The 57,671-nt window shown below is 53.4% G+C and carries 60 protein-coding genes and 1 riboswitch (1 of these 61 running past the window's edge); of the genes, 15 read left to right on the top strand and 45 right to left on the bottom strand.

The window, feature by feature from the left end; all coding sequences use genetic code 11:
• The 16 genes from FYJ24_RS08250 to bcp all read right to left on the bottom strand — a co-directional run.
• Positions 1–563 carry the 5' portion of a hypothetical protein gene (locus tag FYJ24_RS08250; protein WP_154545394.1) on the bottom strand. The gene continues 751 nt to the left of window position 1, outside the view, so the window shows 563 of its 1,314 coding nt (coding positions 1–563); it begins with the start codon at positions 561–563; the stop codon falls past the left edge of the window.
• 367 nt (positions 564–930) lie between these two features.
• Complete coding sequence (gene nucS / locus FYJ24_RS08245; protein ID WP_154545393.1) at positions 931–1,623, bottom strand: endonuclease NucS; 693 nt, start codon at positions 1,621–1,623, stop codon at positions 931–933.
• A gap of 38 nt (positions 1,624–1,661) precedes the next feature.
• Entirely contained in the window at positions 1,662–2,054 is a 393-nt protein-coding gene (locus tag FYJ24_RS08240) for a DUF2550 family protein (protein ID WP_154545392.1), read from the bottom strand.
• Positions 2,054–2,323 (bottom strand): F0F1 ATP synthase subunit epsilon, encoded by a 270-nt coding sequence (locus FYJ24_RS08235; protein WP_154545391.1) that lies wholly within the window; start codon positions 2,321–2,323, stop codon positions 2,054–2,056. The genes FYJ24_RS08240 and FYJ24_RS08235 overlap by 1 nt, the downstream gene beginning before the upstream one ends.
• On the bottom strand, positions 2,320–3,765 hold the full coding sequence (atpD, locus tag FYJ24_RS08230; RefSeq protein WP_154545389.1) for a F0F1 ATP synthase subunit beta: 1,446 nt from the start codon (positions 3,763–3,765) through the stop codon (positions 2,320–2,322). The genes FYJ24_RS08235 and atpD overlap by 4 nt, the downstream gene beginning before the upstream one ends.
• Positions 3,766–3,776: 11 nt before the next feature.
• On the bottom strand, positions 3,777–4,709 hold the full coding sequence (locus FYJ24_RS08225; RefSeq protein ID WP_154545387.1) for a F0F1 ATP synthase subunit gamma: 933 nt from the start codon (positions 4,707–4,709) through the stop codon (positions 3,777–3,779).
• A gap of 5 nt (positions 4,710–4,714) precedes the next feature.
• Positions 4,715–6,331 carry a F0F1 ATP synthase subunit alpha gene (gene atpA / locus FYJ24_RS08220; protein WP_154545385.1) on the bottom strand — a complete coding sequence of 539 codons (1,617 nt, stop codon included), beginning with the start codon at positions 6,329–6,331 and terminating at the stop codon, positions 4,715–4,717.
• Between the two features lie 11 nt (positions 6,332–6,342).
• Positions 6,343–7,167 (bottom strand): F0F1 ATP synthase subunit delta, encoded by an 825-nt coding sequence (locus tag FYJ24_RS13415; RefSeq protein WP_154545383.1) that lies wholly within the window; start codon positions 7,165–7,167, stop codon positions 6,343–6,345.
• Positions 7,164–7,727, bottom strand: a complete 564-nt coding sequence (atpF, locus tag FYJ24_RS08210; protein ID WP_154545381.1) for a F0F1 ATP synthase subunit B — start codon at positions 7,725–7,727, stop codon at positions 7,164–7,166. The genes FYJ24_RS13415 and atpF overlap by 4 nt, the downstream gene beginning before the upstream one ends.
• A 5-nt stretch (positions 7,728–7,732) precedes the next feature.
• Positions 7,733–7,936 (bottom strand): ATP synthase F0 subunit C, encoded by a 204-nt coding sequence (atpE, locus tag FYJ24_RS08205; protein WP_154545379.1) that lies wholly within the window; start codon positions 7,934–7,936, stop codon positions 7,733–7,735.
• A 31-nt stretch (positions 7,937–7,967) separates the two neighbouring features.
• Positions 7,968–8,954, bottom strand: coding sequence for a F0F1 ATP synthase subunit A (atpB, locus tag FYJ24_RS08200; RefSeq protein WP_225872085.1), 987 nt, complete (start codon positions 8,952–8,954; stop codon positions 7,968–7,970).
• Positions 8,955–8,963: 9 nt separating this feature from the next.
• Complete coding sequence (locus FYJ24_RS08195) at positions 8,964–9,356, bottom strand: hypothetical protein (RefSeq protein WP_154545377.1); 393 nt, start codon at positions 9,354–9,356, stop codon at positions 8,964–8,966.
• Positions 9,334–10,551 carry a glycosyltransferase family 4 protein gene (locus FYJ24_RS08190; protein WP_154545375.1) on the bottom strand — a complete coding sequence of 406 codons (1,218 nt, stop codon included), beginning with the start codon at positions 10,549–10,551 and terminating at the stop codon, positions 9,334–9,336. Before FYJ24_RS08190 ends, FYJ24_RS08195 begins: the two co-directional genes overlap by 23 nt.
• A gap of 3 nt (positions 10,552–10,554) precedes the next feature.
• On the bottom strand, positions 10,555–11,148 hold the full coding sequence (locus FYJ24_RS08185; protein ID WP_318656599.1) for an L-threonylcarbamoyladenylate synthase: 594 nt from the start codon (positions 11,146–11,148) through the stop codon (positions 10,555–10,557).
• Positions 11,149–11,175: 27 nt separating this feature from the next.
• Positions 11,176–12,321 carry a formate-dependent phosphoribosylglycinamide formyltransferase gene (purT, locus tag FYJ24_RS08180; RefSeq protein ID WP_154545373.1) on the bottom strand — a complete coding sequence of 382 codons (1,146 nt, stop codon included), beginning with the start codon at positions 12,319–12,321 and terminating at the stop codon, positions 11,176–11,178.
• Positions 12,318–12,785, bottom strand: a complete 468-nt coding sequence (bcp, locus tag FYJ24_RS08175) for a thioredoxin-dependent thiol peroxidase (RefSeq protein ID WP_154545372.1) — start codon at positions 12,783–12,785, stop codon at positions 12,318–12,320. The genes purT and bcp overlap by 4 nt, the downstream gene beginning before the upstream one ends.
• A 64-nt stretch (positions 12,786–12,849) precedes the next feature.
• On the opposite strand from bcp, the gene FYJ24_RS08170 reads away from it, so the two are divergent.
• A complete protein-coding gene (locus tag FYJ24_RS08170; protein ID WP_154545370.1) occupies positions 12,850–13,638 on the top strand; it encodes a hypothetical protein in 789 nt (262 codons plus the stop codon).
• Positions 13,639–13,769: 131 nt separating this feature from the next.
• On the opposite strand, the gene FYJ24_RS08165 is transcribed toward FYJ24_RS08170, so the two are convergent.
• Positions 13,770–15,017 carry a phospholipase D-like domain-containing protein gene (locus tag FYJ24_RS08165; RefSeq protein WP_318656598.1) on the bottom strand — a complete coding sequence of 416 codons (1,248 nt, stop codon included), beginning with the start codon at positions 15,015–15,017 and terminating at the stop codon, positions 13,770–13,772.
• 67 nt (positions 15,018–15,084) lie between these two features.
• Here FYJ24_RS08165 and gatC point away from each other — a divergent pair, with 67 nt between their 5' ends.
• The 5 genes from gatC (at position 15,085) to FYJ24_RS08140 (ending at position 21,078) form a co-directional block, all read left to right on the top strand.
• Positions 15,085–15,381 carry an Asp-tRNA(Asn)/Glu-tRNA(Gln) amidotransferase subunit GatC gene (gene gatC / locus FYJ24_RS08160; protein WP_154545368.1) on the top strand — a complete coding sequence of 99 codons (297 nt, stop codon included), beginning with the start codon at positions 15,085–15,087 and terminating at the stop codon, positions 15,379–15,381.
• The gene (gene gatA / locus FYJ24_RS08155; protein WP_154545366.1) at positions 15,381–16,883 is read left to right on the top strand and encodes an Asp-tRNA(Asn)/Glu-tRNA(Gln) amidotransferase subunit GatA; all 1,503 of its coding nucleotides are present in this window, start codon (positions 15,381–15,383) and stop codon (positions 16,881–16,883) included. The genes gatC and gatA overlap by 1 nt, the downstream gene beginning before the upstream one ends.
• A 3-nt stretch (positions 16,884–16,886) precedes the next feature.
• Positions 16,887–18,386: an Asp-tRNA(Asn)/Glu-tRNA(Gln) amidotransferase subunit GatB gene (gene gatB, locus FYJ24_RS08150; protein WP_154545364.1), complete on the top strand. Its 1,500-nt coding sequence runs from the start codon at positions 16,887–16,889 to the stop codon at positions 18,384–18,386.
• A gap of 71 nt (positions 18,387–18,457) precedes the next feature.
• Positions 18,458–19,891, top strand: a complete 1,434-nt coding sequence (locus tag FYJ24_RS08145; RefSeq protein WP_154545362.1) for an NAD-dependent malic enzyme — start codon at positions 18,458–18,460, stop codon at positions 19,889–19,891.
• Between the two features lie 125 nt (positions 19,892–20,016).
• A complete protein-coding gene (locus tag FYJ24_RS08140) occupies positions 20,017–21,078 on the top strand; it encodes a hypothetical protein (protein ID WP_154545360.1) in 1,062 nt (353 codons plus the stop codon).
• Positions 21,079–21,092: 14 nt separating this feature from the next.
• Here the strand turns inward: FYJ24_RS08140 and FYJ24_RS08135 are convergent, their stop codons facing one another.
• From FYJ24_RS08135 to FYJ24_RS08105, 7 genes are all read right to left on the bottom strand, one after another.
• Positions 21,093–21,848, bottom strand: a complete 756-nt coding sequence (locus tag FYJ24_RS08135; protein ID WP_154545358.1) for a N5-glutamine methyltransferase family protein — start codon at positions 21,846–21,848, stop codon at positions 21,093–21,095.
• A complete protein-coding gene (prfA, locus tag FYJ24_RS08130; RefSeq protein WP_318656597.1) occupies positions 21,845–22,924 on the bottom strand; it encodes a peptide chain release factor 1 in 1,080 nt (359 codons plus the stop codon). The genes FYJ24_RS08135 and prfA overlap by 4 nt, the downstream gene beginning before the upstream one ends.
• A 77-nt stretch (positions 22,925–23,001) precedes the next feature.
• Positions 23,002–23,214, bottom strand: a complete 213-nt coding sequence (rpmE, locus tag FYJ24_RS08125) for a 50S ribosomal protein L31 (protein WP_154545354.1) — start codon at positions 23,212–23,214, stop codon at positions 23,002–23,004.
• A 97-nt stretch (positions 23,215–23,311) separates the two neighbouring features.
• Entirely contained in the window at positions 23,312–25,081 is a 1,770-nt protein-coding gene (rho, locus tag FYJ24_RS08120; RefSeq protein ID WP_154545352.1) for a transcription termination factor Rho, read from the bottom strand.
• 179 nt (positions 25,082–25,260) lie between these two features.
• The gene (locus FYJ24_RS08115) at positions 25,261–26,082 is read right to left on the bottom strand and encodes a homoserine kinase (RefSeq protein ID WP_154545350.1); all 822 of its coding nucleotides are present in this window, start codon (positions 26,080–26,082) and stop codon (positions 25,261–25,263) included.
• Positions 26,066–26,272, bottom strand: coding sequence for a hypothetical protein (locus FYJ24_RS08110; RefSeq protein ID WP_154545348.1), 207 nt, complete (start codon positions 26,270–26,272; stop codon positions 26,066–26,068). The genes FYJ24_RS08115 and FYJ24_RS08110 overlap by 17 nt, the downstream gene beginning before the upstream one ends.
• 9 nt (positions 26,273–26,281) lie before the next feature.
• Entirely contained in the window at positions 26,282–27,733 is a 1,452-nt protein-coding gene (locus FYJ24_RS08105) for an MFS transporter (RefSeq protein ID WP_154545346.1), read from the bottom strand.
• Between FYJ24_RS08105 and FYJ24_RS08100 the strand changes: the two genes are divergently transcribed.
• Positions 27,723–28,403, top strand: coding sequence for a CYTH domain-containing protein (locus FYJ24_RS08100; protein WP_206192593.1), 681 nt, complete (start codon positions 27,723–27,725; stop codon positions 28,401–28,403). The two genes, FYJ24_RS08105 and FYJ24_RS08100, sit on opposite strands and share 11 nt — an antisense overlap.
• A gap of 2 nt (positions 28,404–28,405) precedes the next feature.
• Here FYJ24_RS08100 and argS read toward each other — a convergent pair whose 3' ends face one another.
• Complete coding sequence (gene argS, locus FYJ24_RS08095; protein WP_318656596.1) at positions 28,406–30,085, bottom strand: arginine--tRNA ligase; 1,680 nt, start codon at positions 30,083–30,085, stop codon at positions 28,406–28,408.
• Between the two features lie 106 nt (positions 30,086–30,191).
• Here argS and FYJ24_RS08090 point away from each other — a divergent pair, with 106 nt between their 5' ends.
• The 7 genes from FYJ24_RS08090 (at position 30,192) to FYJ24_RS08060 (ending at position 37,711) form a co-directional block, all read left to right on the top strand.
• Positions 30,192–31,154: a sugar ABC transporter substrate-binding protein gene (locus FYJ24_RS08090; RefSeq protein ID WP_154545344.1), complete on the top strand. Its 963-nt coding sequence runs from the start codon at positions 30,192–30,194 to the stop codon at positions 31,152–31,154.
• Complete coding sequence (locus FYJ24_RS08085; protein WP_154545342.1) at positions 31,141–32,172, top strand: ABC transporter permease; 1,032 nt, start codon at positions 31,141–31,143, stop codon at positions 32,170–32,172. The genes FYJ24_RS08090 and FYJ24_RS08085 overlap by 14 nt, the downstream gene beginning before the upstream one ends.
• Positions 32,169–32,936 carry an ATP-binding cassette domain-containing protein gene (locus FYJ24_RS08080; RefSeq protein ID WP_318656595.1) on the top strand — a complete coding sequence of 256 codons (768 nt, stop codon included), beginning with the start codon at positions 32,169–32,171 and terminating at the stop codon, positions 32,934–32,936. The genes FYJ24_RS08085 and FYJ24_RS08080 overlap by 4 nt, the downstream gene beginning before the upstream one ends.
• A 67-nt stretch (positions 32,937–33,003) precedes the next feature.
• Positions 33,004–33,501 carry a thiol peroxidase gene (tpx, locus tag FYJ24_RS08075; protein ID WP_154545340.1) on the top strand — a complete coding sequence of 166 codons (498 nt, stop codon included), beginning with the start codon at positions 33,004–33,006 and terminating at the stop codon, positions 33,499–33,501.
• 79 nt (positions 33,502–33,580) lie between these two features.
• Positions 33,581–34,672 carry an AI-2E family transporter gene (locus FYJ24_RS08070; RefSeq protein WP_154545338.1) on the top strand — a complete coding sequence of 364 codons (1,092 nt, stop codon included), beginning with the start codon at positions 33,581–33,583 and terminating at the stop codon, positions 34,670–34,672.
• Between the two features lie 11 nt (positions 34,673–34,683).
• The gene (locus FYJ24_RS08065; protein WP_154545336.1) at positions 34,684–36,003 is read left to right on the top strand and encodes an MFS transporter; all 1,320 of its coding nucleotides are present in this window, start codon (positions 34,684–34,686) and stop codon (positions 36,001–36,003) included.
• Positions 35,951–37,711: a glycoside hydrolase family 2 protein gene (locus tag FYJ24_RS08060; protein ID WP_206192592.1), complete on the top strand. Its 1,761-nt coding sequence runs from the start codon at positions 35,951–35,953 to the stop codon at positions 37,709–37,711. Before FYJ24_RS08065 ends, FYJ24_RS08060 begins: the two co-directional genes overlap by 53 nt.
• Positions 37,712–37,783: 72 nt before the next feature.
• Here the strand turns inward: FYJ24_RS08060 and FYJ24_RS08055 are convergent, their stop codons facing one another.
• The 20 genes from FYJ24_RS08055 to rpsB form a co-directional block, all read right to left on the bottom strand.
• On the bottom strand, positions 37,784–39,232 hold the full coding sequence (locus tag FYJ24_RS08055; RefSeq protein WP_225872083.1) for an amino acid permease: 1,449 nt from the start codon (positions 39,230–39,232) through the stop codon (positions 37,784–37,786).
• 73 nt (positions 39,233–39,305) lie between these two features.
• Positions 39,306–39,548 (bottom strand): hypothetical protein, encoded by a 243-nt coding sequence (locus FYJ24_RS08050; protein WP_154545332.1) that lies wholly within the window; start codon positions 39,546–39,548, stop codon positions 39,306–39,308.
• Complete coding sequence (locus tag FYJ24_RS08045; protein WP_154545330.1) at positions 39,538–40,038, bottom strand: DUF3145 domain-containing protein; 501 nt, start codon at positions 40,036–40,038, stop codon at positions 39,538–39,540. The genes FYJ24_RS08050 and FYJ24_RS08045 overlap by 11 nt, the downstream gene beginning before the upstream one ends.
• A gap of 182 nt (positions 40,039–40,220) precedes the next feature.
• The gene (def, locus tag FYJ24_RS08040; protein WP_154545328.1) at positions 40,221–40,712 is read right to left on the bottom strand and encodes a peptide deformylase; all 492 of its coding nucleotides are present in this window, start codon (positions 40,710–40,712) and stop codon (positions 40,221–40,223) included.
• Between the two features lies 1 nt (position 40,713).
• Complete coding sequence (locus FYJ24_RS08035) at positions 40,714–42,489, bottom strand: proline--tRNA ligase (RefSeq protein WP_318656594.1); 1,776 nt, start codon at positions 42,487–42,489, stop codon at positions 40,714–40,716.
• Between the two features lie 115 nt (positions 42,490–42,604).
• Positions 42,605–43,423 carry a MerR family transcriptional regulator gene (locus FYJ24_RS08030; protein ID WP_206192591.1) on the bottom strand — a complete coding sequence of 273 codons (819 nt, stop codon included), beginning with the start codon at positions 43,421–43,423 and terminating at the stop codon, positions 42,605–42,607.
• Between the two features lie 415 nt (positions 43,424–43,838).
• Entirely contained in the window at positions 43,839–44,186 is a 348-nt protein-coding gene (locus FYJ24_RS08025; RefSeq protein ID WP_154545324.1) for a DMT family transporter, read from the bottom strand.
• Positions 44,187–44,188: 2 nt separating this feature from the next.
• Positions 44,189–44,503 (bottom strand): DMT family transporter, encoded by a 315-nt coding sequence (locus tag FYJ24_RS08020; RefSeq protein ID WP_154545323.1) that lies wholly within the window; start codon positions 44,501–44,503, stop codon positions 44,189–44,191.
• A gap of 13 nt (positions 44,504–44,516) precedes the next feature.
• A riboswitch (guanidine-III (ykkC-III) riboswitch) is annotated at positions 44,517–44,582 on the bottom strand.
• Between the two features lie 84 nt (positions 44,583–44,666).
• A complete protein-coding gene (gene phoA / locus FYJ24_RS08015; RefSeq protein WP_154545321.1) occupies positions 44,667–46,547 on the bottom strand; it encodes an alkaline phosphatase in 1,881 nt (626 codons plus the stop codon).
• A 195-nt stretch (positions 46,548–46,742) separates the two neighbouring features.
• A complete protein-coding gene (locus FYJ24_RS08010) occupies positions 46,743–47,255 on the bottom strand; it encodes a hypothetical protein (protein ID WP_154545319.1) in 513 nt (170 codons plus the stop codon).
• A complete protein-coding gene (gene ispG, locus FYJ24_RS08005) occupies positions 47,239–48,363 on the bottom strand; it encodes a flavodoxin-dependent (E)-4-hydroxy-3-methylbut-2-enyl-diphosphate synthase (RefSeq protein ID WP_154545491.1) in 1,125 nt (374 codons plus the stop codon). The genes FYJ24_RS08010 and ispG overlap by 17 nt, the downstream gene beginning before the upstream one ends.
• Positions 48,364–48,436: 73 nt before the next feature.
• Positions 48,437–49,651 carry a M50 family metallopeptidase gene (locus FYJ24_RS08000; RefSeq protein WP_154545489.1) on the bottom strand — a complete coding sequence of 405 codons (1,215 nt, stop codon included), beginning with the start codon at positions 49,649–49,651 and terminating at the stop codon, positions 48,437–48,439.
• Complete coding sequence (dxr, locus tag FYJ24_RS07995) at positions 49,651–50,796, bottom strand: 1-deoxy-D-xylulose-5-phosphate reductoisomerase (RefSeq protein WP_154545317.1); 1,146 nt, start codon at positions 50,794–50,796, stop codon at positions 49,651–49,653. Before dxr ends, FYJ24_RS08000 begins: the two co-directional genes overlap by 1 nt.
• A 5-nt stretch (positions 50,797–50,801) precedes the next feature.
• Positions 50,802–51,353 (bottom strand): DivIVA domain-containing protein, encoded by a 552-nt coding sequence (locus FYJ24_RS07990; protein WP_154545315.1) that lies wholly within the window; start codon positions 51,351–51,353, stop codon positions 50,802–50,804.
• Positions 51,350–52,582, bottom strand: a complete 1,233-nt coding sequence (rlmN, locus tag FYJ24_RS07985; protein WP_318656593.1) for a 23S rRNA (adenine(2503)-C(2))-methyltransferase RlmN — start codon at positions 52,580–52,582, stop codon at positions 51,350–51,352. The genes FYJ24_RS07990 and rlmN overlap by 4 nt, the downstream gene beginning before the upstream one ends.
• Positions 52,579–53,457 (bottom strand): phosphatidate cytidylyltransferase, encoded by an 879-nt coding sequence (locus FYJ24_RS07980; protein ID WP_154545311.1) that lies wholly within the window; start codon positions 53,455–53,457, stop codon positions 52,579–52,581. The genes rlmN and FYJ24_RS07980 overlap by 4 nt, the downstream gene beginning before the upstream one ends.
• Before the next feature lie 26 nt (positions 53,458–53,483).
• Positions 53,484–54,044: a ribosome recycling factor gene (gene frr, locus FYJ24_RS07975; protein ID WP_154545309.1), complete on the bottom strand. Its 561-nt coding sequence runs from the start codon at positions 54,042–54,044 to the stop codon at positions 53,484–53,486.
• A 32-nt stretch (positions 54,045–54,076) separates the two neighbouring features.
• On the bottom strand, positions 54,077–54,784 hold the full coding sequence (pyrH, locus tag FYJ24_RS07970; RefSeq protein ID WP_318656592.1) for a UMP kinase: 708 nt from the start codon (positions 54,782–54,784) through the stop codon (positions 54,077–54,079).
• Positions 54,785–54,857: 73 nt separating this feature from the next.
• Entirely contained in the window at positions 54,858–55,691 is an 834-nt protein-coding gene (tsf, locus tag FYJ24_RS07965; RefSeq protein WP_154545307.1) for a translation elongation factor Ts, read from the bottom strand.
• A gap of 2 nt (positions 55,692–55,693) precedes the next feature.
• Complete coding sequence (gene rpsB / locus FYJ24_RS07960; protein WP_154545305.1) at positions 55,694–56,641, bottom strand: 30S ribosomal protein S2; 948 nt, start codon at positions 56,639–56,641, stop codon at positions 55,694–55,696.
• Positions 56,642–56,971: 330 nt separating this feature from the next.
• On the opposite strand from rpsB, the gene FYJ24_RS07955 reads away from it, so the two are divergent.
• A complete protein-coding gene (locus tag FYJ24_RS07955; RefSeq protein ID WP_225872082.1) occupies positions 56,972–57,445 on the top strand; it encodes a M23 family metallopeptidase in 474 nt (157 codons plus the stop codon).
• Positions 57,446–57,671: the final 226 nt, after the last annotated feature.

Here is a 57,671-nt window from a genome sequence, read left to right as displayed (position 1 = left end):
GAGAGAGGGACAGCAAGCTCTCCCTTGCCTTCACGCATATTTGACCACATGTCTGACTGAATAGGGCTTACCGGCGGTTCTGCACCAGACTGAGATACTTCTCCAGACTGCGCCTGCGCGGTATCTTCGGTGGATGGTTCCTCGGATACGTCTTCTGATTGTGCTGCCTCATCTGACTGAGAGGTTTCCATGCCGGACTGCTCATCACCAGATTGTGACGTCCCTACACCCTGCTTTTCCATAGCAAGTTGAGTCATTGACTCGGTGCCGGTAATGACGTTGAAGTCGTGTCCATGAAGCCACGCACTCACATCAGGGCCCAGTCCCGAAGCCATCCACACATAATCATCAGGATCATCAGCAGTGAGAGTGACGGTGACCTCGTTGCCATAGAGACCAAGAACTCCTTCTCGCACCATGACAAAAGGTTCGTCGGGATCTGCGGATGCGGAAATATGTTGAGCTGGCTGCCATATTGTGGCAGCCAGAATACCGAATACTAGGGCTACTACTCCCACGATCGCAAGGACGATCGCAAGCCAAAACCTTTTCGCTGCTGCCACCAGGCACCCTTTCCCAGAGTCTGCCGATTCAGAATGACGTTACCACTGTTACTAAAGAGCAACAAAGTGAAAGAACGCGATTACGCCCACAGCCCACGTTCCCAGCAACTTGTGTGCCAGTGTCTGCGAGCCTCTATACCGACTCCGCGCCATGCTTGGTCTTCCTCAGGCCAGGCAACAATATGTTCACTTCCCACAAAAATCGGCCTTCCACACCCGGGACATATATATTCTTTTTTTGCCTTTACTACTCGCTGTACCTGATACCTGCGACCATCCCCGCCAACTTCTGTGCGCGCTATAGACGCCGACAGGTGTAGGGGCCGATGTTCCTGCCCCCAGGGCCGCTTCGAGCTACGCCTTGCCATCAGAACAGCCGATCCTCGGCGTTATCCATTCCGCGCATTGCCTGATAATCCAAGATAAGACATTCGATACCGCGATCTTCTGCCAGAGTTCGCGCCTGCTTGGCGATTTCTTGAGCCGCAAAAATCCCGCGAATCTCCCGGTAACGTTCTTCCCGCCCCAGTAGCTCTAGATACCGTGTCAACTGTTCAACCCCATCAATACCACCGCGCCGCTTTACCTCTATAGCAACCGGTTTACCTTCAGGGTCATATACTAAAAGATCAACCGGCCCAATAGGCGTTGGGTGCTCGCGTCGTAGCAGTGTCCAACCAGTCCCCAATATTGTAGGGACCTGTTGCGCCAAGAGCTCTTGGAGGTGTGCTTCCACTCCATCTTTTGTGAGCCCCGGGTCAACACCAAGGTCTTGCTCGATATCGGCTACTATTCCGTAGATACGTACGCGCAATTCACCATCAGATTTGAGAGGGATCACCTGCCAGACTTCTTGTACTCCCGCATCGGACTCATCAGGTTCAATAACTTCCACGCGGCATGGTGGCGACATCCAATTCAAAGGCTTATATGATCCTCCATCGGAATGAACCAAAACTGAGCCATCAGCTTTGAGCATCAACACGCGGGTTGCTCGTGGCAGATGAGCGTCAAGTCGCCCAGAGTAGTCCACCGAGCAATCTGCAATTACCAGTCGCATGTTATTGACCTCTATATTTCGACATCGCGTCCACTACTTTAGAACTCTCGGGATTCACTGGGAGGGTTTGAGTCAATCCACGAAAGCAAACCTGTGTAATCACCCGTCGAGACTACCAGCTCCCAGCGATCATCCCCTGACTGCAGCCACAGAGTCGTAGTGCCTTCAGAGTGATCTTGAACAGGTTTTCCCACGACTTCGAGAGTTGTCCGGGGAAGCAAAAGGTCCGGCGCTATCGCGAACCGGACCAAAGAATACCATGCCATATTGGTGGCACCGTAGCATGCAAAACCGCGCCGCCATTGGCCACCGGGAGTGCGTAGCAGCGCACGAAAGGAATAACGCAACGTACTGAGGCGCCACAACCGAACAATGATGAAAAGACCGCACGCACACAATACGCCCAGCACTGCCAGCGCCCAGCCGGTCATTACGCCTCCAGTCTGCTCCCTTGTTCGACCACGACGGTCACAAAATCAACATCGACAGACGCAAAGCCTCCCGAGACTTCAAAACGGATAGTTTCACCGTCTTCACTATGAGCTTCAACCACGCCGTCAGCGAGTACTGCTAAAACCGGCTGGCGTCCAGGCAAAATACCTAGACGCCCATCCTCAGCAGGAATACTTACATGTGTTGCTGCACCCTCCCACAGGATCTGTGAGCGGGTGACAATCTCAACATTCAGTAACTTACTCATTGTTGCTGCAACTCGTGCCAGCGGCGTTCCAAATCTTCGATACCGCCGATGTTGAAGAATGCCTGTTCAGGAATCTCATCATAGACACCCTCAGCAATGCGGCGGAAGGCCTCAATCGTCTCTGAAAGAGGAACAGTGGATCCTGGCACACCTGTGAACTTCTCAGCCATGTAGGTGTTCTGCGAGAGGAACTGTTCAATGCGGCGAGCACGCGCCACAGTGACCTTATCCTCTTCTGAGAGCTCGTCGACACCCAAGATAGCGATGATATCTTGCAGTTCCTTATTCTTCTGCAGGATCCGCTTGACCTGGGTAGCAACATCGTAGTGTTCCTGCCCGACGTACTTGGGATCGAGAATACGGCTAGTTGAAGCAAGCGGATCTACCGCCGGGTACAGCCCGCGGCTAGCAATCTCACGAGAGAGCTCCGTAGTCGCATCTAAGTGAGCGAAAGTTGTGGCAGGAGCTGGATCGGTGTAGTCATCAGCGGGGACATAAATAGCCTGCAATGAGGTGATGGAGTGCCCACCAGCCGAGGTGATGCGTTCTTGCAACATTCCCATTTCGTCAGCCAGGTTAGGCTGGTACCCCACTGCGGACGGCATACGTCCCAGAAGCGTAGAGACCTCAGACCCCGCCTGAGTGAAACGGAAAATGTTGTCGATAAAGAGCAACACATCCTGTTTTTGTACGTCACGGAAATATTCGGCCATCGTCAACCCTGTCAGCGCAACACGCAAGCGCGTCCCAGGTGGCTCATCCATCTGTCCAAAGACAAGGGCTGTCTTATCAAAGACCCCTGCCTCTTCCATCTCATGAATGAGGTCGTTGCCTTCGCGGGTGCGCTCACCAACGCCAGCAAACACGGAGACACCGCCGTGGTCTTGAGCAACGCGCTGAATCATCTCTTGGATAAGAACTGTCTTGCCTACGCCAGCACCTCCAAAGAGGCCGATCTTTCCACCCTGAACGTAGGGAGTAAGTAGATCAATAACCTTGATGCCAGTCTCGAACATCTTGGTCTGACCTTCTAGCTGGTCGAAACCAGGAGGGTCCCGGTGAATAGGCCAGCGTTCTTTGACCTCTAAAGTCTCATCTTTTTCAAGATTCAGACATTCGCCGGTGACGTTAAATACTTTGCCCTTTGTCACCTCTCCCACAGGAATGGTAATCGGCGCACCGGTATCCGTCACGGGAGTACCGCGAACCAACCCGTCTGTTGGCTTGAGGGCAATCGCACGAATCATGTTGTCACCCAGGTGCTGAGCAACCTCCATCGTCATCGTCATCAGGCCTTCGCCCTCACCCTGACCGCGCAAATCAACATCTACCAATAATGCGTTATAGAGGGCGGGAATCGCGTCAGGTGGGAACTCTACGTCAACGACGGGGCCCACCACGCGGGCCACGCGACCCTCGGCTGTCCTAGTCTTTTCGCTCATCTGCATCTCTCCTATGCCTGAGGCGCAAGGGCATCTGCCCCAGACACAATCTCAGTGATTTCTTGGGTAATTTCGGCTTGCCGCGCGGCATTGGCCAAGCGAGTGTAGTTGGTGATCAAGTCGTTAGCGTTATCGGTAGCAGTATGCATTGCCTGCTGGCGAGACGCTAACTCTGACGCCGCCGATTGCAGCATTGCATGAGTAATGCGATTACGGACGTAGAGAGGCAAAAGCTCATTGAGTACCGTACTTGCATCAGGTATGAACTCATACTCTGGGTAGATATCATCCGAGGCAGAAGATCTGTCCCCGCCCTGGTTCCGAGAATCATCCGCCTCTGGGGTATCGACAACAGTCAGTGGTAGCATCTTGCGAATCTCAGGGACCTGTCGAACCATTGTCTCAAATCGCGTAAACACCAGGTGGACCTCAGCCACGCCCTGCGTCGGATCGGGGTTCAAAAAAGCGTCTAAGAGGGTGTGGGCAATCTGGTCGATCATCTCCTGGTTGGGATTATCCGACGACCCTTCCCATGAGTTAGCTATCGGGACACGCCGGAATGAGAAATACTGTCTAGCGCGCCGTCCAGAAGTGAAAAGGACAGGTTCTTTTCCCTCGTCATGGAGCTCTTGAAGAAGCCTCTCCGTTTCGCGGAGGATAGTCGCCGAATAGGCACCCGCGAGTCCCCTATCGGAAGCGATTGCCAAGACGGCGACTCGACGAGTATCCGTGCGAGGTCTAGTCAACGAGTGGTCGACATGTCCATGGACAGCCACCGCAGCCACAGCCTGTGTAAGAGCCCTGGTATAGGGATCAGCCATCTCTGCGCGTTTGCGGGCGGCATTGATCCGGGAAGCCGCAATCATCTCCATGGCGCGAAAGACCTTTGCCAACGTTTCCGTAGCCTTGATCTTCGCCTTAAAAACTCTTTGCTGACCGCCCATCGAGACTAGCCCTTCCGCGCAGTCGAAATTGTCTCTTCTGTGCGGTGTGCTTCAACCTCACCGGAATCGCTTGCGGTTTCGGTCAGGTAAGTATCGTGGTACTCAGTAACTACGCGCCGCAGTTCTTCTTCCGTGTCTGATTCGAGCAGGCCCGTATCTGCGATAGTTTCCAGGACCTTCGAATGCGCTCCCACGTAATCTAATAGACCGTCTTGGAATGGGCGAACTTGATCAAGAGTCAAATCATCCAAGAAACCGTTAGTTCCGGCCCAAATCACGACAACCTGGTCTTGAACCTTCATCGGCGAGTTTTGCGATTGCTTAAGCAGTTCCATGAGACGCTCACCGCGGATGAGCTGCTTTCGAGTGGTTTCATCCAAGTCTGAGGCAAACATGGCAAAAGCTGCCATGGATCGGTACTGGGCCAAAGTAAGCTTGAGAGTACCAGCCACCTTCTTCATTGCCTTGATCTGAGCGTCACCACCCACACGGGATACTGAGATACCTACGTCAACAGCTGGGCGCTGATTGGCGTTGAAAAGATCCGACTGAAGGAATATCTGTCCGTCAGTAATCGAAATAACGTTGGTCGGAATATAGGCTGACACGTCGTTTGCTTTGGTTTCGATGATCGGAAGCCCCGTCATTGAACCGCCACCTAGTTCATCGGAGAGCTTTGCGCAGCGTTCCAAGAGACGCGAATGCAAGTAGAACACGTCGCCAGGATACGCTTCACGGCCCGGTGGACGTCGCAAAAGCAGGGACACTGCACGGTAGGCTTCAGCCTGCTTCGAAAGATCATCAAAGATGATAAGAACGTGCTTTCCTTCGTACATCCAGTGCTGGCCAATAGCCGACCCCGTATAGGGGGCTAAGTATTTGAAGCCAGCTGGGTCAGAGGCTGGGGAGGCGACGATTGTTGTGTAATCCAGCGCTCCAGCATCAGCAAGTGTTTGACGCACCGATGCAATAGTTGACCCCTTTTGACCAATCGCAACGTAAATACAACGAACCTGTTTCTGCGGATCACCTGACAACCAGTTTTCCCGCTGGTTGAGAATGGTGTCCAACGCAATAGCTGTCTTGCCAGTCTGACGATCTCCAATGATCAGCTGACGCTGCCCACGGCCAATCGGAATCATTGAGTCGATAGCTTTGAGGCCAGTCTGAAGTGGTTCATGCACCGACTTACGAGCCATCACACCGGGGGCCTGGAGCTCTAGGGCACGCCGTCCCTCAATATCTTTGATTTCCCCCAAGCCGTCAAGGGGTGCGCCTAAGGGATCAACGACGCGACCGAGGTAGCCGTCCCCCACCGGAACGGAGAGAACCTCACCAGTGCGACGTACCTCCTGGCCCTCTTCGATACCACCAAAGTCGCCCAACACGACCGTGCCAATCTCGCGGGGCTCTAAGTTCATGGCAAGGCCATAGGTTCCATCTTCAAAGCGCAGGAGCTCATTGGCCATCGCGCCTGGCAGCCCCTCGACATGGGCGATACCATCGGCTGTCTCAGTAACGTGCCCAACCTCTTCGGCTTCGGCGCCTGTTGGCTGGTATGACTCGACATAGTCGTCAAGCGCAGCGCGAATATCTTCGACACTGATTCCCAGATCTGCCATGTTCCGTTCCTCTACCTTGTCTTAGGGCGCGTGAGAGCCCGTTTGGCTTTAGCGATGTCTGAGCGGATAGACGAGTCCACCGCTTCCTCGCCATAATTGATGCGGAAACCGCCCACCAAGTCAGGATCTACAGCCACAGCGAGTGTGACTGGATGTCCCAACTGACGTTCCACCAAGTTCTTCATGCGTTCACGCTGACTGCCTGTGAGATCTCGGGCAGTAGCGACGGTGACCAATTGCGTGCCGCCAAGTTCAGCAGCTTGCTTTTCATACTCTCTGAGGGTTTGCAGCAGCCTACCGTGATGAGACCGCTCCACCGCACGCTGCACGAGGGCGCGAGTAGTCGGCTGAACACTGTCACCCAGAATCTTCCCCATGAGAGCAGCACGCGCACCTACCGTTCCTTGGCCAAGTTCCGAAAGCTGAATTCGTAAATCTCGACTATCGGACAAAAGCTGAGTTACCGCGAAAAGCTCCGACTGGACCAACCGCAGTTCAGCTCGTTGGCGGGCCCCTAAAAGATAGGCAGTTACCCCCAAGTTCTCTAAGGCTTCAAGAAATGCCTTTGGGCTAGACCAATGCTGAACCACAATCGTGCGAATGACGCTCAGCACTGATTCGGTGCAATGCTCGGCAAATATCTTCTCAGCAAGACGACCCCGGTCTGCGCTACTGCGTGATTGATCGGTGAACGCTCGAAGCAGACCCGAATTACCTGAAATGAGGTCGGCAGCGTTTAGCAGCTCAGCACCGATGACATCCGCATCGGCAGACGTAACTACCGTCTCTAAAACCGAGCGGCCTTCCGCCAGGTTACTTAGCTGCTCCGCACTCACTGAGCATTCGCTCCTTCAGTTTCCATGCTGGATTCCAGCTGATCCATAAAGCGGTCGATGACTCGGGACGAAACCTCGTCATCTTTGAGCTTTTCACCGATGATTTTCTCAGCTAGCTCAGTCGCTAACTCGCCAACATCGCGTCGCAGGGTAAGTTCGGCCGCCGCCCGCTCAGCTGCAATCTGTTTCGTAGCATTGTCAGTGATACGCGCTGCTTCACTTTGAGCTTCTGTCTTGGCTTGAGCAACAATCCGTTGAGCGTCTTGTGAGGCCTTCTCCCGCACCTCACGTGCCTGCTCATTGGCATCCCGGAGAAGGTCTTTGCGCTCACGCTCTGCCAACGCGGCCTGTTCTTGAGATTGCGCAGCCGCGTCTAAGCCAGCTTCGATTTCTTCGTTGCGCTCATCAATTTTGGCGTAAATCTTCTTGAGGGCCAAGCCTAAGACAATCCACAGTCCCAAGAATATGATGGCGGACCAGAAGATCTCATATACGGGTGGAAGCAGAAGATTTGAGCTCCCTGAGCTAGCCTCGCCTGCTTCTGCTGCTAAAAATACCATCACGACTATTTGATCAGAGCTAGAACGAAGCCAATCAGACCCAGCACCTCAACAAACGCAACGCCGAGAATCATGTTCGTAAAGAGTTTCGAAGCAACTTCGGGCTGACGCGCAGTAGCTTCCTGAGTCTTACCAATCAGAATGCCAATGCCAATACCTGGGCCGAGTGTAGCCAAGCCGTATCCGAGAATGGCGATGGAACCGGTCATATTGTATTTCCTTACTTTCGTATGTGAGGGACTAGTGTGCCTCAACGGACATTTTGATATAGACGGCGGTGAGAAGAGTGAATACATACGCCTGAAGCAACGCGACAAAAAGTTCAAATGCGGTCACGGCTATCGCACCCGCGAAAGTGGCTACAGAGATAATCTTGAGACCACCTGTTGCAACTAATAGTGATTGTGTACCAAAGTAGCACGTCGCAAGGAGAATGTGACCCGCAATCATATTCGCTAAAAGTCGAATAGCCAGCGAACAAGGACGCACAACGAAGGTCGAGAATAGCTCAATCGGCGTAAGCAACAAATACATGAGCTTAGGAACGCCTGCAGGCATAAGCTGCTCTTTGAAGAACCTCAGTCCGCCGCGCTCTCTGATACCTGCAACGACAAATGACACGTACGCAAAGACTGCAAAAACTAATGGAACAGACATGACAGACGAAGCTGCAATATTAATACCGGGGATTATTCCCGTGAGGTTCATTGCGAAGACGCCAAAGAAAATCACGGCCAGGGTGATGGCATAGCGTCGTCCACGTTTATTACCCATCAGTTCAATACCAATATTGCGGCGAACGTACTCGGCAACAACTTCGATAGCAGCCTGTCCCCTGGTGGGTACCTTCGTCACTCGCAGAGCGACAATACCGACCACCGCACACACAACCACAGCAGCAAGTATGCGAGCAATGACGAGGCGGTTGACTTCAAAAACGGTCCCTTCCCATATCGCTGCCTCAGGGAAAAAGTCCCCAACGCCGGGCTGATGGATTTCTGCGGGATTCTCCATCATCGGGAGAAAACCAGCGAAGAAAGACCAGATAAGAATCGCAACAATAACAATGGCACCGATCCACCACCAAGTTGGGAATCGTCGCAAATCAGACGCCTTCTCAGCTTTGGTCGGCGCGACTTCTACTGCGTCAACAGAACTCAGGGCAACTCCCATGTTGGTATCGGGCAAAATCCTTTCAGATGATAGCACTTCAGTCGCTCTTCGCATCTTCACATCTCATGATTCTTCCAACTTGACCTGCATGGAACGCAACTGTATGACCAGAGTCACCACAATTGATGCGACGACGATCGCAGCTATGACTGGCAAATTGAATCCTCCCACCGACTTGGGGATGAGGATAGCTAACGCGATTGCGGCTATTTTGATCAGGTAGTCCGCAATCACCCACCCAATACCTAGATCATCAGAATCGACCATTTTGGAGATACTGAAAGCACTCACCTCAATGATGACTGTGGCCGCGGCAATACCAATCAGAGCAGAGCTTATGGGTCTGCCAGGCAACAATAGAGTAGCAATCAGTCCGCCCACGACAACAATGGCGAGAGCCCATTGGAGACCCGATCGCACTCGGTGGGCATACTCACGTGTCTTGAGAGTCTTCACGATGATCCTTCCCTGTCGGACGGAACGGGTGAACATATTGGCCACGGCTGATGACCTTGATGCCATCATCGACCGCCGTGCGCCCACCTGGAACCCCAATTCCTTTAGGACGTTTCATTCCGGGGAAAAGCTGGGCAGTCACAAGAACAAGTAGTAGGGCAACGATTGTCCCGCTGATAGCCACTATGTGGAGGGGAACTACCAGAAGAGCCACACCTACTGCACATAGCAATAACGTCCATGCCCACAGAACTAAAACCACCGAACGGTGTGAGTGTCCTGCATCGAGCAACCGGTCATGGAGGTGAGTCCGATCAGCGGTAGTAGGACTCTTTCCGTGAAGAATTCTTCCCACTGCAGTAATGACCAGATCGACAAGAGGGATCACGATGACAACTAGAGGAAGAAGCAGCGGTAGCACACTGGTGATTATCGGGTCCCCCTCAAGAAGGTTGGGCCTAACCTGCCCGGTGACGATGATTCCTGCCGAGGCGATCAAAAGCCCCAGCACCATTGCACCCGAATCACCCATGAAGATGGAGGCTGGATGAAAGTTGAACCACAAAAATCCAATACAGGCACCTACCATGCCCGCCATGATGACCGCTGCCGATGTCGCGTATGATGCAGAGTCCATCACTACGGTGAGCAAATACGAATAAGTGAAAAAACTGGCCCCCCCGATTGCCAGAACACCTGCGGCTAAGCCATCCAACCCGTCCACAAAGTTGACGGCGTTAATGATAGTGACGATGACCAAGATCGACACCAGTATCGATAGACGTGAGGAACCGATCGTGAGACCAAACAGTGGGAAACTAATGAGCTGAACACCGTTCATGGCCATCAGAGCTGCGATAAGCACCTGCCCCGCCAGTTTTGTCATCCAATCGAGCTCAAGAATATCGTCAATTGTCCCCAGTAGGCAGATAGCCAAAGCACCACATAAGACCGCCCAAACGGGTCGGTTTGAAAAAACTTCATGAAGAAAAGGAATCTGGCTTCCAAGGATAATCGCGGTGGCAAATCCCGCAGTCATAGCCAAGCCACCCATGCGCGGTGTTGGCACAGTATGTACGTCACGTTCACGCAGTGGGGTGAGGACTCTAAAAGTCAGTGCAAAACGCCGAGCCGCTGGGGTGAGAAGCATCGTCACCGCCGCAGCGAGGAACATGAGAAGAAGGTAAGTGCGCATTATCTAATTGAGAGCCGCCATAACGTCATCCCACTCTACCGCGCCTCTTCGCACAAGTGTTGGCGTTACTCCAGTCAGGTCAACGATGGTCGAAGCAAGCCCCAAGGGAGACTCTCCCCCATCAATATAGACAGCTACGCTGTCTCCAAAATACTCCTGAGCCATCTCGATAGTGGTTGCTGGCGGCATTCCCGTGATATTGGCCGATGTTACAGCCAGGGGGCCCGTCTCATATAGAAGGCTCCGGGTACTTTGCCAATCCGGGACTCTTATAGCGACAGTTTCTGCCTCCCACCCCAGTTTTTTGATTGGCTTCACAATTACTGTCACCGCACCGGGCCATAGTGCCTGCAAAGAACCTGGCACCTGCGCTACCGAAAGCGCCTGCTCCATGTCCGCCACTAAGATGGGAGGCGGCATTGTCAGGCTTCTCCCTTTTGCTACCAAAAGCCTATCTACCGCTGTTGAACTGAACGGGTCTGCGGCAATGCCATACACAGTATCGGTGGGAATGACTATCAGGTCACCTTGAGTAATCGCATCCTGCGCTGTATCGAGCACTACGCCATTGTGCCACATACCCGAGTATGCAGTCACGGGGCCTGCACGTACGGCCGCGAGCAGTCAGTCGACCAGCATCACATCAATTTTTGAGGCTGCCCTATGGGCGAGGCGCCGCGCATCTTCAGACGACGCGCCGCGCGCCACCACAACTGCGATACGTCTTTCACCATCCACATACGGTTTACCAAAATCCCTCACTTGAACGGAGGAATCAACACGGCAAGCCTCATCTAGACCTGTCAGAATAGGTCTTCCTTTGCCGCGCACTTTGATGGGAACTGAAGCTACCGCTTGCGGAAATCGTTGCGGTGGTGGGACCGGAATACCCAAAACAGCCCGGGCATGGGCTGCAAACTCGGAAATATCACCCGCTGCCATCGTCACCAGTCCGGTGTCGTGAGGTCTAGGAGAAACCTCGGAGAAAATGACTTCGTCACCGACTAGAAATAGCTCAACCCCAAAAAGACCCCATCCGCCCAAGGCTTTGACAACTTTCTGCGCCAAGTCTTGTGCCTGTTCGATAGTCTCTCCGGGCAGGTCCATCCACGATTCTGCATAGTCTCCATCTATTTGCAGGTGGTAGATCGGGTCAAAGAATGTGATCCCGCCTGAGTGTTGCACTGTGAGCAGGGTAATTTCCGCATCAAAATTGACGAATCCTTCGACAATGCATCGAACAGATTTTCCGCGTGCACCTTCCAGGGCGTACCGCCACGCCTCGTCCACCTGATTCATGTCCCGCAGGACCGACTGTCCTTTTCCAGACGAAGACATCACGGGTTTGACCACACAGGGCAAGCCAATGCTTCGCGCGGCTTCTCTCATTTCCTCAGGAGAATCAACAAAACAATATGGGCTGGTGGGGAGCTGCAGTTCTTCCGCAACCAGTCGGCGAATTCCCTCACGGTTCATCGTTAGATGCACCGCACGTGCTGAGGGAACAACCGGGAAATCTCTCTCAAGGTCAACGAGAACAGACGTTGCGATTGCTTCAATTTCTGGGATCACTAGATCGGGTTCTTCTTCTATAAGGAGGTAACGTATAGCATCCGCATCAGTCATATCGATGATTTTATGGAAGGGAGTGACATGCATAGCAGGCGCACCCGCGTAGCGATCGACAGCAACAACGTCCACCCCCAAGCGAGCAAGCTCAATGGCAACTTCTTTACCTAATTCCCCACTTCCGAGCAATACCGCTTTCATGCGATATCACGCAAGAGCCGAGCAACATGGCCAGTGGCTTTGACGTTATATTGCGCGAGGGCGAGTTTCCCATCTTTTCCCACCACAAAGGTAGAACGGATCACGCCTTCGAATACGCGCCCATAGTTCTTTTTTTCTCCCCAGGTTCCCCAAGCGTTCATGACGGTGTGATCACTGTCGGATCCCAGAGTAAAGCCGAGATCATTCTTGCTGGCAAAGCGTTCCAGTGCTTCCACTGAGTCGGGACTAATACCGATGACCTCATAGCCATCGGTGCGAAGAGCGGCGAGATTGTCACGAAAGTCGCAGGCCTCCTTCGTGCAGCCAGGGGTACCAGCTTTTGGATAGAAATAGACGATAACTCCTTTGCTGGCCCGATCTATCAACTCGTCAAGAGATACGGTGCCGCGCGGTGTTTCCACAGTGAACTTGGGGGCGCTTTCGCCCACTTCTAACCTCGTCATGACACCATTATCCCCAATAATCCGTAAGATATGTACTATCGCATGTCAACACAAGGGGAATTTCATGCTGAAAAGGGTTCGCAAGGCTGTACAACTGGGAAAAATTGGATGTTTTTCCCCCGAAGCAATGCTCGCCACCATGGTCTTAGAGTTTGGAGGCGCACTATGGGTTGCTCTGCGCTACCGACTCAACAAGGTTGGCTGGCTCACCATCGGACTATTGGTATTCCTTGGTGGAATGCAGATGTCTGAGTTCATCTTGTGTGGTCTTGGAGGGGGCTTCCCCTGGTATCACATTGCCTATGCGTCAATTACCATGCTGCCCCCTTTGGGAATCTCCCTGGCGATGGCGATTGCGGGGAAAAAGAACCTATGGGCACAGATCGTCATGTACGTGTTATGCGCAGCATTTGTTCTCTATTGGCTCTTCGCTATTCACGGAGTGACCGGTGACAAATGTGAGGCTCCCAGCAGTAACTGGGTTGTCTTCCAAGCAAACACCGACGCGATGTGGATGTACGGCACTTATTACTATGTGTTCTTGGCTATTGGTACTTTCGTATCCCTTTACTGGGGCTATAAGGCCGATAATCATCGCACGTCCTGGGCGCTCTACTGGCTTGCCATTGGCTATGCGGTCTTTATTCTGCCAACCATTACTGTCGGACTCATCGACCCTGCCACTCGCAGCGGTATTCCTTCAGTGATGTGTGGTTTTGCGGCCTTACTCGCCGTCACATTGATTTTTGCTGTGATCCGTCTGGCAGGAACACGCCGCGGTGAAACCCCTGCCGAGGTTGAGGCGCGCACCAAAGCTAGTAATCCCGCCCAGGCAGTGCACGACGATAACTAAGACTCAACGGATTCTCTTGAGTGGCTGGGGGTATTATCCTCTCCTCACCACGTACGGGGTCATAAAACCGTACACGGGGTGGTATGCCGCCCCGGCAACCACCACATCGCCCAGGCTGTTGCGCTGAGAAGCTAGACGATAGCGCGGAATGGTGCTATGAGTTTTTCCCCGAGGCGCTGCAGCGGCCCGCGCCCTTCCCATTCGCTCAAGGTAAGGCAACGTGAAGTTGTTAGATCGTTGTCGAATACGTCCTCAAGAACGGCAGCAAACTCTGGCGAATATATCTGCAGATTGACTTCAAAGTTGCCCATAAGCGAAAGCCGGTCGAGGTTGGCAGTCCCCACCGTCGACCACACTCCGTCAACTGTCATTGTCTTCGAGTGAATCATCGCGTGCTGATAAAGCCAAATTTCTACGCCAGCCCCTAAAAGCTCACCGTAGAAAGGCCATGCCACCCAGTCGGCAAGAATGTGATTGGAGTATTCGGGAATGAGGACGCGCACCCTCACACCTCTCTCGGCCGCAGCCACCAATCCGCCAAGGAGTTCTCGGTCAGGAATGAAATATGCAGTTGTAATGAGAATGTGGTCTTTTGCCCGCTCAATGGCATCCAAATAGAGCCCTCGAACGGGAAAGAGTAATCGCGATGGAAGATTAAAGGCCGCCTTGATAGGGGCGTCCCATTGGCCAACAAATTTGCGCTCTAACTTCGGTTGCTTTCCGCGAAGAGTATTCCAAAACCCTACAAAACCATTTGAGAGCTCCTCGACTGCTGGCCCCACTACGCGCACATGGGTGTCTCGCCATTCAATCCCAAAGTCCTCACCAATGTTAAAGCCACCGACAAAGCCGACGGCGTCGTCAACAACCAAAATCTTGCGGTGGGTTCTACCCGTGCGTCGCATATCCATCAAGAAGAGTCCGGCACGAATCTCTGAAAGCCGATGCGCCCACAAATTTGGGTGTTTTGGAAAATGACGGAACCGCGGACTTTGGTTGAGAGTTCCAAAGCCATCGAAAACTATGTAGACCTTGACTCCCCGATCCGCCGCCTCGTACAAAGCGTTTTTAAACATCTTGCCGATGGAGTCTCCACGCCACGCATAAGTCTCAAAGTAGATAGTCTCTTGCGCCTGGCGTATAGCCTCTAGCATGTCATGGTAGAGCGATTTACCTTCCACATATACGCGCAGGTCGTTATCGCCTACAGCAACATTACGCGGTGGAAGCGTGGGGAAACCCCGAACACCGCCCGGTATGCGTGCTCGTCGAACGCGGTCAACTAGGTGAACTGCAACCACAGCAGCCGCTTGAGCCGTCACTACCCCAAGGCCAGCATATTTGAGAGCCTTCACCCACCGCGACGAATCATTAAACACCTATGTATCTTATCGTGGACCGTCCAGAGTTACTGGAGGAACGACAGACCGAGCTAAGATTGGCATCATGTCCAGATTCTCCGCAGAAGAAGTCGCGCGTGTCGCAGAACTCGCCCGCATTGCCCTCACGGAAGACGAGATTCAACGTCTAGCTGGCGAGCTTGACCTCATTGCAGGCTCCGTCGCTAAAGTTTCCGAGGTGGCTACGCCCGATATTCCGGCAACCTCCCATCCGCTGCCACTGACTAATGTCATGCGTCCCGATATCGTTGGCGCCACATTGAACCGCTCTGAAGTGTTAGCGCAGGCTCCGGCAGCCGAAGAGGGGCAATTCCAGGTGCCGCAGATTTTGGAGGAAGACTGATGAATGACCTTTTGACGAAGTCAGCACTAGAGCTCTCGGAACTCCTGCAATCTGGTGAGATTAGCTCGGTGGACTTGACTCAAGCATGCCTTGACCGCATTGCCGCACTGAACCCACGTATCAACGCTTTTCTTGCAGTAGATGCTAAAGGTGCTTTAGAACAGGCCACAGAAGTGGACCGCAAGCGCGCATTGGGCGAGAAGCTGCACCCCCTGGCCGGAATCCCCATCGCGGTTAAGGACAATATTGTGACCCGTGGTCTCACAACTACGTGTTCGTCGAAGATTCTTGATGGGTGGAAACCTCCTTATGATGCAACCGTTGTTGAACGCATCAAGGAAGCCGGGCTACCCATTGTTGGTAAAACCAACTTGGATGAATTTGCTATGGGTTCATCCACAGAGTTTTCAGCGTTCGGAGTGACACGTAATCCCTGGGATGAGTCTCGTATACCTGGTGGCTCTGGCGGCGGATCGGCAGCTGCCGTGTCGGCGTTCCTGGTTCCGTGGGCATTAGGCTCAGATACGGGCGGATCAATCCGTCAACCGGGTGCATTCACAGGAACTGTCGGTGTAAAACCCACCTATGGCGGTGTTTCCCGCTATGGCCTGGTTGCACTTGCTTCCTCGCTGGACCAGATTGGTCCGGTCACTCGTAATGTGGCGGATGCAGCAGCCTTGCAAGAACTCATTGGTGGTCATGATCCTCTCGACTCCACGTCGCTTCCAGAACCGGCGCCCCCTGTGAGTTCTACTGTTGCGCAGACTCGCGGAACGCGTGATGCATCTGGCCTTAAGATTGGTGTTGTCAAAGAGCTCTCCGGCGAAGGCTATTCACCAGAAGTTCTCGAGGCTTTCAACCGCACGGTCGATGCTTTGCGTGAAGCTGGAGCCGAAATCAAAGAGGTATCGTGCCCAAGTTTCGACTATGCACTGGCAGCTTACTATCTCATCATGCCTGCAGAAGCCTCTTCTAACTTGGCCCGGTTTGACGGTATGCGCTATGGCCTCCGTGTTGATCCCACCGAGGGGCCAGTGACGGCAGAACGTGTCATGGCAGCCACTCGTGAAGCCGGGTTTGGTGATGAGGTGAAGCGCCGCATTATCTTGGGAACCCATGTCCTGTCGGCTGGATACTACGACGCCTACTATGGATCGGCGCAAAAGGTTCGCACGCTGATTCAAAGAGACTTCGAGAGAGTTTTTGGTGAGGTTGATGTGTTGGTTTCACCTACGACCCCCACGAAAGCATTCCCCATTGGGGAGCGCATTGATGATCCACTGGCAATGTATTTGAACGACACCGCTACGATTCCAGCCAATTTGGCAGGAACTCCGGCTCTGTCTGTTCCTAATGCTGTCACAGAGGACGGGCTTCCGGTCGGCTTCCAGGTGGTGGCTGCTGCGAAGAACGATCCGGTGATGTACAAGGTGGCACAGCTCGTTGAAGATGTGAGTCCGGCCGTTGCTGCCGCCTCGCCCGCCACAGACTGGGAAGGATGAGACATGACTGACGAAGTAATGGACTACCAGGAGGCAGTCAAGGCCTTTGATCCCGTGATGGGTATCGAGGTGCATGTCGAGCTGGGCACGGATACTAAGATGTTCGATGCCGCACCAAACCAGTTTGGTGGGGATCCCAATACTTTTGTTACCCCTGTGTCTTTGGGACTTCCTGGTTCTTTGCCGGTGGTCAATGAGAAAGCCGTAGAATCGGCTATTCGTATCGGGCTGGCTCTTAACTGCACGATAGCCAAGTATTGCCGTTTTGCTCGCAAAAACTACTTCTACCCCGATCTGACGAAGGCCTACCAGATTTCGCAATCGGATGAGCCTATTGCTGCCGATGGCTGGGTCGATGTGGAGCTCTCTGACGGAGAGATTTTCCGCGTCCAGATTGAGCGAGCACATATGGAAGAGGATGCGGGAAAGAACACTCACGTGGGAGGTTCTGACGGGCGCATTCACGGAGCCGACTATTCTCTGGTCGATTACAACCGAGCTGGCGTTCCCCTTGTCGAAATCGTCTCGCGTCCGATTGAAGGTGCTGGCGAACGCGCGGCTGAAGTAGCTGCGGCATATGTCCAGACGCTGCGCGATATTTTTAGGGCCCTTGACGTATCGGAAGCTCGGATGGAACGCGGGAATGTACGGGCTGACATCAACGTGTCGTTACGTCGCACTCCCGAGGATCCTTTTGGGACGCGCACTGAGACGAAGAACGTCAACTCGTTCCGTTCTATCGAGCGCGCGGTTCGCTACGAGGTTGGGCGTCAGGCGGCTGTGTTGTCTGCGGGCGGGACTATCACCCAGGAGACCCGTCACTTCCATGAGAACGACGGATCAACCTCGTCGGGCCGTGAGAAGTCGGACGCGGACGACTACAGGTATTTCCCCGAACCTGACCTAGTTCCTCTTGAACCTACCCCACAGTGGGTTGAGGAACTCAAGCTTTCACTTCCTGAGCTGCCCCATGCAAAGCGCAGGCGACTTCTTGCCGAGTGGGGGTTCTCAGACCTGGAAATGCGTGACGTCGTCTCGGCAGGAGCTGTCGATCTTATCGAGGCCACTGTTGCTGCTGGGGCAAGTCCTGCTGCTGCGCGCAAGTGGTGGATGGGAGAACTCTCACGCCTCGCAAAAGAAGGCGGTCAAGCGCTTGCTGATATGCCGGTGAGTGCAGAGGGAATCGCCGAATTGCAGTCCTTGGTGGACGAGGGCAAACTCACGGATAAGATGGCGCGACAGGTACTTGAGGGCATGTTGGCAGGAGAAGGCGGCGCTGCTGAGGTTGCTGCTGCACGCGGGTTGGAAGTTGTCTCCGACGACTCTGCTCTCCAAAGTGCTATTGATCAGGAAATTGCGGACAATCCCGATGTTGTTGAGAAGATTCGTGGCGGTAAAGTACAGGCCATCGGCGCGCTGGTGGGTGGCGTTATGAAAGCAACGCGTGGCCAAGCTGACGCTGCTCGTGTGCGCGAACTCATAGCCCAGACTTTGGGCCTATGAGACAGCCTATGACTGCGGTGTAGTGCAGGGATAAAATTAGGGTACATACCAACGAAAGGTAAGCCCCAAAGATGTATGTTTCTCCCTCCTACACCGCTTCATACAGGCTCTTAGTCAATGAGGAAAAGATCCGTGTCGCAGACGTTGTTGCTGCGATAACTGGAACTGGAGCCGGTATCAAAGGTCTTGACATTGCTGAGGCTGAAGCTCCCCGTATCATCATTGACGTCACCTGCGATGTTCGTGATACTGAACATCGGCGCTCGCTAGCCGTACTCTTAGAAGACCTACGCGGCATCACTGTCAAGAGTGTCGCAGATCAGACGTTCCTGGACCACGTTGGTGGAAAAATCGAGATTACCCCCCGCACTCCCCTACGTAACCGCGACGATCTTTCACGCGTGTACACGCCAGGGGTAGCGCGCGTGTGTAGGTCTATCCACGACAATCCGTCCAAGGCCCATATCCTCACAATGAAAGCCAATACGATTGCTGTGGTTTCCGACGGCACAGCGGTTTTGGGCTTAGGTGACATCGGCCCTGAAGCGGCTCTTCCAGTCATGGAAGGAAAAGCCGTTTTGTTCAAGCACTTCGGTGGTGTCGACGCTATCCCCGTTGTACTCGATACCAAAGATACTGAAGAAATCATCTCCATAGTTAAGGCGATCGCACCTGCCTATGGCGGGATCAACCTGGAAGATATTTCTGCACCCCGCTGCTTTGAGATTGAAGAGCGACTACGCAAGGAACTCGACATCCCGGTCTTCCATGATGACCAACATGGGACAGCTATCGTCGTCTTAGCTGCCTTGCTCAACGGGCTGAAGGTGACCGGCAAGAAGATCGAAGATGTACGCATTGTGGTGTCAGGAGTTGGTGCCGCAGGTTCCGCCATCATCAAGCTTTTGCAGGCACAAGGGGCTCAAGACATCGTAGGGTACGGTCGCGATGGCGCACTTTCAGCCGATAATACTGAAGGAATGCATCCATCCCGCAAGTGGCTGGCTGAGAATACGAATCCGCGGCGAGTCAAGGGCAGCCTCCAGGAAGGTCTCAAGGACGCTGACGTGTTCATCGGTGTTTCGCAAGGCAACATTCTCACCGGTGATGACATCGCCCAGATGGCCCCTGGAGCCATCGTTTTTGCGTTGGCAAATCCAACACCCGAAGTTCCACCCCAGGATGCCGCAAAGACAGCAAAGATCGTTGCAACGGGACGCTCAGATTTCCCCAACCAAATCAACAACGTTCTTGCGTTCCCAGGCCTTTTCCGTGGGCTTCTCGACGCGAGAGTCCCCGAGATCACCACCGAGGTCTTACGCGTCGCGGCCGAGGCAATTGCGGGGGTTATCGAACCAGAAGAACTCTCAGAAAACTACATTATCCCTGGCGTCTTCGACGACAGGGTTGCCAGGGCGGTCTCTAAAGCTGTACGTAAATCGGTTGCGGACTTTGAGCAGATTGAAGTTGTGCCTCAGATCGATTTGGGCGACCATACAGTGTGAGTTCAGAACAATTTTTGTGGTTCCGAAGGGCGGGCCTTCCGCTCTTCGTTCCTCCGCGGCGGCGCGCTTCCGGCTTGGCCTGGCGTGCCGCCCCCTTTTTGGCTTTCTGTTACACACTGACCACAGTGCTCACTGTGGTGCTAGCACTGTTAGCGAAGGTGCTTCCTGAAGTTCTTTCCGAAGGAGACTGGAGCGATCCGCTTCCTGACCCCACATGGTTTGAGGGGTCAGAAGAACTAGCCTACTTGCTCAACATTGTTCTGTCCGTAGGCCTGGTCCTCGCTCTCTTCGTCATTGCAGCTATCCCCTCAGCTCTCACCACGTGGGCGATCCATCGCGATGGTATTTCCCGGATTATTGCGACTGCAATAGTGTATCTTTACGGCTTAGTCGTTCTTCCCCTATCTGCTGCTTTTTTCTTATCGCGCGACGCCTGGTACGTTTTTGCCCTCAACTCAGGCCTAGCTCTGGCAGCTCTACTGTTCACTCTTCTAGGTATCGGCTCCGTACTATCCTGGTCGGTGCGGCAATCACTGCGGGAAATTCGCACCATGGGGCTTCTCATGGGCCGGGTACTACCAGTACTGATGATAGTCATTGTCTTTGCCTTTTTTGATGCATCTTTTTGGCAGGTCACCCGCGAAATAACAGGAGTGCGCCTCACATTGGTGGGTATTGTATTTCTGGCTATGGGAATGGCAGTCTCCTACCCCATCGGCAGGCGGCAGCTTATCGGTTTACTCTCCGAAGAAGCAGTTCAGCAAAAGTCACCCTTAACAGCCGGTGAGAGAATCAACCTCGTCGTTGTCTTTGTCCTAGCTATGTTTTTCCAGATCGTCATTTTCACATTTTTAACAGCGGTTTTCCTTGTGGTACTTGGGGAAATTGCTTTCACCCCGGAGCTTATTAGCTCGTGGGCTGGAAAAGATCCTTCTTCAGCCAGATTCTTAGGTCTTCCCTTGTCAGTGGACGCCTCATTGCTCAAGACCTCAGTATTCTTAGCTTTCATTTCATCCTTGAACTTCTTGGTCTCTGTCGCAACAAATAAGGAATACCGCGACTCTTTTTATGGCCCTATCCTCACTCGGATGCGGCAAGCTTTAGACCTTCGGTCCCCGGTCCCCTCGTCAGGTGCGGGTTATGTGCCCGTTATGGAACCTGACAACTCACAAAAATCCGGCACCTGAGTGAGGAATACGATTCAGACCACCGCACGCAAGAAGCGCGGACGCCCAGCCAAGTCCGTCAAGGTGGTGGCGTGACTAAAGCCTGTTGAGAAAGCAAAGTCCACAAGATTGTCTGCTTGAGATTCAGCATGTTCCATGAGGAGTACACCGGCGGGGCCTAACAGCGCGCGTGCACGTGTGACCAAGCCGCGCGGAAAAACCATTCCGTCTTCGCCTCCCCCATACAAGGCCATCTCCGGGTCAAAGAGCACGTCCCCTGCAACCCTTTCGACGACGTAGGGTGGGTTGGAAACAACCATGTCATAGTGGCCTTCAAACTCCAAGGCATCACCGCGGACGAGACGAACCGAGGTATCGTGAAGATTTTCCTGCGCATAGCGCAGTGCGCGCGCGGAAAGCTCAACTGCATCAACTTTGAGACCGGACAAAGCCAGGCAGCGCGCAATCGCTCCCGAACCAGTACACAGGTCAACTGCTGTATGTATTCCTGTTTCTTCGAACGCATATTCAACAAGCATTTCGGTTTCGGGTCGAGGAATGAAAACTCCGGGCCCAACTGTAAGACGTTCTCCCCTAAACCAACATTCACCGGTGATGTGATGCAAAGGGAAACCTTGACTTCTGGCTTTTACCGCCAAACGATAGCGACGTCTCTGCGCATGCGTGGGTTCATCTGCGATGATGAGGGACTCTACCCCCAGAACCCACTCTAAGAGCATTTTTGCTTCATGTATGGGAATGCGCCGTGCACCCCACGCTAGGTCTTTCACTTTCCCCCAGCAGAAGCCAAACGGGCAGCCTCGTCGGCCTCAATTGCAGAGTGAATCACTGGATCGAGAGCACCAGCAAGAACCTGGTCCAGATTATATGCTTTGAACCCCGTGCGGTGATCAGCAATTCGGTTTTCTGGGAAGTTGTAGGTTCGGATGCGCTCTGAGCGGTCAACTGTACGAACTTGAGACAGACGAGCAGCCGATGCCTCAGCTTCTCGCTGCGCTTTTGCCTCAGCGATCATACGCGATTTCAAAACTCGAAGTGCGGCTTCTTTATTTTGAAGCTGCGACTTTTCGTTTTGCATTGAAACAACAATCCCCGTAGGAATGTGGGTAATACGAACAGCCGAGTCAGTAGTGTTGACCGATTGTCCCCCTGGTCCCGAAGAACGATAGACGTCAATACGGAGGTCGTTTTGATCAATCTCGATCTCTTCATCAACCTCAACTTCTGGCATCACCATGACGCCAGCCGCAGACGTATGGATACGACCTTGAGACTCAGTGACCGGAACGCGCTGTACACGATGCACGCCCCCCTCATATTTCAAATGTGCCCACACACCATCTTCAGGCGCGGGGTTTCCTTTGGCTCGCACAGCCAATGTCAGCTCTTTGTACCCGCCCAACTCAGTGTGCGTAGCAGAAAGCTCTGTAACCGTCCACCCTTTATGCTCGGCATAGCGCATATACATGCGTGCTAGGTCCCCAGCAAAGAGGGCCGATTCGTCCCCACCTTCACCTGCTTTGATTTCGACAATGACATCACAAGCATCATCTGGATCGCGGGGAGCCAATATCTTGACGAGGCGTTCACGAGATTCACCCAATGCTACCTCGAGTTCTTCTGCCTCAGCTGCAAATGATTCGTCTTCATCAGCAAGCTCTTTTGCAGCTTCAAGATCGTCAGTGAGCCTTTGGAACTCTTCGACTGCAGCCACGACCCGCCCCAGTTCCGCGTAGCGCCTGCCTGCCTTGCGTGCACGCGCCTGATCGTTGTGAATAGAAGGATCGGCTAAGTCCTTCTCTAGCTGGTGGTATTCCTCGATCATCGGTGCGACGGCATCTAGCACTACATCCTCCTGGTCTATCCGTGGCTTATTTAACGACAAGGGACCGACGGCCGTAGCCGTCGGTCCCTGAAAAGTCGCTAATCGGCCTTCTTGCCGTAACGCTTCTGGAAACGAGCCACACGGCCACCGGAGTCCAGAATCTTCTGCTTGCCAGTGTAGAACGGGTGGCATTCAGAGCAAACGTCCACGCGCATCTCACCATCAGCAATGGTTGAGCGGGTAACGAATGTGTTACCACACGTACATGTGACGGTGGTTTCTACGTAATCAGGGTGGATTCCCTGTTTCATATCTGTCTCCTAGGGGTTCGAGGGCGCCGGGTCCGCTGGGAAGTCCAGAGGTGAACCGGAACCAATCGTCTATTCTGGCAGGTTCTTGCCTTCAGGTCTAGTCTTGAGGTGTGGTCTTTTGCACCATCATAAGGAACTCAGCATTTGACTGGGTCTCTTTGAGTCTTCCCAAAATGGCCTCCAAAGCCGACTGTTGGTCCAAAGTGCCGAGCATACGACGCAGCTTCCACATAATCTTCAACTCTTCAGGAGCCAGTAGCAGCTCTTCGCGACGAGTTCCAGAGGCGTTGACATCAATAGCTGGGAAGATACGGCGATCAGCAAGCTGACGAGACAATCGCAGCTCCATGTTGCCAGTACCTTTGAACTCTTCAAAGATGACTTCATCCATCTTTGAACCAGTTTCCACCAAAGCAGAAGCAATGATGGTCAAGGATCCACCCTCACGGAGGTTCCTGGCAGCACCGAAAAACTTCTTTGGTGGGTATAGTGCCGCAGCATCCACACCGCCGGAGAGAATACGCCCGGAAGCCGGGGCTGCAAGATTGTACGCTCTTGACAAACGCGTGAGCGAGTCGAGAAGGACTACCACATCCTGGCCCATTTCAACCAGACGCTTTGCGCGTTCAATCGCAAGTTCGGCAACGATTGCGTGATCGGAAGCAGGACGGTCAAAAGTAGATGCCACTACTTCACCGCGGACTAGTCCGCGCATGTCGGTGACTTCTTCAGGTCGTTCGTCCACCAGCACCACCATGAGGTGCACATCTGGATTATTGACCTCAATAGCCTTAGCGATCTGCTGCAAAATAATTGTCTTACCAGCTTTAGGAGGTGCAACGATCATCCCACGTTGCCCCTTACCGATGGGGGAAACTAAATCGATGAGTCGCGGGGTCATCGCCTTGGGCGAAGTCTCCAAGCGAAGCATCTCATTGGGATATTCGGGCGTCAGTTTGCCAAATTCTCGGCGCTCCATGGCCTGTTCAATAGTGAGGCCATTGACTGACTCAACGCGGACAAGCGCATTATATTTCTGGCCCCTACGTTGTTGCTCACCTTCCTTCATAGGACGTACCGCGCCAACGACCGCGTCGCCAGCCCGCATACCCCACCGACGCACATTCCCTAAAGTCACATAGACATCATTGGGACCAGGAAGATACCCCGATGTACGCACAAATGCATGGTTATTCTGTACGTCCAAGATTCCAGCGATAGGAACCAGATCTTCGTCTTTGAGATTGGGCGTATTTTGTTCAGGTGCGGCCTGTGCTTCACTACGACCGTTATCTCGATTGTCGCGACCACGCCCACGCCTACGTCCGCGTTCACGACGACGGCTACGCCCGTTTTCCCCGCCCTCGGGAAGATCGATTTGTTCAAGAACCTTGATAGGTTCTTCAGGTGTGGCCTTTTCTTCCGTAGCTGCAGGCTCTTTTTCAGCTGGTTTAGCGTGAGCTAGTTCTTCGGCGACGACCGCACGAATATCCAGCTCAGCTTTTGGTTCACTAGCCTTCTGAGAAACGGCGCGGCGTCGACTTTCCCGACGAGGCGGTTGCTCTTTGGCCCGGTCTTTTTCCAGCTCAGTAGCGGCTATTTCAAGGACCGGCTTTTCTTCCGCAACGGCATCGGCCAGCTGCTTTTCTTCTGTCTTTTGTTTGGCTGGCGCCTTTTCTTTGCGAGTCGCTTTGGGCTCTTGTTCCGCTGATTTTTCTACCGGGGCGGAAACAGGGACCTCAGACAGAGCGGCGACTAGGTCAGCCTTCTTCATGCGATAGAAGCCTTTTATTCCGCGCTCGGCTGCCAGTTCTTTGAGCTCTGTCAGCTTCAAGCCTTGAAGGTCCGCAGATGGAGTCTTTTCCATGTGTGTCTCTTAATCCTAACTACACAATGTGAGAGGATAGCGCTTAAAATCCCTGAAGCGCTTATCTTATATCACCTGTTAATCCGGACAGGTAACCGCAAATCGCTCTTGCGACAGAAGTAATACTAGCAGCATCAGAGCCTAAGACTAGTCAATTGTGTACCTGTGTGCGTCCGATGTCACAGAATTTCGGTTCCGCGTAGATCCAGACTCGTTGATAGAACACGCCAACCAGCAGACTTAGCGGCCTCAGTAACCGCGACGCTCACGGGTGTCAGTGAAATAACAGCTGTCCCTTTCCCTGCCAATGTCGCGGGGAATCCACTTTCTCGGAGCCATTCCACTAAGGCAACGCTGGCAGGGACAATGGTGGCGTAGTTCGTAAGGGCCCACACGTCTTCAGTTGCTTCAAATAGGTCATGAACATCCCCTGCACCGGCTAAAACAGCCCCAAGAAGTGCGCTGGTGTGCATGGCTCGGCATACTTTATCGGCTTTGACATGCTCATTCGCCTCAGGTGTCCACCGAGACGATAGCGCCGAAAAATCAGGAATAAAGAGAGTAGGCCTAATATAAGTGGGAGGTTCTAGATGAAGCGTCCCCACTAGTGCGCCCCCCTGGAGACTGGTTGCGGCTGCCAACGGATCTACACCCAGATCGTCTGCAAGCCCCAAGATATCGAAATCCTCGGGTTTACCCAGCATTCCTTGTGCAGCAACCAGCCCTGCAATGACATGTGAGGTTTCTTCACCAAGTCCCCGCTCGGCCGGGATCCTCGTCCCCACAGTAATATCTGGGCGAAAAAGTGGGGCTCCCACGCTTTCAAGCCCAGCAAACAACCCCCGAGTAAAAGCGTCATCACTCACCTTTGCCAGCGTTGTAGCCCGCACGGTAAAAGTGTCAGCGAGTCCCAAGCACAGTCCAACTGTCCCAAACGGTGATCCAACGCCGGTTGCTATAGCTGGGGCTCGAACTGTAACCTCGTCATTGACCAGGCGCATTGTCGCCTTGTTTCCCTCCAGAGCGTTTCTTACCTTGAAGAAGCTCATCCATTTGGGCAAGTGCAGCAGACATCGTCTTGTTGGCAGCCTTGTATTTATCGCGTTCTAACCGGGCGGCCTCAAGCTCATCTGTCAGGCGTTGAACCTGCGACGCCATCGATTCGTCATCCTCTGAGTTAGGCTGCTTCATGGTGCCAGTCTAGGCGATAGACGACGCGTCTTGCTTCCCCTCTTGCCGACGGAAACGATCAACCAGGTTGAGCACCACGGTAGCGAAGATGAGCGCGGTGATCACCCACATTGCCCACGATGCACCGGTTTGGTAACCCCGGCTCGATATACCCATGAAGAAGGTGGTGATGACGACGGCAAGTCCAATCGAAGTCCCCATACGCTGCATAGTCTGCAGCAGAGCGGCAGCCACTCCGGCAGCTTCAGCAGGCACTTTATCGAGAGTGAGAGCCTGATTGGGGGAAATAACCAACCCTGACCCGATCCCTGCTAGAGCAAGAATCCCAATAATCCACCATGCCACCTGACTCTCGGGCACCACTGCGGTTACTATCCCCACTCCCATCACGCTTATCAGCATGGTCATCGAACCGATAACAGGCACGGTACGTCCGAAACGTCCGACGAGTGCCCCCGACATGCCAGCAGCAGCTCCTGAAGCGATTGCAAATGGCATCTGCGCTAGCCCAGCCTGTAACGGGGTAAAACCTAGGCCCTGTTGGAAATAAAGAGTAACCACAACAAAAATGGATGTGAATCCCGCAAAATATGTAAACCCTGTGGCGACCCCCAATATGTACGAGGCGGAACGGAACAGTCGGCTATCAATGAGGGGTGCCCCACCTTGCCTAACCCATATCCGCTCCCATCCCCACAACACCGCCAATATCAGCAGCCCAACCGCAATGAGCCACAGCGGTGCAGACGCCAGACCAGCGCCCCCTTCTGAAGCAACGAGGAACGGCCACATGATTGTTACGACCGCCCCTCCCAAGAGCACCATCGCGATTGGATCGAATAGTTTCCAACTCCACCGCGTTTTTGTGCCATTCGAACGCGGAAGCCATCGATAGGCCAATGGAACCAAAACTAAGCCTATGGGGACATTGATAAGAAAAACAGCACGCCACCCGTGTTCAGAACCAATGAACGCGATGAGAAGGCCTCCGATGAGTGGCCCCAGCGCTGTTGAAATCCCCACCATGACACCATAGCCACCAAAGGCTTTTGCCCGTTCATTCCCCTTAAACAAGTCTTGGATGAGTCCAAGAACCTGCGGGTTGAGAATTCCAGCAAAACCCCCCTGCAGTAAACGCAAAAACACCAGCCATTGCGCTGTTGGGGCAAGTCCGCATCCCAACGATGTCACAACAAAACCGGCGACACCAATCATGAAAAGTCGCCGCCTTCCAAAAATGTCTCCGGCTCTGCCCGCAGCGACAAGAAGGAGACCAAATGTCAGCGAGTAGCCCGCCACAATGAGCTGGACAGCCGCTTCCGAGGCGCCAAGACTCGCGTCAATCGAAGGCAGGGCAACATTGACGATTGAGACGTCAAGAAGTGTCATGAAGCCCGCCACAAGTACCACGGCAAAAGCTCCCCGGCGGCCGTGCTTCATACTACTTGCAGTGTATGTCACGACTTCAGTCTACGATGGAGCTATGAGCGAGGCGATGATGGGTGGGACACAGCCCGATTTTGAGTTCGAGCGCCGGTTTTTTGTCTCTCATCCTCCTCAGGATCTCCTGAAAGGATCTGACCCCAACGTCATCGTGCAGACTTACTTCCTTGCCGAAGACGGCTACGCCTTACGCGTGCGGCTGCAAGCAACTGCTTTCCAAGGTGACCTTCCCCTATCCTCTGAGGGAAAATCGGTGATCGAAACTCTGGAGGACTCTTTTGATTTGTGCATGCTCACTGTTAAAGGACCCATGGTTGGTGGCACCCGTTATGAAGCTGAACGTGAACTGGACATTGGCATAGGCATCGAAATGTGTCTACGGGGTGGGAAAACCCTTGTTAAAAAACGCTATGGTGTTTGGCTAGACGAAGATGGATGGGTCATTGATCTCTTTTGTACGCCTAATGCCCCGCTTGTTATTGCCGAGTGTGAGCGCACTGGTCCTGTCACCGATCTAGCTATTCCTAGTTTCTGCACAATTGAGGTCACTGACGACGCTCGCTTTTCCAACGATTCCTTGGTGCACAATCCGTACTCGACGTGGGTAGAGAGCTTTCAGTCAGAGTTAAGAAACCGAAACCATGACTACATGGGCGGTTTTGGTGACAACAGCCTTTCAAGCCTATAGGGTCACATTTTTTCTGGCGCCTCTACTCCCAACAAACCTAACCCGGCCTTGAGCACCGTTGATACGGCGTTATTGAGCTGGAGGCGCGCAATATGGCCGCCGTCCACAGGGTCATCTGCACGTGGCGTCACTCGACATTGCCCATACCACTGGTGATAAGCAGAGGCGACTTCCTCTAGATAACGGGCAACCCGATGAGGCTCGCGGGAAACTGCTGCCTGCGCTACAACTGAAGGGTAACGTGCCAAAGTGGCCAGGAGTTCTTCGTCTGCGGGATGGTTGAGTTCGGAAGCCACATAGTCTAGATCATCTGGAACGCCATGCTCGGCTGCATTACGCGCAACAGAGCGGGTCCTGGCATAGGCGTATTGAACGTAGTAGACGGGATTGTCATTTGTTCGACTAGAAAGAAGATCGAGGTCAATATCCAAATCAGTGTCGAGTGAAACGCGTACCAACGCATAACGCGCCGCATCAACGCCGACGATATCAACGAGGTCACTGAGTGTAACGACCGTTCCCGCACGCTTTGACATGCGCACGGGTTCCCCATCTTTGACCAAATTGACCATTTGCCCGATGAGCAGCTGCAGATTTACATAAGGCTCATCGCCAAAAGCAGCACACATAGCCATCATGCGCCCCACATACCCGTGATGGTCGGCGCCAAGCAGGATGATGACATTGTCCGCACCACGTCCACGCTTATCCAGGTAGTAGGCAACGTCCCCCGAGAAATAGGCCGCATCACCATTAGATTTGATCAGCACCCGGTCTTTATCGTCCCCAAAATCGGTGGAGCGCAGCCATGTGGCACCGTCTTCTTCATAGATGACACCGCGCTGGCGCAGACGATTAATCGCCTCGTCAACAGCGCCCGATTCATGAAGAGTATCTTCGTGAAAAAATACATCGAAGTCGGTTCTAAAGTCGTGGAGTTCAGCCTTGACTTCGTCAAACATGAGAGCAACGCCGCGAGATCTGAATGCTTCTAAAGCCTCATCTTCGGGAAGGTTCACCGGGTCTTCCAACCCCTCAGAAATTGCCCCGGCGCGCACACGATCGGCAATATCGGTGATGTACTCACCACCGTATCCGTCCTCAGGAGCTGGCAATCCCTTGGCTCTCGCATAAAGCGAGGCGGCGAACCGATCAATCTGGCGCCCGTGGTCATTGAAGTAATATTCGCGGACGACTTGAGCTCCCTCAGCCTCCATCAGACGGGCCAAAGAATCCCCAACCGCAGCCCACCGGGCACCTCCCAAATGAACAGGCCCTGTGGGATTTGCTGAAACAAATTCGAGATTGACCGTTGAACCCGCAAGCGCGTCCCCTTTTCCATAGGAGTCTCCAGCAGCAAGAATGCTGCGAGGAAGTTCCCCTGCAGAATCTGCAGTCAGGGTGATGTTCATGAATCCGGGGCCAGCTATGTCAATAGCCTCAATACTCGGATGTTCGCTGAGGGTTTCAGCCAGTATTTCAGCGAGCTCACGGGGAGCCACACCAGCCTTTTTCCCCAGCTGCATGGCGATATTTGTAGCCCAATCACCGTGTTCGCGGCTTCGAGGACGTTCGACTTTAACTAACGCGGGAACATCATCAGCACTAAGCTGAATACGTTCGGCTGATACAGCGGCAATGAGGGCGAGGCGAATCTGCTCGGCAAGTTCTTCTGGAGTCACCCCACCAGATTAGCGCGCCCGAGCCTTGGCCAGCAAAGGCCGCCGCAGGGTCGGTCACCTATAGTTACATAGCAAGAAGTGGACTCATGCAAAAGGGAGAGCACAAATGAGAAAAGGCGCTGCATTGGCAATCGCCGCGTTTTCGCTGGCCACACTAGCGGGGTGCTCCGGTACGGGGCAAGACAACACTTCTGAAAGCGGAAACGCGATTGCTGCCACGTACGCAGTAGTCACCCACTCTGCTCAAGGAGATGCATTTTGGGATCGCGTAAAATCTGGTGCTGAAAAAGCTGGATCGGACTATGGGGCTACTGTTACTTACAGTTCCGATCCAGACCCGGCCAAGCAATCACAGCTTATTGACAATGCAGTGGCGCAAGGTGTTGACGGATTAGTGATCTCCATGGCCAATCCCGACGGGCTCGAGGCTTCAGTTGAAAAAGCAGTGGCAGCAGGAATCCCCGTGGTCACCATCAATTCAGGGATTGAACGCTCCGCTGAGTTCGGGGCGTTCACGCATATCGGCCAATCAGAGTCGGTCGCGGGTGCAGCTGCTGGTAAAGAAATGAAAGAACTAGGCATTACTAAGGCCATTTGTGTTCTTCACGAGGCAGGCAATATTGGTCACGAAGAACGCTGCAAGGCGGCAGCGTCCACCATGGGAGGCACCGTAGAAAATCTACAGGTTGATGGCACGAACGATGCTGAGGTAAAGGCCACTATCAAGGCAAAGCTCCAAGCGGACCCAACGATCAACGGTATCCTGGCCTTGGGTGCGCAGTTCAGCATCGATGCTGTTGGCGCGGTAGAAGAAGCCGATTCGGATGCGAAGGTAGTCACATTTGACCTCACCGAAGATGTCATCGACAACATCCAAAGTGGAAGTATTCTCTTTGCTGTTGATCAGCAACCTTATGTACAAGGATTCCTCGGCATTACCGCACTGTACCTCAACAGTATTAACGGGAACGTCATTGGCGGAGGTGAACCCGTCTATTCGGGTCCAGCTTTCATCACCAAAGATAATGTCGATACGGTATCGGAATTTGCGAAGAATGGTACCCGCTAAGCCCGCCGAAGCGCGCACTGTCGATCCCTGGATAAGTAGACTCTTAGCGCGCGCAGAGATCGGTGCACTGGTTGCCGCGGCAGCGGTGATGTTCTTCTTTTCTGTTTACACCCAGGCATTCATGACTCCTGCAGGAATAGGAGTGTGGTTAGAGTCCGCTGCCTCATATGGGATCATGGCGGTAGCTGTGGCCATGCTGATGATTGGCGGTGAATTCGACCTTTCAGCCGGTGTCATGACGGGGTTCACCGCTTTGGTGGTTGGCGTGCTCACGACCCAATGGGGATTGAACATCTGGATTGCAGTCCTAGTGTCGCTGATCCTGGCACTGGGAATCGGCTTCCTCAATGGCTACATGGTGACACGCACGGGTCTGCCCAGTTTCATTGTTACACTCTCAACTTTTTTTATCCTCGCAGGTATCGATCTCGCTGTCACTAAAATACTCACCGGCCAGGTTGCCATTCAGGGGATGGCTAAAGTCCCCCATTATGACAGTATTCAACCGCTCTTTGGCGCATCCGTCGAGGCCTTTGGCGGACGCTTTTACATCTCGTTGCTGTGGTGGATTGCTGTTTGCGCAGTGGCCATGTGGATTCTTCAACATACTCGTCCAGGAAACTGGACCTTCGCTGTCGGCGGAGACCTTGGGGCTGCCAGACAGCTTGGAGTTCCCATCTACAAGACGAAAATTGCTCTATTTATGGGGACTGCGGCCGCTGCGTGGCTCGTTGGAATGATTTCGCTCTTCAGGACCTCAACTGTGCAGGCTAATACGGGAGTGGGTCAAGAATTTATCTACATTATTTGTGCCGTAGTCGGCGGGTGCCTGCTCACCGGCGGTTTCGGGTCGCCGCTAGGGGCATCTCTGGGGGCACTCATTTATGGCATGGCCTTCCAGGGCATTAGTTTTGCGCAATGGGACACCAACTGGCTAAAAACTTTCATGGGAATCATGCTTCTTCTGGCAGTATTTGTGAATCATTGGGTTCGCCGCCGCTTGGGAGGTAAATCGTGAGTCTGATCGACGTGAGTGGCATAAGCAAAAACTACGGTGCTGTAGCAGCGCTCACTGACGTATCAATGACGGTGGATGCCGGACGTGTCACCTGCATTCTGGGCGATAACGGCGCAGGGAAATCGACTCTGATAAAAGTGCTTTCTGGAGTACACAAGCCCTCTTCAGGCCATTTTCTGGTCGAGGGGAAACCAGCTGATTTTGACGGACCTCTTGGAGCACTTTCCGCCGGTATCGCAACTGTCTACCAAGATTTAGCTGTTGTACCTCTCATGCCAGTATGGAGAAATTTTTTTCTAGGGTCAGAGCTGACTCGCGGCCGTGGCCCCTTTCGCCGCCTCGACACCGCACAGATGAAACAAGTTACCCGTCAACAGCTTGCGGCTATGGGAATAGATCTCCACGATGTCAATCAGCCGATTGGGACTCTTTCCGGAGGTGAACGCCAATGCGTGGCAATCGCCCGTTCCGTGTATTTTGGAGCGAAAGTACTCATCCTTGACGAGCCAACAGCAGCTCTCGGGGTCAAACAATCAGCTATAGTGCTGCGATATATTGCTGCCGCACGCGACCGCGGACTTGGCGTCGTCTTCATTACGCATAATCCACACCACGCCTACCCTATCGGCGATCAGTTCTTGATCCTCAAGAATGGGAGATCACTAGGTAACTTCTCCAAAGACAATCTCTCTCTCGATGCTCTCACACGCATGATGGCCGGTGGGGATGAACTCGACGAACTAGCCATTGAGCTAGGACGCTAGGGCAATCCCCCACTTCCGGTAGCATTTCCAAGAGGCATGGACAGCGTTGCGCTGGCACAATAGAAGCATGACTACGATTACTTTGGGCGGAGAGCCCGTTAACACCAGTGGTGAATTACCAGCAGTAGGCACGATCGCCCCCTCGTTCGATCTGGTCGCTGCCGACTTATCTCCCGTGTCAAGCAAAGATTTTGAGGGGAAACGGATCGTTCTCAATATCTTCCCTTCAGTTGACACTGGGGTATGTGCCACGTCAGTACGACAGTTCAATGAGCTTGCTTCGGGACTTGAAAACACAGTAGTGGTATGCGTGTCCCATGATCTTCCCTTTGCCCTTGATCGGTTCTGCGGAGCCGAAGGCATCAAAAACGTTGTAACCGCTTCAGCTTTCCGATCAACTTTTGGCAAAGATTTTGGTGTTCTCCAGGTCGATGGACCACTAGAGGGATTGCTTTCTCGTGCCGTCGTGGTGATCGCCCAAGATGGCGAAGTGATATACACCGAGCAGGTTCCTGAGATCAAGCAAGAGCCCGATTATCAAAGCGTCCTTACTGCACTGCAGTAATAGGGACACAAACGTATAGAGGGCGGAAGCAATCAGATTCCTGGTAGCGTGATCTCAGCAGATCACGGAGGTTCATCTCATGACCAGTCAACCCGGGAACACGCGCGTGCTTCCGCCTTCTTTAACACTACTTCTCAGTGCAGCAGCTGCAACGATAGCGTTAGCAGGCATTTACTTTACATCGGAGATTTTCGGCCCACTGCTATTGGGCTGGTTGATAGTGATCATCTGTCTTCCGGTGCGTAACCCCTTCATACGCATGGGTGCACCTGGATGGTTGGCATCTACTGCGGTCATAGTCGTTGCATTTTTTCTCCTGGCAGGCATGGGAGGCCTTCTGTACTACGCAGGTTCACGTTTTGCAGACATGGTGCCCGAGATCGCAACCGAACTCCAGACGACCGCTGGAAGCATCATCGCATGGCTTCATTCGGTGGGACTCGATCAACAAGCAGCCAACGCAGTTTCTTCGTTCCTTGAGCCCTCATATATTCTCTCATGGGTCACATATCTGTCCAACATGGCGCTTGGAACAGTCGTCGCCTTCTTCTTTGTCGTTTGCTATGTCATCTTCATTTCTGCAGATGCCTCCCGAATTTCTCGTGCTAAAGAGCTTTACGGAGAGTCTTCAACTCCATCGATAAAAGCATTCGCGCGGTTTAATTCCGGAGTTCGACGCTACTTCGTTGTCAACGCTCTCTTTGGTGCCGTGGTAGCCGTCATCGACGGAGCGGCCCTATGGTTTCTCGATGTGCCAGGCCCAGCAGTATGGGCGGTATTGGCGTTCGTTACCAATTTCATTCCCAACATAGGGTTCTTCTTAGGCATGGCCCCGCCAACACTCTTAGCCTTCGTCGTGGGAGGATGGCCTTTAGCGTTAATCGTCATTGCCATCTACTGTGGAGTCAACGTACTGCTTCAAGTTCTCATCCAACCCAAATTCATCTCTGACGCAGTCAACCTTAATCTCACTTTGAGTTTCTTCTCCGTTGTTTTTTGGACATTTATTCTTGGACCATTGGGCGCCATTCTTTCTGTACCACTCACACTCGCGGTTCGCGCATTAGTACTTGAAAATGATCCAGGGACACACTGGTTGCGGTGGCTTTCAGGAGAGGAGATTACTGAAGCACACACTCACGATGAGTCGTCCTCTGCCCGTTTGGTCTAGGCGAGATTCCTATGCGCCAACGTGAGAAACTCTCTCCCATCAGCCCCCGCCTCATGAGTGGAGTCGTGATTCTCGGTCTCACCGGTCAGTTAGCGTGGACCGTAGAGAACATGTATCTCAATGTATTCATCTTTGAAACCCTCACTGACTCTCCCCATGTCATTGCCCTCATGGTGGCTTTGGGAGCTCTGACCGCGACTCTGGCAACACTATTCCTTGGCGCCTGGTCAGACCGGGCTGGAACTCGGCGTCCATTCATCGTCATCGGGTATCTTCTATGGGGAGCAGTCACTGCAACATTTGGCCTGGTCCATGCGGGACCTGGGATGGCTATTGCTGGTGCTGTCACTGCGATTATCCTTCTTGACTGTGTCATGTCCTTTTTTGGTGCCGGAGCAAATGATGCCGCATTCAACGCGTGGGTCACTGACAACACCGATGACTCAAACCGTGGTCGTATCGATGCGGTCCTCCAGATCATGCCAATGGTCGCTATGCTGGTGGTTTTTGGCGCGCTGGACCCTCTCACTAAAGATGGCCATTGGTTTCTCTTTTTTGCTATCATCGGCATCTGCACCGCGGGAATCGGAGTCCTTGCATGGCCATTAGCTAAAGACGCACCTACTCTCAAGAAATCTACTGAAGGGTACTTCAGCTCAGTAATCCTGGGACTGCGTCCCTCAAGCATTCGACGTAACCCTTCGCTATATCTCACTCTTGCAGCCTGGGCGATCATCGGTACATCGACGCAAGTATTTCTGCCGTACATCATTGTTTACCTGCAGCGGCGTCTCCAGATAGATGCATACGCCCTGGTGCTCGCTGCGGTCATCATTTCTGCTTCTATTCTTTCTGTTCTGGGTGGACGCATTATTGACCGAGTCGGAAAAGTCCGTTCAATATTGCCCGCAACAGCCATCATGATTGCCGGTTATCTCGGAGTGTTCTTTGCCCGCACAACATGGCCAGTCATCCTATGTGGCACCATCATGTTTGCCGGATTCATGCTATCGGTAGCTGCGATAGCCGCTGAAGTGCGGGACAACACACCAGCTCAACACGCTGGAATGGTCCAGGGATTACGAATGATTGCCATGGTTTTGATCCCCATGTGGATCGGGCCCACCGTAGGCGCCACTGTCATCTCCAGTGCGGCGGAAACCTACACCGATTTAGGTCAAGTCAAACAAGTCCCCACCCCATGGATATTCATTGCGGCAGCCGTTGTTGCACTTTTTGTCCTGGTGCCAATGGCTGGCTTGCGCTACATTCAAAAGCATGATGTACACACGGTGGGGCAAGACCCTCGATCCTCATCACCCTCTGCCTGAATATCCTCGGCCTCAGTTAGTTCGCGATGACTGGCTGAACCTCAATGGAATATGGCAATATTCCATCACTGAGGCATTCATCGACACCAGCGATCCTATTGCCGTGGATGATCCAACCTCCCCACCATCGGATTGGTCTGGAGGCATAGTCGTCCCTTTCTCTCCAGAATTTCCTCTCTCGGGGGCCGACAGGCAGCTCCTTCCCCACCAAACTCTGTGGTATCAGCGTGATTTCACCGTCCATCTTGACCCAGCGCAGCGCACTCTTCTCCATTGTGGTGCTGTCGACCAGTCGTGCAGGGTGAGTATCAATGGGATTGAAGTGGGGTACCACACCGGTGGTTATCTTCCATTTTCTTTCGATGTCAGCGACGCCATACGCGACGGCATCAACACAATAGTTATTGCAGTGCGCGATGTCACCGACAGCGCGTGGCTCACGCATGGCAAACAGTCACTCTCACGCGGTGGCATTTGGTACACACCCCAATCGGGAATATGGCAGACGGTGTGGCTTGAACAGGTTCCGTTCAACTACATCCAGAGAACATCAATAACCGCCCAACCTGACCTCTCTTCAGTTGAGGTTCTTGTGGAGGGGTCTCCAGGCACAGCTATCGTCACCATCGACGGACATGATTTCTCAGTTCCCGTAGGTATTCCAGTAGTCCTATCCACCCCAGGCCTTCCACTCTGGACGCCTACGCATCCCCATCTCATTCCCGCGACCATCCAGTTGGACCAAGACCACACCACCTCGTACTTTGCAATGAGGACCTTTGAAGCTAAGGGCGGCGAATTCTTTCTCAACGGAAAACCCTATATGGTGCTGGGCGCTCTAGACCAGGGGTATTGGCCTGATGGAGGCTATACTCCTCCCTCTGATGAGGCTTTAGTTTTCGATATCGAATCAGCAAAAGAGCTTGGCTTCAATACGCTCCGCAAACACATAAAGATCGAATGTGCACGGTGGTATTACCATTGTGATCGCCTCGGAATGATGGTGTGGCAGGATATGCCTAATGGGGGCAGAATTCCTCGGACTAGTCTTCTAAACGGTCGCGTCGTTGTTCCATTTTGGCTTCCGGATAAGCCAGGACCAATACTTGGGCGTCAAGACGAAGCCGGACTTCAATCCTTCCGCGATGAGCTCACTGAGATGGTGACCCATCTACGGTCGTTCCCATCGATAGTTCTCTGGGTCCCCTTCAACGAAGGGTGGGGTCAATTCGAGGCAAATAGGGCTGCGCAGCTCGTGAAAAATCTCGACCCAAGTCGCCCGGTTGATCACGCATCCGGCTGGTTCGATCAAGGAGGCGGTGACGTGCGCAGTGTGCACCTATACTTCCGCCCTCCCCGTGCCGTCGGGCGAGGTTTTTCTCGCCGCGACCCGCGCGTACTAGCTCTCACCGAATATGGAGGCTTTTCCTATCCCGTGCCGGGGCATACGTGGGGAGACAATACTTTTGGATATTCAACCTACGAATCCTCAGAGCAACTAGAAGAGGCGTTTTGCGCCCTCCACCTGGATGAGATGCCCAAAGTTGTTGATCGAGGTCTCAGGGCGGTCATTTATACGCAACTGTGCGATGTTGAGGATGAGATCAATGGATTACTGACCTACGACAGGGACACCTATAAAATCCCAGCCTCAACAGTGCGCGACACTCTGATTTCTCTTATCCCCTCAACGCACACAGGCTACTAGCTACCACCCATCTATTCGCATGCCGGTTGGTAGATAACTGTCCCGGCACCAAATATCGCACTGCCACGGGTATTATGACACCGCGATAGTGCGGTTCTGGCGACGACGAGCCAGCCGATACGAAAGTGCCAGCACACCCAGCCACACGACTCCAACAATCATCGCAGTTCGAGTATCGGGGAACCACGCCAAAAGAACCACCACGCAACAAATGAAAGCTATAGTCAACCACGAGGCATACGGCCACAACGGAACATCAAAGTTTGAGTGGTCCTTCACTCTACGGCGCATCGCTACATGCGACAGCATAATCATCAACCATACCCACACTGTCGCAAATGTAGCGATTGAAGCAATGACGACAAAAGCCCTCTCGGGAATAAGTGCGTTGAGCAGTGCGCCAACCCCCAATGCCATACACATGACGGCTACAGACATCCAAGGAATTCCGCTATTCGATACCTTCGCAAAAGACCTGGGTGCGTGCCCTTCGAGCGCCAAGCCATAGAGCATTCGCCCAGCACCAAACGTGTCCGCGTTGATAGCAGAAATTGCCGCGGTAATCACCACCAGGTTGAGAATATCAGCTGCGGCTGGCAGACCAAGAGCCGTAAATATCTGAACAAACGGACTGGCTTCTCCCGTAATGGTGTCCCAGGGAACCAACGACATGATGATCGCCAACGTTCCCACATAGAACAACAGAATTCGCCACGGGACCGTATTGATTGCCTTAGGAATCGAATGTGAGGGGTCAGCTGCTTCGCCAGCAGTAATGCCGATTGTCTCAATGCCACCAAAGGCGAAGACAACAATCGTGAGTGAGGCTAGGAGTCCTTCAATGCCCTTGGGTGCAAACCCGCCGTTACCCCAAAGGTTCTCAACACCTGAGCTGGTTCCATCTGATAGGGACATTCCCATCAAGAGAAGGGCCACACCCCCGCCGATCATAGCGATGATGGCGCCAACTTTGACCAGACTAAGCCAAAACTCAAGTTCACCAAACACTTTGACATGTCGAGTGTTGATGCCAGCGATAAAGAGGATAACTGCGACAATCCATATCCACTTAGGAGTTCCCGGAAACCAAAACCCCATGTACACAGCGAAGGCCGTAACATCTGCAATCGCCACTACTATCATTTCGAAGACAAAAGTCCAGCCAGTAACGAAGCCCGCAAATGGTCCAAGATATCGCGTTGCATACGTCCCAAAAGAACCCGAAACAGGATTACGAACTGCCATCTCGCCCAGAGACCGCATCACGACATACACGGCCGCACCAGCAACAATGTAAGCTAGCAAAACTATAGGCCCAGCTGCTTGGATTGCTTTTGATGAGCCGTAGAAAAGTCCCGTCCCTATAGCCGACCCCAAAGCAATGAAACGAATATGGCGCATATTCAGGCCACGTTTCAATGTGGGTTCCGCCTGCTGGTAACTACTGGACACGGGGATACTACCGCTATCAGAGCGTTCGTCAGTCGTCGTCATGAGCCATTCCACGTCGGTAAGTGCCAATTATCGCACCTACTTGAGGGTACTCCTGCTGTATCTTTCCCTCCGCCTTGTCCATATACGCCGCCAGACGGAATCAACGTGAGGACTGGGTCACCTCGTCAAGAATGTCCCCCACTGTCACCCAACTTTGGACATGCTTATCGAGAATCGGACTGCCGATTTCTCTTTCTATCTGCGCAACGCACGCCCACAATGCAATTCCGGTGAGACCGATGTCTGATAGCTTTTGGTCTCGATGGATTGACCCATCGACATGAATGCTTTCAGCCGCGATATGCTGCACAATCGCATCTTCGGAAGGGATTTCATCCGGCACGATGTAGCCACCTCACCGGCGCTCCCGCACCCGCGTAGCGGAATGGTTCCAGCTCGTCATCCCATGCTTGTCCCAATGCGAGGTCCAGCGCCTCACGAAGGCTGAAGAAATCCTCGGCTCTCTCAAGAGCCCCCCGAATGCGGTCTTCAGGCACTACAGTATTGCCCACCGAGTCCATCTGTGAGTGGAAGATTCCCAAGCTCGGGGTGTGCGCCCACCGTCCCCCATCACTGCCGGGGGTCGCTTCTTCAGTCACCTCATAGCGAAGGTGCTCCCAGCCACGCAAAGCTGATGCCAAGCGAGCTCCCGTTCCAACCGGGCCGACCCACGAGTACTCGGTCCGAATCATTCCCGGCTCAGCCTCTTGATTTGTCCAGCGTAGACTCACCTCGGCTCCCAAGGCGCTCCCCACAGCCCATTCCACATGGGGTCCCAGGGCGGGGGGTGCTGTATGCACAAAAAGTACCCCGCGGGTGACATTTCTGCTCATCCTTAACCTCCAGTTTTCTGTCCAAGGGTCGTCTTCCCCAACGTCCTTGTGACCGTCAAACTGGCCTGAGCCCAGCGGTTACACGTCAACTATACAGTGTTGTGGAGTAGAGCTTCAATCCGACCATGCGTGTTGCTGGCAAAACCCCGTAGCGGACTACTAAACCCCTGCGAAAATAGAGGCTAGAACTCAGATTCGCGAATAGCCTTCAAAGCTCGTTTACGAGTAGCGCGGTCCAAACGATCGATGTACACCATACCTTCAAGATGGTCGGTTTCATGTTGCAGACAACGCGCCATAAGTTCTTCGCCTTCGACCACGACAGGCTTCCCATCAAGGTCAATCCCCTCGACACGTGCGTACCATGCGCGCTCGGTCGGAAACCATAACCCAGGAACAGACAGGCATCCTTCGTCGCCGTCTTGATACTCATCTTCTGAGACTTCTACCAAGCGAGGGTTGAGCACATAACCGATGTCTCCCTCGATATTCCATGAAAATGCCCGCAATCCGACACCGATTTGGTTGGCGGCAAGACCCGCGCGCCCCTCCATGTCGACGCCCTCAAGCAAGTCTTCGACAAGAGACTTTACCCGCTCGTCAATATCTGTAATCCACTCACAAGGAGTCCTTAGTACTGGGTCACCAATAATTCGAATATCTCGGATGGCCATACTATCGTCCTTCTTCTACGAGAAGACCGTGGCGCTTCCACACTTCTTCGAGTGCCTCAGCTACCGGAATATTGTCGCGAACACCGGTACGCCTCTCACGTAGCTCCACTACGCCATCCTTGAGTCCGCGGCCCACCACCAAGATGAGCGGAACACCCAAAAGCTCAGCATCAGCAAATTTGACTCCAGCACTTACACCCCGACGCTCGTCGAGCAACACATCCATGCCAGCAGCCTCGCACTGAGTGGCTAGATCGAGAGCAACGGTATCCAGTTCTTCACCTTTACCTGCAACAACAACCTGGACATCAAAAGGAGCCACGACGCTGGGCCATGCCAGACCTGACTCGTCACGGAACGATTCGGCCATAGCAGCCAACACTCGCGAAACTCCGATCCCGTACGATCCCATCGTTACCGTTTGAGTCTTGCCGTTTTGGTCAAGGACTTTGAGGTCCAATGCCTTGGCATATTTTTGCCCCAACTGGAAAATGTGCCCTATTTCGATCCCGCGATGGATTTCCAAGGCGCCGGATCCATCAGGGGCGGGGTCTCCCGCGCGAACTTCAGCAGCTTCAATTGTGCCATCAGCCTGGAAGTCTCGGCCCTTAACTAAACCGAAAACGTGATGGTCTTTCTTATTGGCCCCCGTGATCCAGGCTGTACCATCGACCACTCTTGGGTCTAGCAAATATCGAACTTCGCCGCCGTTGGGTGAGAGCACTTCAGGGCCAATGTAGCCCTGAACTAACTCGGGGTGTTTTTCAAAATCTTCTTCCGTCGCCACTTCAACTTCGGCTGGTGCTAGTGCTGCTTCTAGCCGCTTGACATCGACTTCACGGTCTCCTGGCAAACCCACGACCACCAGTGTTCGCTCACCTTCTGGTGAGGTCACGGCAAAAACTACGTTCTTCAGAGTGTCTGCGGCCGTCCACTCGCGGTCTGAGCGAGGATGCTCCGCGTTTGCAACCGCAACTAACGAGTCGATAGTCGGCGTGTTAGGTGTTGGGAATACTTGCGCGGGTGGCAATCCTTCCATTGGAAGCGGATTTGGCACGACAGTCGTCACGGCTTCGGTGTTGGCTACGTATCCTCCAGGTGAGACAACATAGGTGTCTTCACCCACACCACTTGGATGCAAGAATTCTTCCGACTTTGAACCACCCATCGCTCCCGCCATCGCAGAACAAATGACGTACTCTAAACCCAGGCGGTCAAAAATGGCTTGGTAAGCCTTTCGCTGGGCTTGATAGGAGCTCTCAAGTTCATCCGCATCGAGATCGAAACTGTATGCATCTTTCATGATGAACTCGCGCCCGCGCAGTAGTCCCCCACGCGGACGCGCCTCATCACGATATTTTGTCTGAATCTGATAGATCGTCAGTGGAAGATCTTTGTACGAAGAGAACATTGACTTCACTAATAGTGTGAACTGTTCCTCATGCGTAGGTGCTAATAGATAGTCACCACCACGACGATCTTTGAGTCTGAAGAGCAAAGGCCCATATTCTTCCCAACGTCCGGTTGCTTTATAGGCATCGGCTGGTAGCAGCGCCGGGAAAAGTACCTCTTGGGCCCCGGCACGCTCCATTTCTTCACGAACAATTGTCTCTATCTTGCGCAATACTCTCAGCCCAAGCGGTAACCACGTGTAGACGCCGGGCGCTGCCCGGCGAATGTATCCCGCACGAACCAAAAGTTTGTGGCTGTCGAGTTCAGCTTCAGCAGGGTCCTCGCGCAAGGTGCGCAAGAAAAGGTTAGACATTGTCGTTATCACGGGGAATACTCTACCGCTTTTCTCTAGTCACCCCCACCTTGCTCGGCCCGATGTCTCCAGTACCGGACTCACACTCTGACAATCCAGTTTTAGGCTCAATGGGGCGCCAGCAATCTCACAGATTCTCTTGTGCAAATATGAGCAGTGCTTCTTTGACAAACTCTGCACCCCTGGTGTCATCTTCACTGAGTTGATACTGCACGGCAAACCTTGGGTCGTCTGCATATAGCTGAGCTAGACCTTCAACGTAACTACGCATGTCATCAGGAATGCCCGGTACAGTGCGAAGCCATTGGACGTGCCGGGCCGCCAGTTCCTGTGCTTCTTTATTGGATGGTTCCACACCGGCACCCGCAAGTGCTTTCCACTGGTTGATGAGAACTTTGATCTCTGCCTGGAAATCACTTCTATCTGTTGCATTCATGTTCTTCCACCAAGTGTCGCTCTGCTCCGCTGTCGCAGCTCCCCAACGTTTGCTGACCTCATCGTAGTAGTCAGCATGGTTGAATCCGTCAAACATATCTTCTGGCATCATCATTTCCTTCTCTTGTAGTGCACGGATAGTCGACTGAACCGACGCTTGCAGTGCTGTCAGCCTTTCCTTCTCGGTCTCGATCCATTCGAGATGCGTTTGTAAAGCCTGAACTTCATCGGTTGATCGGCTGAGAACTTCGCGTATCTTTGTCAGGTTGAGACCTAACTCCTTGAGTAACATCACGCGTTGTAGCATGAGCAAACAGCGCGCATCGTAAAACCGCCTTCCGTCATCACCCACACGGCTAGGCGTGACTAACTCGATCGCGTGGTAATGCCGCAGCGTTCGAGAAGTCACTCCGGTCAAGCGCGATACTTCTTGAATCGACCATTCCATCTGCGTTCCTTTTGTTGACACTCTCAGCGTAAATGTTGACGTTGCGTCAACTTCAAGCCGCAACCCATGTAATGTGCATCACGATCGCTCAGACTGATGAGCTGCTCCCTAATTGCCACGTACGGGGTCATAAAATCGTACACCGGGCCGTATACAGCCCCGCCGCCTACCACATCGCCCGGTATGCCGCCAATGAAAAATGACATTGGTCAGCTCTTTGCTTGAAGCGCTCCTGCCAAGATTTCCGGTAACTCGATGGGGGTTGGGAGCCTCTGTGATAGCGATAGAGGTTTCACCGAATGCGACAAGACCCAGGAAAGGAACCACCTTCACCCCTTCGAAGTCCGAAGAGCCCAGCAACGTACACAGGCTTGGCCCTATCGATCTTCCAACCTGGTATCGGCATAACTCAATAACAAGGGAGTATTAACCAGCCTAAAAGAACTCCTAACCACCACACAGCGAAGTCGAAGGCCACTTACTCGGAAGGACTTTGTGACTCTGTTGCTGGTGTTGGCGCCAGCTTGAGGCCCACGACGGCCATGACAATTCCAGCGAGGAACACACCTCGCCATAGTGTAAGAACTTCAGCCCCACTGATTACCGCATATGAGACGGTGAGAGCAGCTCCTAGTCCCGTCCATACCGCATAGGCAGTACCAATGGGAATTTCTCGCACTGCCCAGGCCAGCCCAAGCATCGATATAACCAAAGCAACGAAGAATATGATCGTCGGGACAATCTCAGTCAAGCCGTGTGAGTCACCTAATGCGGTAGCCCACACGGCCTCGCACAACGCAGAAAAAATAAGTACAAGCCACGGCATGATTAGCTCACCACCTTGAGCCCGACAACGCATCCAACTAAAACCAAAAGAAGCCCCACACGCACCAGTGTTGGGCGTTCTTCCCCACGGAGAAAGCCGACTAACAATGTGAGCGTGGCACCTATCCCCACCCAGACCGCATATGCCGTCCCTGTAGGAATCTCACGCATTGCCCAGGCCAGACCCGCCATACTTACAGTGAGAGAGACCAAAAAAAGCACTGTTGGAGCAATTTTTTTGAATCCGTTAGATGCGCTGAGTGCAAGGGCCCACACGGCCTCAAGCATTCCCGACGCGATAAGAATGAGCCATGACATGACGTCAACTCCTTATGAGTCAGTCTTGTCAGTTGCGGGTACTGCTCCCTCGTCCGCGAACCCGATTGCCAGGTTCCGCTGTGTAGTGTAGCAAATTGCTTGAGGGGCGCCACAGCGAACCACCACTGTGACGCCCCCGGCAACATTAGGTGCCCGACGGACCTTAATCTTGAATTACAGCCACACGTGTACCGCGTGAGCGGATAACGCCATACCCAATACCGCCTAGCGCCAATGCACACAGGACTATGGCAAAAATAAGATTGCCGTCAAGACCCGTGTGCGATAGTCCGCCGATACCTGCTGCGGCAGCACCGCTTTGAGGCTCTTCAGCTCCACTTTGGCCACTTTGAGAACCTTCACCTGGGGTGACCACGCCACCACCATTTTCTGCGACAACAAACGAAGCCGATACCGTCGCAGCGCTTTGCTTGCCCACAATTGACACCTCAACAGGCCCCGTAGCTGATGGAGCGTCAAGTTCCACCGTGAACGCACCATTGATGACATCGACCTCACGAGGATCTTGCCCTGCAACCCGCACTTCAGCAGTCCAATCGCCGCGGAATCCTGAAGCACCGACTGTCACCTTTCCTTTAGGAGCGACTGGTTCAGTAGGAACCACTGCCGCCGCGTCAGCGCTTTGTTCGGCGAATGTCCCGTTGAGTTCAAGCATTCGCTGCGTTGTGAAGAACACATCCGTCTGGTCAACTAGTCCCACCACATCCGCGGCTCCCGGACCATATCCAGCGATGCGAACCTGCGCCCCAGTATGTTGTTGCGAACCGCCAGCAGGAGCGGTTCCGTAGGAGACGATCATCGGCTGGCCTTCGTTAGTTTCCAACTGAACCGATAGCCCAGGAGGAGTGCCACCAACGATCTGTGAAGTGTGGGCGTGATCAGCTGTCACAACGACCAACGTATTGCCATCTTTCTCGGCATAGTCAAGCGCGACACGGACGGCCTCATCGAGGTCAACGGTTTCACCAATCTGCCCACATGCGTTGGCTGCATGATCTTGTTTGTCGATGGAAGCTCCTTCGACCTGCAAGAAAAAACCCTCATCGCTGTCTAGTAAATCAATTGCTTTTTGTGTCAATGATGCTAACGAAAGGCCGCTCGAAAGACGTTCTGGGTTATCTTCACAACGAAGTGGGCCAGCATCTGCCCCGCCTTCAGTCGCAATGGCACCCTGCCAGCGAACGGGGAAGTTCCCGCTCGTAAAAAGTCCCAGCAACGGTGTCTCCTGATTAGCCTCGGAGACTGCGGCTAGCTCATCGGCATTATCAACCAACGTGTAACCGCGCAGTTGTGCTTGTTCAAAGAGCGTCATGTCCGCGTAGGCACCTGCCTTAGCCACTTCGTTGAACGAGGCTGAACCCCCGCCAAGTGTGACGTCCGGTCGCACATCGAGGAGTTGCTCGCTGATGGATCCTTTGCCTCCATTTTCTCGCGCGTCAGCAGCGCATTTTTCGCTAGTGGCCTCCGGCCCGTAGCATTTGCGCTGCGATACGTGAGAAACCTGGACAGCGGGGGTTGCGTCCTGGATCTCCGCAGTCGAAACATTCCCGGTCTTTTTCCCATGAATTTTTGCCAATTCCAGCAAAGTGGGCTGATCAACATCATGAATGTCAACGCCGATAGCACCGTTATAGCTCTTTGTTCCGGTCGCCCATGCGGTTCCAGTGGCGGCCGAGTCAGGAGTGTAGTTGGGTCGACCGGTGTCAGCATCTAGGCTGTAGGTCGTGTATTGTCCTGTCAGCGGAAGCGCGTCGATACCTGGGAACACTCCGGATGCCCCATGGACGTAGTTTCTAGCCACGGTGATTTCTGAGTCACCCATTCCATCGCCGATAAGAAGGATAACGTTTTTAGCAGGACCTGCGACTATTGCCTCAGACACTTCGGCGCTCTTATCGCCTTCATTTCTTGCCGCTCCCCCGTGATCGCTCTCAGCCGCCAGCGCAGTTGCGGGAAGTGCCAGCAATAGACCAATGGCAATGGCGCCTACCGCTGCACCACTTGCACGATATTTTCGTTTCATCACTCGTCCTTGTCTCATGTTGATGACAATGGCAGTGAAGCATACGTAAGTTACGGGACGATGACGCTAGGTTAACTGAAGTTTTCCTAAAGGAGTCCAACTCCGACAAAAGGTAAACTCAAGCCTGTGAGCGGCATAATCGCAACAGAAATCCACCCATTACCCTGATGTGATTTACATCATATGTGGTATGAGTTATCTTTTAGCCCGCAGATTTTCACGCACTACTTGACGCATCTGCAATGGAACAACGACAGCCGTCATCAAACGCAATTGTCGGGTTTTTCGGCTCGCGGTAGTAAAACGCTCACGGATTCGTAGGATTGACGTTCCATCAACGGACGCATCGACTGAAGCACTGAGCGTCGCCCCCCACCCGCACACGTCATCTCCGACAGTACGCCACACCAAAACATCAGGCACCTGTTCATACACCAGTTCAAACTGTCGCGCCCACGCATGCTGGTAGACCGATTCGACCACTGGTAACAGTTCTGATAGACGCTCAGCCTTGACATTAGTCTGAACTGCCCGGTCTGCGACTAGAGGCGCTTGTGGAATAAGAAGGTCACCGGGCAGTGACAGGAAAGCGTCAGCTTTCGTCACACCGGTTCTTCCAGGAAATCCACTGCCAAACAGAGCTACTGATGTAAGTCCTGCAATACCGACGGTAGAGCAGACCAGTTTTTTCTTAGACGATGACCTCAACCTGTCCTTCTTCCTCTAGCCCCATTTCCTCGGCCAGAGCATTGGCGTGCCGAATGAGGCACTCCACAATTTGGTCTTCTGGGACGGTCTCTACCACGTCACCGCGGATAAAAATCTGACCCTTGCCATTTCCCGAGGCCACACCGAGATCTGCTTCTCTTGCTTCTCCCGGACCGTTGACGACGCATCCCATTACCGCCACGCGTAGGGGGACTGTCAAGTCTTTCAAGCCTTCCGTGACTTCTTCGGCAAGAGTATATACATCTACCTGGGCACGCCCACAGGAAGGGCACGAAACAATCTCAAGGGTCCTCTCGCGCAGCCCCATTGACTGGAGGATTTGAATACCCACCTTGACTTCTTCCACAGGTGGTGCAGAAAGAGAAACACGGATTGTGTCACCGATGCCCTCGCGAAGTAAAGCACCAAATGCGGTGGCTGATTTGATGGTTCCTTGGAATGCCGGACCTGCTTCTGTCACTCCTAAGTGGAGAGGCCAGTCCCCTGCATCAGCCAAAATTTCATACGCACGAATCATTGTGACGGGGTCATGGTGCTTCACTGAGATTTTAAAGTCATGGAATCCGTGTTCCTCGAAGAGCGACGCCTCCCACATAGCCGATTCGGCCAGTGCCTCAGCTGTTGCACCGCCATACTTGGCGTACATTCGCTTATCTAGTGACCCGGCGTTGACGCCAATGCGTAACGAAGTACCATGATCGGATGCGGCCCTTGTGATTTCGGCTACTTGATCGTCAAATCTACGAATATTGCCCGGATTCACACGTACCGCGCCACAACCAGCTTCGATCGCTGCAAAAACATAGCGCGGTTGGAAATGGATATCTGCAATCACAGGAATAGTGCTCTGCTTGGCAATAATGCTCAGGGCTTCAGCATCCTTGTCGGTGGGGCATGCAACTCTGACAATGTCGCAACCGGCTGCAGTGAGCTCAGCGATCTGCTGCAACGTGGCACCAATGTCGTACGTCTTAGTGGTAGTCATGGATTGCACCGAGATCGGGCTTCCACCCCCGACCGGTACGCTCCCCACATTGATACGGCGGGTTTTTCGCCGTGGGAACGGAGCTTCCTTGACCTTAGGCATGCCTAGAGAAATTTCAGTCACGTTCTTATTATCCACCAAAGCCGCTATACATTCTGCTTTCAGCGCTATGCCATCAGCCAAACAGCCGAAGGGGCTTGACGAAGTCGGCGATAACTAATAGCAAGGTGAGTCCCATAAGAACCACAAATACCCCATAACTCAACGGCACCAGTCTTGCCGTATCAACGGGAACTGGCCGAGGTTTTCCGCGCATCCGAGCCCAGCCGTTTTTAAGTCCTCCCCAGGCGGCACCTGCGATGTGTCCGCCGTCCAATGGTGGCAAGGGAATGAGGTTGAACACGAAAAGAGCAATATTTAGCGAAGCCAACAGAGACAACAGCAAGGCAGCCCGATCCGCTAGGTGCCATCCACCGTCACTGGGGGCCGCCGTAATCTCGCCAGCTACGCGGGCTACTCCCACCACTGATAGCGCACCATTAGGGTCACGCGGCGTATCAGAAAAAAGACCCGTAGCAAGATTCCATAGGCTGACAGGCAAATTGACCAATGCGGAGGCTGTGCCTGTGAGCATCTGCCACGTTGATTCTGCGGCATCACCGAAACCTCCACGGACTCGTGTTTCTTCCGCGAGGATTCCTAAGCGTCCGACCCCATCGACCACTTCAGGGGTGACGGTGATTGTGCGCGTTTGCCCTTCTCTGATGACAGTGAGCTCTCCAGCGTGCTCAGTGGAACTTCCCACCGCTTGGCGGACGCTTTCCCAGTCAGGGGTTTCCTGACCATTCCACGCCACAACCGTGTCACCTGGTTGTACACCGGCAACAGCCGCGGGACCCGCCTCGCTCACTTCTGCTACAGTCGTCGTTGCTTCTCGCCACCCAATTCCCAAGACAATGACTAGTGTCAGTAGGACCGCAAGCACAAGGTTCATTACCGGACCACCACACATGATGATCAGTTTTTGGTAGGTGCGCAGTTCGTAGAAGGGCTTTCCGTGTATGCCGTCTTCTCGGGCAGCCGCAAGTTCTTCAGCTGACTGTTCTCTAGCCTGGTCAGCAAGGGTGAGTTGTCCTCTAGCATTTGCTTTCGGCTGCGTTGTTGGGGGTGGAAACATCCCAAGTATCCGTACGTAGCCTCCCAGGGGGATAGCTTTTATGCCGTACCGGGTCTGTCCCACACGTTTTGAATAGAGGGTCGGCCCAAAACCAACATAGTATTCGGGGACCATGGCACCAAATTTTTTTGCTGGTACCATATGGCCGATCTCGTGCAAAGCAACCGAAATCACTAAACCGACAACCAGGATGAGAAGTCCCAGTAGGTACATCACAGTAGTTCTCCCGCACGAGCCGCAGCCCATTCTTGAGCATCGAGAACCGCATCCACATCTGGATTCTCGATTCCCACGTGCTCTGATAACACACGACTGACAACATCCATCATCTGAAGCCATCCCAGACGTCCGTGCAAAAATGCGTCAACACAGACTTCATTAGCCGCATTCATCACCGAAGGATGGGTGGCAGAAGACTTGAGTGCTTCGGCAGCAAGGCGCAGTGCAGGGAAAACTTCGTGATCTACAGGTTCGAACTCCCAGTTCTGCGCTTCACGCCAGCGCAGTGGAGCACCGACATGTGGAATATGGGTGGGCCATTGCAACCCCAAGGCAATGGGTACCTTCATATCTGGATAGGAGGCCTGCGCGATTGTTGACCCATCGTTCCACGTCACCATAGAGTGGACAACCGATTGTGGATGAATGACCGGAGTAATAGAGTCCGGCGCAACATCAAAAAGAAGTGCTGCTTCGATAAGTTCTAGCCCTTTATTCATCAATGTTGAGCTATTGATGGTTACGACCGGGCCCATATTCCATGTCGGATGAGCAAGCGCCTGCTTAGCAGTAACATCGCGAAGCTCTGACGTCTTCTTACCTCGAAAGGGGCCACCAGAAGCGGTCAGTACAATTTCGCGCAGGTCTGACTTCCCAGTAACGACGGGAGAGACCATTCCTTTTTCGTGAGTACCTGCAAGAAGTGCTTGCGCAATCGCAGAGTGCTCCGAATCAACGGGAATCACCTGACCGGGACGCTGCATCGCATCTTTAACGAGGCGTCCTCCCACAACTAGGGACTCTTTATTCGCAAGAGCTACCGTCGCACCGGCTTCAAGGGCTCGAAGTGTTGACACCAAGCCCACACCACCGGCGACAGCATTGAGGACAGTAGCATCTGGAAAACTACCGGCCAGTTCTTCGACTGCGCTCTGCCCTGAAGGAAGGTTCTGAATGGGCCGGGATGTCGCGACCATTCGGGGAGAGAACTCCCGAATCTGTTGAAGGAAGAGTTCTTCTTGTCCGCCTCCCGCAGCTAAGCCGACGACGTCAAAAAGATCCGGGTGCGCTCGAATCACATCGAGAGCCTGTGTTCCTATTGAACCGGTGGAACCAAGAATAATGACCTGCGTCGTCATGGCGGCTACTGAACTGACATGAGGACCGTTGTTGCTGTACCCAAATACGCGTCCACTTGCGCCTCGTCATAGGCTTTCTCTCTTTTCGCGGTGGAAAAGAGCGCGGTGCGAAGCTCAGCTGCCTTCAGTTCTTCTTGTTGGTCAAAGTATCTGGTTAGCCTATCGAGGAGGTCATCGACTTCTTCTGCTCGATACCCTTTACCTTTTTCGGGGTGAGAAAAACGCTCTCCGCGAGGGCGCAAAAGTCGGGGGTAAAGATCAGTAGCCCTTTGAGAGGCGCGGGCAAACCATTCGGCCTCACCGTTCACCGCAATAAAATCCATGCGATCTCGTTGCAGAAAAGCCGCCTCTAATCGGCCTAATGCGGCGTCCACCTCTCGAGTATCGTAGCCTCGTCTCTTCAACGGAAAACTGGCACGTTGGACCTGAACGTAGGAGAACTCTTCTGCAGGCACACCGCCCTCATATGCTGAGCGGGCACGATTGAAGAATGCGTCCACCGCCTGCGGGTCATAGCCGCGTCTCATCAAACCGGCCTTGCGAAATGTCTCGCTCATTCCTGCACTTCCTCTCCGTCCACGATGCTACTGGACTTGAGCTTCACTTTCCGCTCCTCCCACGCCGTGGCCAACTGACCGCAGGCACCATCAATGTCCGCACCCCTAGTATCACGCAGGGTTGTTCGGATTCCGCTGTCACGCAAAGTTTGAATAAAGAGGTTCTGAGCAGATTTCGTCGAGGCGGTCCAAATAGTCCCTGGCGTTGGATTTAACGGAATAGGGTTGACGTGTGCCCACCCTTTTCCGCGGGCATTGAGCTCATCAGCTAAGAGTTGTGCCCGCCACGGCTGATCATTCATATCTTTTATGAGAGCATATTCAATAGAAACTCGTCTACCAGTGTGAACGAAATAACTGCGAGCAGCATCAAGTAGCTCTCCCACTTTCCATCGAGAGTTGATGGGGATAAGTTCATCACGTAGTCCGTCATCGGGGGCGTGAAGTGACACTGCCAATGTGACAGGTAGTCCAAGGTCCGCCAATTTTCCGATCCCAGGAACTAATCCCACGGTGGAAACAGTGATGCCTCGTGCTGACATGCCAAATCCTTCAGGAGGCTCTGATACAAGGGTATAGAGGGTCTGTTTTAGCGCCTTCCAGTTAGCCAGCGGCTCCCCCATGCCCATGAATACTACATTGGACAGTCTTGTTGGACCACCAGCTAAATCACCATTAGTGCAGGCTTTGCGTGCTAAGCGAACCTGTTCGAGGATTTCCGCGGCCGAAAGATTGCGTGTTAGTCCCATTTGTCCGGTAGCGCAGAATGGACATGCCATTCCGCATCCGGCCTGGCTGGAGATACATAGGGTTGTACGCTGCGGGTAGCGCATCAACACGCTTTCCACCTGCGCGCCGTCGTAGAGACGCCATAAGTCTTTCAAAGTGGTTCCGCCGTCAGCGGTTTGTCGTAGTACTGGTGTCACTAAAGACGGCAAGACCTTCTCAGAAACTGTCGAATGCAAGTTCTTCGGAAGATCACTCATTACCGTGGTATCTGCTGTGTCATGCATAAAGTAGTGACGCGCCAGCTGGTCAGATCTAAAGGCAGGAACACCCAGGGATGTAAGGAGATCTCGACGCTCAGAAGTAGCGAGGTCAGCAAAATGAACCGGAGGTTTCCCTCGTCGCTTGGCAGCAAAGCTGAGGACGGGACGGGCACCAGGATCGGTTGCACCTTCAGGAGGCTGGTCAGTGGGACGAACTTCGCGGGTAGCAGGCGAACTCACAGTGCCCACCCCAAAGCTATCGCATAAAAGAAAAAGAAAGCTGGCGCGCAGAACAGCATAGAATCAAACCTATCCATGAGACCGCCGTGACCTGGAACCATGTTGGACATATCTTTGAGTCCCACCTGACGCTTCACCAGCGACTCGGTTAAATCCCCTAATGTGCCGATAATCGCGGCTCCCAATCCCAAGACAAAACACCACCACCACGGTATCCCGATGACAAAGGTGGCACCCACCGCAGCCCCACATGTAAGGAATACCGATCCGACAAAGCCCTCCCACGATTTTTTTGGTGAAAGCTTTGGGGCCATGGGGTGTTTGCCGAAGAGGACACCCGCAGCCCACCCACCCAAATCGTTGCAGGCCACTATCACAACAAAGAAAACCAGCGTCCATGGCTGTTCCGAATGCGCAGAAATCATCGCCAAGAATGATGCTGAAAAGGGGACATAGAGGGCCAAAAAGGATGTGGCCATGATGTCGTAGACCGGACGCGACGGCAACGACGTGGAGCCAAGCCTCCACAGAACGGCGGCAACAAAAGTAAAATAGAGGGAAGCCATCACCCAGAAAGCGCCAATGGTGGCACCCGTAGCCATCATTGCAATAGCCCCAACGTACAGCGGCGGCAAAGAAACAATGATGTCATTACGGGCAAGGGCTCCCGCGACTTCCCATATAGCAGCCAATACCAGTGCCGTAACGAGAACAAGGAATATAGGGCGCGAAAAAAATAGAGTTGCACCTAGTGCCCCTACAAGAACCAGCGCCGACGTGATCGCTGCTGGGAGGTTTCGCCCTGCACGCCCTGACGAAGGTAAAGGCGTGGAATTATGCGTTGGAGGGGCTATCCAAATATCACGTGCCTGCAATAGAGCATTCCTTTGATCCGAGACTGTTACACAGCCAAAAGATCTGCCTCTTTCGCTTCCAAGACACGATCAATTTGTTCTACGTGGTCTTTCGTGAGAACATCGAGAGCCTTTTCGGCGCGAGCGACCTCGTCCTCTCCCGCATCCCCATCTTTCTTCAATTTGTCCAAAGCATCTTTTGCACTGCGCCGAGCCCCTCGAACGGAGATCCGACCATCTTCTGCCCGGGACTTCGCCTGCTTGACATAGTCTTTACGTCGTTCTTCGGTGAGGGCTGGGAGCACTACGCGGATCACTTTTCCATCGTCATTCGGATTCACACCGAGATCGGCGTCCTTGATGGCTTGGATGATCTCGGCGACCGCACTTCGGTCAAACGGGGTAATGAGGACTGTCCGCGCTTCGGGAATATTCACCGAGGCTAGCTGCTGCATAGGAGTAGGGGCACCATAGTAGTCCACCAATAGTTCCGTAAACATTCCAGGATTCGCCCGCCCCGTACGAATGTTACCGAAATCGTGGCGTGTTGCTTCAACAGCCTTCTCCATTTTCTCCTCAGCTTCGAGGAGAATCTCATCAATATCCATTAAATCCTCTTCCCAGTATTCCCCTGACGCGGTCAGTTTGTTACTAATGTTCCGATGGTCTCGCCACGCAGGGCTCTTGTTACGTTACCAGGCTCAGTCATTCCAAACACTCGCGTTCCTAAGTCATTCTCTTGACACAAGGCAAACGCGGTAGCATCCATCACCTTTAGTCCTCTCTGGAGCGCATCGGCATAGGTGAGGGTACTGAGCAATTGCGCATGGGGATCAACTGCTGGATCCGCTGTATATACGCCATCAACGCCATTCTTAGCCACAAGAAGTTCATCGCAGTGCGTTTCCAGCGCCCGCTGCGCTGATACTGTGTCCGTCGAGAAGAACGGCATACCGGAGCCAGCGCCGAAAACTACGACGCGACCCCGTTCCATGTGGCGGATTGCACGCAATGGAATATATGGTTCGGCTACCTGTTGCATAGTAATAGCTGTTTGCACTCGGGTTGACACACCTGATTGCTCCAGGAAATCCTGGAGTGCAAGCGCATTCATCACCGTCCCCAGCATTCCCATGTAGTCAGCGCGAGCACGGTCCAAACCGTGTTGTGATAGCTCTGCTCCACGGAAGAAATTGCCACCCCCCACGACAACCGCAACTTGCACTCCCGATTCGACGGCTTCGCCAATTTGTCCAGCAACCCCGGCAACTACCTTGGGATCAAGACCTACTCTGCCTCCACCAAAAACTTCACCGGACAGTTTCAGTAGCACTCGACGTGGGCTCACATTGTCTCCTGTTATTGACGGGGCCGATTGTAGTTGTGGCCCCGCCTATCAGCGGGGCCACAATCAAGTCTAGTTAAGCGCCGACTTGGTAGCGCACAAACTCGGTTACTTTGCCATTTTTACCAGCAAGTACTTTGCCGACGGTCAAAGAAGGATCCTTAGCAAAATCCTGATCTACCAGGCAATTCTCCTTGTAGAAAGCATTCATGCGGCCCTCCACAATCTTGGGAACGATGGCCTCAGGCTTGCCGTCTTGCAAGGTGAGTTTAGTAAGAGTGTCCCGTTCTTTATCAGCGACTTCAGCAGGAACCGAATCGCGATCAAGCCAACCTGGCCGGTACATCGCAATGTGCATAGCGATGTCGCGTGCAACATCCTTCGCGTTTTCGTCGGTAACAACGAAGACACCAAGCTGAGGAGGAAGATCAGGATTTGTACGGTGCAGATACAAACCGACGTTGTCACCACTGACCCGGGCGATGCGGCGAACACCAATCTTTTCGCCAATCACAGCGCCCATGTTGTCCACGAGGTCCTGAACCGTACCGTCTCCTGCAGGAGCTGCCAAAACAGCTTCCACATCCTGAGCATCAGCCGCGACAGCAGCTGCCAGTACTTCGTTGGCGAAATCAATGAACTTCTGGGACTTAGAAACGAAGTCAGTTTCTGAGTTGACCTCAATCATGACGCCGTTCTTACCGTCTTCTGAAACTTCAGCAACGATAAGTCCCGCAGTCGCCTCGCGACCTTCACGCTTCGACAAAGACTTCAAACCTTTGAGACGAATAATCTCAAGTGCCTTATCTTTGTCTCCATCAGCCTCAACAAGCGCATTCTTGACGTCCATCATGCCTGCGCCTGTTTCTTCGCGCAAAGCCTTGACGTCTGCAGCAGTAAAGTTTGCCATTCTTAGTCTTCTTTCTTGCTCTCAGTAGCCTCGGCAGCGCCCTCTACCGCCTCTTCGACTACTTCAGCTTTGGCGGCTTCAGCTGTTGCAACTGCCTCAGCCTGGACAGCGGCTTCGGCCGCGTCCTTGTCTCCGGTTTCGCCTGCAACAGCTGCGTCGGTTTCAGCAACAACGGCTTCAGTTGCAGAAGCTTCCAAAAGCTCTTTTTCCCACTCAGCCAATGGCTCTACGTCAGCTGCAGCTGCGTCCTTCTTGGGAGCGTTACGAGCCAGGAGCCCTTCGGCACAGGCATCAGCGATCACGCGAGTGAGGAGCCCCACTGCGCGAATAGCATCATCGTTTCCAGGAATACCGTAGGTTACCTCTTCAGGATCACAGTTGGTGTCCAAAATCGCAATGACGGGGATTCCCAGCTTACGAGCTTCTGTCACTGCTAGATGTTCCTTGTTGGTGTCAACTACCCACACCGCTGCAGGCGTGCGAGCCATGTCGCGAATACCGCCAAGAGTCTTCTCTAGCTTGTCCTTCTCACGGCGCATGAGCAGTAGTTCTTTCTTCGTGTGGCCTGATGATGCCACATCATCAAAGTCAATCTGCTCTAGTTCTTTGAGTCGGCCGATACGTTTGGCAACAGTATCGAAGTTGGTGAGCATACCGCCCAGCCAACGCTGAGTTACATATGGCATACCAACACGCTTGGCGTGCAGTGCTACCGCTTCCTGAGCCTGTTTCTTGGTGCCAACAAAGAGAACTGATCCCCCACGGGCAACAGTGTTCTTCACAAAGTCATAAGCCGTGTCAATATCGGTAAGAGTTTGTTGCAAGTCAATAATGTAAATGCCGTTACGATCGGTAAGGATGTACGGCTTCATCTTCGGGTTCCAGCGACGAGTCTGGTGACCGAAGTGGACTCCACTTTCGAGGAGTTGACGCATGGTTACAACAGCCATGTTCGTCCTTTTCGTTCAGGGGCTTACGCCCGGTTTTCAGTTACTGCCTCAGCTTTCGCTGCGACCCTGGCATCACTGCCTGAAGCACCTTTTGGACTGCTGCCTCAGCACGTTTACGTGATGCGCGAAGTCACTCGCATACACGAGTGCTCCCAACATCTTAGTTGGCCCGGCGCCGCAAACCCAATCAGATCGATGTGAGGCCAGTCCTAGTAAAAAGAGAGGGGCCCTTTGCAGACTTAGAAAGTCTGCCCTGAGGTTTCCACACCCCCATAGATGGTGGTTTTCCACAGATCGCACATAGTTGGGTTGATCCATAGGGAAGGAAGAATGAGACTAGCCACTATGATTCGACTATTTGCGCTTTTCAGTACGTTTTTACTAGCAATGGCCGCCCCTGCGCCTCGAGAATCCTGGGATTGGCCGGTAACTCCTCGCCCATCAATCGTTAGGGCATTCGATCCGCCAGCAGTCCCGTGGGGAAGCGGACATAGAGGAGTTGACCTCGATGTGGCAGTTGGCTCGACCGTGCACGCCCCTGCCGATGGCACTGTAATTTACGCAGGAATGTTGGTGAACCGTCAGGTCATTTCCATTCTTCATCGTGATGGAGTGCGCTCAACTTTTGAACCCGTAGAACCGGTAGTGACTAAAGGTCAAGAAGTGCGCCAAGGTGATATTGTCGCCACGGTATTGGAGGGGCATTCGCCAGGAGCTTTGCACTGGGGAGCCAAATTGGGCCCTAAACATTACGTAGACCCGCTTAGTATGCTCAGTGTCACGATGGTCCTCAAACCGTGGTGAGTCATTCGGCTCGCGCTCATACAGAAACGCACGCCTGGCCTATCGCGAGAAAATAGCGACAGCTATTCCTGCCACTGGCCGCGAGCTCTGAGAATTTCCCCTGACTTCTGACATGGGGTCCTGAGACGGCGTTTTGGGTTGTTGGTTTTGGCTTGTTTACGCGGTTTGGGTGTCTGGGTTGGGGCACTAGGGGCCTTGTTAGAATGGGGTTGTGGCTTACATTCGC

Origin of the sequence: Scrofimicrobium canadense (assembly GCF_009696615.1) — a bacterium.
In the GTDB taxonomy this organism is placed as follows: domain Bacteria; phylum Actinomycetota; class Actinomycetes; order Actinomycetales; family Actinomycetaceae; genus Scrofimicrobium; species Scrofimicrobium canadense.
The sequence above is the reverse complement of the archived record's forward strand: the minus strand, read 5'-3'. Positions and strand labels throughout refer to the sequence as shown.

What these genes read in the sequence shown, in the direction of transcription:
- nucS (WP_154545393.1), bottom strand. Translation starts at nt 1,623, where the DNA reads ATGCGACTGGTAATTGCAGATTGCTCGGTGGACTACTCTGGGCGACTT.
- FYJ24_RS08240 (WP_154545392.1), bottom strand. Translation starts at nt 2,054, where the DNA reads ATGACCGGCTGGGCGCTGGCAGTGCTGGGCGTATTGTGTGCGTGCGGT.
- FYJ24_RS08235 (WP_154545391.1), bottom strand. Translation starts at nt 2,323, where the DNA reads ATGAGTAAGTTACTGAATGTTGAGATTGTCACCCGCTCACAGATCCTG.
- atpD (WP_154545389.1), bottom strand. Translation starts at nt 3,765, where the DNA reads ATGAGCGAAAAGACTAGGACAGCCGAGGGTCGCGTGGCCCGCGTGGTG.
- FYJ24_RS08225 (WP_154545387.1), bottom strand. Translation starts at nt 4,709, where the DNA reads ATGGGCGGTCAGCAAAGAGTTTTTAAGGCGAAGATCAAGGCTACGGAA.
- atpA (WP_154545385.1), bottom strand. Translation starts at nt 6,331, where the DNA reads ATGGCAGATCTGGGAATCAGTGTCGAAGATATTCGCGCTGCGCTTGAC.
- atpF (WP_154545381.1), bottom strand. Translation starts at nt 7,727, where the DNA reads ATGGTATTTTTAGCAGCAGAAGCAGGCGAGGCTAGCTCAGGGAGCTCA.
- atpE (WP_154545379.1), bottom strand. Translation starts at nt 7,936, where the DNA reads ATGACCGGTTCCATCGCCATTCTCGGATACGGCTTGGCTACACTCGGC.
- atpB (WP_225872085.1), bottom strand. Translation starts at nt 8,954, where the DNA reads ATGCGAAGAGCGACTGAAGTGCTATCATCTGAAAGGATTTTGCCCGAT.
- FYJ24_RS08190 (WP_154545375.1), bottom strand. Translation starts at nt 10,551, where the DNA reads ATGCGCACTTACCTTCTTCTCATGTTCCTCGCTGCGGCGGTGACGATG.
- purT (WP_154545373.1), bottom strand. Translation starts at nt 12,321, where the DNA reads ATGAAAGCGGTATTGCTCGGAAGTGGGGAATTAGGTAAAGAAGTTGCC.
- bcp (WP_154545372.1), bottom strand. Translation starts at nt 12,785, where the DNA reads ATGACGAGGTTAGAAGTGGGCGAAAGCGCCCCCAAGTTCACTGTGGAA.
- FYJ24_RS08170 (WP_154545370.1), top strand. Translation starts at nt 12,850, where the DNA reads ATGCTGAAAAGGGTTCGCAAGGCTGTACAACTGGGAAAAATTGGATGT.
- gatC (WP_154545368.1), top strand. Translation starts at nt 15,085, where the DNA reads ATGTCCAGATTCTCCGCAGAAGAAGTCGCGCGTGTCGCAGAACTCGCC.
- gatA (WP_154545366.1), top strand. Translation starts at nt 15,381, where the DNA reads ATGAATGACCTTTTGACGAAGTCAGCACTAGAGCTCTCGGAACTCCTG.
- gatB (WP_154545364.1), top strand. Translation starts at nt 16,887, where the DNA reads ATGACTGACGAAGTAATGGACTACCAGGAGGCAGTCAAGGCCTTTGAT.
- FYJ24_RS08145 (WP_154545362.1), top strand. Translation starts at nt 18,458, where the DNA reads ATGTATGTTTCTCCCTCCTACACCGCTTCATACAGGCTCTTAGTCAAT.
- rpmE (WP_154545354.1), bottom strand. Translation starts at nt 23,214, where the DNA reads ATGAAACAGGGAATCCACCCTGATTACGTAGAAACCACCGTCACATGT.
- rho (WP_154545352.1), bottom strand. Translation starts at nt 25,081, where the DNA reads ATGGAAAAGACTCCATCTGCGGACCTTCAAGGCTTGAAGCTGACAGAG.
- FYJ24_RS08115 (WP_154545350.1), bottom strand. Translation starts at nt 26,082, where the DNA reads ATGCGCCTGGTCAATGACGAGGTTACAGTTCGAGCCCCAGCTATAGCA.
- FYJ24_RS08110 (WP_154545348.1), bottom strand. Translation starts at nt 26,272, where the DNA reads ATGAAGCAGCCTAACTCAGAGGATGACGAATCGATGGCGTCGCAGGTT.
- FYJ24_RS08090 (WP_154545344.1), top strand. Translation starts at nt 30,192, where the DNA reads ATGAGAAAAGGCGCTGCATTGGCAATCGCCGCGTTTTCGCTGGCCACA.
- FYJ24_RS08085 (WP_154545342.1), top strand. Translation starts at nt 31,141, where the DNA reads ATGGTACCCGCTAAGCCCGCCGAAGCGCGCACTGTCGATCCCTGGATA.
- tpx (WP_154545340.1), top strand. Translation starts at nt 33,004, where the DNA reads ATGACTACGATTACTTTGGGCGGAGAGCCCGTTAACACCAGTGGTGAA.
- FYJ24_RS08070 (WP_154545338.1), top strand. Translation starts at nt 33,581, where the DNA reads ATGACCAGTCAACCCGGGAACACGCGCGTGCTTCCGCCTTCTTTAACA.
- FYJ24_RS08065 (WP_154545336.1), top strand. Translation starts at nt 34,684, where the DNA reads ATGCGCCAACGTGAGAAACTCTCTCCCATCAGCCCCCGCCTCATGAGT.
- FYJ24_RS08060 (WP_206192592.1), top strand. Translation starts at nt 35,951, where the DNA reads ATGATGTACACACGGTGGGGCAAGACCCTCGATCCTCATCACCCTCTG.
- FYJ24_RS08045 (WP_154545330.1), bottom strand. Translation starts at nt 40,038, where the DNA reads ATGAGCAGAAATGTCACCCGCGGGGTACTTTTTGTGCATACAGCACCC.
- def (WP_154545328.1), bottom strand. Translation starts at nt 40,712, where the DNA reads ATGGCCATCCGAGATATTCGAATTATTGGTGACCCAGTACTAAGGACT.
- FYJ24_RS08025 (WP_154545324.1), bottom strand. Translation starts at nt 44,186, where the DNA reads ATGCCGTGGCTTGTACTTATTTTTTCTGCGTTGTGCGAGGCCGTGTGG.
- FYJ24_RS08020 (WP_154545323.1), bottom strand. Translation starts at nt 44,503, where the DNA reads ATGTCATGGCTCATTCTTATCGCGTCGGGAATGCTTGAGGCCGTGTGG.
- phoA (WP_154545321.1), bottom strand. Translation starts at nt 46,547, where the DNA reads ATGAAACGAAAATATCGTGCAAGTGGTGCAGCGGTAGGCGCCATTGCC.
- ispG (WP_154545491.1), bottom strand. Translation starts at nt 48,363, where the DNA reads ATGCCTAAGGTCAAGGAAGCTCCGTTCCCACGGCGAAAAACCCGCCGT.
- FYJ24_RS08000 (WP_154545489.1), bottom strand. Translation starts at nt 49,651, where the DNA reads ATGTACCTACTGGGACTTCTCATCCTGGTTGTCGGTTTAGTGATTTCG.
- dxr (WP_154545317.1), bottom strand. Translation starts at nt 50,796, where the DNA reads ATGACGACGCAGGTCATTATTCTTGGTTCCACCGGTTCAATAGGAACA.
- FYJ24_RS07990 (WP_154545315.1), bottom strand. Translation starts at nt 51,353, where the DNA reads ATGAGCGAGACATTTCGCAAGGCCGGTTTGATGAGACGCGGCTATGAC.
- frr (WP_154545309.1), bottom strand. Translation starts at nt 54,044, where the DNA reads ATGGATATTGATGAGATTCTCCTCGAAGCTGAGGAGAAAATGGAGAAG.
- tsf (WP_154545307.1), bottom strand. Translation starts at nt 55,691, where the DNA reads ATGGCAAACTTTACTGCTGCAGACGTCAAGGCTTTGCGCGAAGAAACA.
- rpsB (WP_154545305.1), bottom strand. Translation starts at nt 56,641, where the DNA reads ATGGCTGTTGTAACCATGCGTCAACTCCTCGAAAGTGGAGTCCACTTC.
- FYJ24_RS07955 (WP_225872082.1), top strand. Translation starts at nt 56,972, where the DNA reads ATGAGACTAGCCACTATGATTCGACTATTTGCGCTTTTCAGTACGTTT.